The organism is Pseudomonas sp. RSB 5.4 (assembly GCF_037126175.1).
Taxonomy (GTDB): Bacteria; Pseudomonadota; Gammaproteobacteria; order Pseudomonadales; family Pseudomonadaceae; genus Aquipseudomonas; species Aquipseudomonas fluorescens_H.
The window spans coordinates 1764231-1820052 of the sequence record NZ_CP146986.1 but is presented as its reverse complement, the minus strand read 5'-3'; the positions used below and the strand labels follow the sequence as shown (position 1 = coordinate 1820052).

The 55822-nt window shown below is 59.5% G+C and carries 56 protein-coding genes and 3 tRNA genes (2 of these 59 only partly in view); 18 read left to right on the top strand and 41 right to left on the bottom strand.

Translation table 11 applies throughout. The annotated features are described in order from the left end of the window. From V9L13_RS08095 to V9L13_RS08050, 10 genes are all read right to left on the bottom strand, one after another. Positions 1–1226 carry the 5' portion of an acetoacetate--CoA ligase gene (locus V9L13_RS08095; RefSeq protein ID WP_338802126.1) on the bottom strand. Its footprint begins 730 nt before the window's first position, so the window shows 1226 of its 1956 coding nt (coding positions 1–1226); the start codon lies at positions 1224–1226; its stop codon lies off the left edge, out of view. A 167-nt stretch (positions 1227–1393) separates the two neighbouring features. Beyond that, complete coding sequence (hbdH, locus tag V9L13_RS08090; RefSeq protein WP_027612662.1) at positions 1394–2167, bottom strand: 3-hydroxybutyrate dehydrogenase; 774 nt, start codon at positions 2165–2167, stop codon at positions 1394–1396. Between the two features lie 7 nt (positions 2168–2174). After that, positions 2175–3566, bottom strand: a complete 1392-nt coding sequence (locus V9L13_RS08085) for a GntP family permease (protein ID WP_338802125.1) — start codon at positions 3564–3566, stop codon at positions 2175–2177. 278 nt (positions 3567–3844) lie between these two features. After that, positions 3845–5260, bottom strand: coding sequence for a sigma 54-interacting transcriptional regulator (locus V9L13_RS08080; protein ID WP_338802124.1), 1416 nt, complete (start codon positions 5258–5260; stop codon positions 3845–3847). A gap of 169 nt (positions 5261–5429) precedes the next feature. After that, on the bottom strand, positions 5430–7004 hold the full coding sequence (locus V9L13_RS08075) for an ABC transporter ATP-binding protein (RefSeq protein WP_338802123.1): 1575 nt from the start codon (positions 7002–7004) through the stop codon (positions 5430–5432). A 9-nt stretch (positions 7005–7013) separates the two neighbouring features. Then, positions 7014–8036, bottom strand: a complete 1023-nt coding sequence (locus V9L13_RS08070) for an ABC transporter permease (RefSeq protein ID WP_338802122.1) — start codon at positions 8034–8036, stop codon at positions 7014–7016. Further along, positions 8036–9097 (bottom strand): microcin C ABC transporter permease YejB, encoded by a 1062-nt coding sequence (locus V9L13_RS08065; RefSeq protein WP_338802121.1) that lies wholly within the window; start codon positions 9095–9097, stop codon positions 8036–8038. The genes V9L13_RS08070 and V9L13_RS08065 overlap by 1 nt, the downstream gene beginning before the upstream one ends. Beyond that, a complete protein-coding gene (locus V9L13_RS08060) occupies positions 9097–10965 on the bottom strand; it encodes an extracellular solute-binding protein (protein WP_338802120.1) in 1869 nt (622 codons plus the stop codon). Before V9L13_RS08060 ends, V9L13_RS08065 begins: the two co-directional genes overlap by 1 nt. A gap of 135 nt (positions 10966–11100) precedes the next feature. Then, the gene (locus tag V9L13_RS08055; RefSeq protein ID WP_007912303.1) at positions 11101–11382 is read right to left on the bottom strand and encodes a peptidylprolyl isomerase; all 282 of its coding nucleotides are present in this window, start codon (positions 11380–11382) and stop codon (positions 11101–11103) included. A 96-nt stretch (positions 11383–11478) separates the two neighbouring features. Further along, a complete protein-coding gene (locus V9L13_RS08050; RefSeq protein ID WP_338802119.1) occupies positions 11479–12348 on the bottom strand; it encodes a triacylglycerol lipase in 870 nt (289 codons plus the stop codon). A 337-nt stretch (positions 12349–12685) separates the two neighbouring features. Between V9L13_RS08050 and V9L13_RS08045 the strand changes: the two genes are divergently transcribed. Beyond that, the gene (locus tag V9L13_RS08045) at positions 12686–13864 is read left to right on the top strand and encodes a hypothetical protein (protein ID WP_338802118.1); all 1179 of its coding nucleotides are present in this window, start codon (positions 12686–12688) and stop codon (positions 13862–13864) included. 72 nt (positions 13865–13936) lie between these two features. Here V9L13_RS08045 and V9L13_RS08040 read toward each other — a convergent pair whose 3' ends face one another. After that, a complete protein-coding gene (locus V9L13_RS08040; protein ID WP_226499214.1) occupies positions 13937–15001 on the bottom strand; it encodes a 3-deoxy-7-phosphoheptulonate synthase in 1065 nt (354 codons plus the stop codon). A gap of 618 nt (positions 15002–15619) precedes the next feature. Between V9L13_RS08040 and V9L13_RS08035 the strand changes: the two genes are divergently transcribed. The 8 genes from V9L13_RS08035 (at position 15620) to V9L13_RS08000 (ending at position 20547) form a co-directional block, all read left to right on the top strand. Continuing rightward, on the top strand, positions 15620–16381 hold the full coding sequence (locus tag V9L13_RS08035) for a carbon-nitrogen hydrolase family protein (protein ID WP_338802116.1): 762 nt from the start codon (positions 15620–15622) through the stop codon (positions 16379–16381). Further along, positions 16378–16821: a GNAT family N-acetyltransferase gene (locus V9L13_RS08030; protein ID WP_338802115.1), complete on the top strand. Its 444-nt coding sequence runs from the start codon at positions 16378–16380 to the stop codon at positions 16819–16821. The genes V9L13_RS08035 and V9L13_RS08030 overlap by 4 nt, the downstream gene beginning before the upstream one ends. Before the next feature lie 127 nt (positions 16822–16948). Beyond that, on the top strand, positions 16949–17590 hold the full coding sequence (gene uvrY / locus V9L13_RS08025) for a UvrY/SirA/GacA family response regulator transcription factor (protein WP_024012761.1): 642 nt from the start codon (positions 16949–16951) through the stop codon (positions 17588–17590). 2 nt (positions 17591–17592) lie between these two features. Then, a complete protein-coding gene (gene uvrC / locus V9L13_RS08020; protein WP_003225418.1) occupies positions 17593–19416 on the top strand; it encodes an excinuclease ABC subunit UvrC in 1824 nt (607 codons plus the stop codon). Positions 19417–19448: 32 nt separating this feature from the next. Next, a complete protein-coding gene (gene pgsA / locus V9L13_RS08015; protein ID WP_003225417.1) occupies positions 19449–20009 on the top strand; it encodes a CDP-diacylglycerol--glycerol-3-phosphate 3-phosphatidyltransferase in 561 nt (186 codons plus the stop codon). 60 nt (positions 20010–20069) lie between these two features. Continuing rightward, positions 20070–20145: transfer RNA gene (locus V9L13_RS08010), tRNA-Gly, on the top strand. 46 nt (positions 20146–20191) lie between these two features. Further along, positions 20192–20265 (top strand) — tRNA-Cys (locus tag V9L13_RS08005). Between the two features lie 195 nt (positions 20266–20460). Continuing rightward, a tRNA-Leu gene (locus tag V9L13_RS08000) sits at positions 20461–20547 on the top strand. A 232-nt stretch (positions 20548–20779) separates the two neighbouring features. Here the strand turns inward: V9L13_RS08000 and V9L13_RS07995 are convergent. The 14 genes from V9L13_RS07995 to V9L13_RS07930 form a co-directional block, all read right to left on the bottom strand. Further along, a complete protein-coding gene (locus V9L13_RS07995; protein ID WP_338802111.1) occupies positions 20780–21556 on the bottom strand; it encodes a hypothetical protein in 777 nt (258 codons plus the stop codon). A gap of 97 nt (positions 21557–21653) precedes the next feature. Continuing rightward, positions 21654–21872, bottom strand: a complete 219-nt coding sequence (locus tag V9L13_RS07990) for a hypothetical protein (protein ID WP_045122476.1) — start codon at positions 21870–21872, stop codon at positions 21654–21656. 342 nt (positions 21873–22214) lie between these two features. Then, the gene (locus V9L13_RS07985; protein WP_003225415.1) at positions 22215–22376 is read right to left on the bottom strand and encodes a hypothetical protein; all 162 of its coding nucleotides are present in this window, start codon (positions 22374–22376) and stop codon (positions 22215–22217) included. A gap of 278 nt (positions 22377–22654) precedes the next feature. Then, positions 22655–23161, bottom strand: a complete 507-nt coding sequence (msrA, locus tag V9L13_RS07980) for a peptide-methionine (S)-S-oxide reductase MsrA (RefSeq protein ID WP_103485138.1) — start codon at positions 23159–23161, stop codon at positions 22655–22657. Between the two features lie 206 nt (positions 23162–23367). Beyond that, positions 23368–23652 (bottom strand): hypothetical protein, encoded by a 285-nt coding sequence (locus V9L13_RS07975; protein WP_003225413.1) that lies wholly within the window; start codon positions 23650–23652, stop codon positions 23368–23370. 107 nt (positions 23653–23759) lie between these two features. Then, positions 23760–23990: a hypothetical protein gene (locus V9L13_RS07970; protein ID WP_003225412.1), complete on the bottom strand. Its 231-nt coding sequence runs from the start codon at positions 23988–23990 to the stop codon at positions 23760–23762. 122 nt (positions 23991–24112) lie between these two features. Then, a complete protein-coding gene (locus V9L13_RS07965) occupies positions 24113–24343 on the bottom strand; it encodes a hypothetical protein (protein WP_003225411.1) in 231 nt (76 codons plus the stop codon). A 70-nt stretch (positions 24344–24413) separates the two neighbouring features. Continuing rightward, entirely contained in the window at positions 24414–26039 is a 1626-nt protein-coding gene (locus tag V9L13_RS07960) for an ABC-F family ATP-binding cassette domain-containing protein (protein WP_338802109.1), read from the bottom strand. 146 nt (positions 26040–26185) lie between these two features. Continuing rightward, the gene (locus V9L13_RS07955) at positions 26186–27214 is read right to left on the bottom strand and encodes a DNA topoisomerase IB (RefSeq protein WP_338802108.1); all 1029 of its coding nucleotides are present in this window, start codon (positions 27212–27214) and stop codon (positions 26186–26188) included. Positions 27215–27283: 69 nt separating this feature from the next. Continuing rightward, positions 27284–28363, bottom strand: coding sequence for a molybdenum ABC transporter ATP-binding protein (gene modC, locus V9L13_RS07950; protein WP_338802107.1), 1080 nt, complete (start codon positions 28361–28363; stop codon positions 27284–27286). Between the two features lie 3 nt (positions 28364–28366). Beyond that, positions 28367–29047 (bottom strand): molybdate ABC transporter permease subunit, encoded by a 681-nt coding sequence (gene modB, locus V9L13_RS07945; protein WP_338802106.1) that lies wholly within the window; start codon positions 29045–29047, stop codon positions 28367–28369. Beyond that, on the bottom strand, positions 29048–29815 hold the full coding sequence (gene modA, locus V9L13_RS07940) for a molybdate ABC transporter substrate-binding protein (RefSeq protein ID WP_338802105.1): 768 nt from the start codon (positions 29813–29815) through the stop codon (positions 29048–29050). Positions 29816–29984: 169 nt separating this feature from the next. Next, on the bottom strand, positions 29985–31049 hold the full coding sequence (locus V9L13_RS07935) for a nitronate monooxygenase (protein WP_338802104.1): 1065 nt from the start codon (positions 31047–31049) through the stop codon (positions 29985–29987). Positions 31050–31163: 114 nt separating this feature from the next. Continuing rightward, the gene (locus V9L13_RS07930; protein WP_338802103.1) at positions 31164–33626 is read right to left on the bottom strand and encodes an autotransporter; all 2463 of its coding nucleotides are present in this window, start codon (positions 33624–33626) and stop codon (positions 31164–31166) included. A gap of 190 nt (positions 33627–33816) precedes the next feature. Here V9L13_RS07930 and V9L13_RS07925 point away from each other — a divergent pair, with 190 nt between their 5' ends. Next, positions 33817–34800, top strand: coding sequence for an MDR family oxidoreductase (locus tag V9L13_RS07925; RefSeq protein ID WP_338802102.1), 984 nt, complete (start codon positions 33817–33819; stop codon positions 34798–34800). A 60-nt stretch (positions 34801–34860) separates the two neighbouring features. Next, positions 34861–35319 (top strand): GyrI-like domain-containing protein, encoded by a 459-nt coding sequence (locus V9L13_RS07920; RefSeq protein WP_338802101.1) that lies wholly within the window; start codon positions 34861–34863, stop codon positions 35317–35319. On the opposite strand, the gene ada is transcribed toward V9L13_RS07920, so the two are convergent. The 5 genes from ada to V9L13_RS07895 all read right to left on the bottom strand — a co-directional run bounded on the left by ada (position 35316) and on the right by V9L13_RS07895 (position 38447). Continuing rightward, positions 35316–36383, bottom strand: coding sequence for a bifunctional DNA-binding transcriptional regulator/O6-methylguanine-DNA methyltransferase Ada (gene ada, locus V9L13_RS07915; protein ID WP_338802100.1), 1068 nt, complete (start codon positions 36381–36383; stop codon positions 35316–35318). The genes V9L13_RS07920 and ada overlap by 4 nt on opposite strands. An 87-nt stretch (positions 36384–36470) precedes the next feature. Then, the gene (alkB, locus tag V9L13_RS07910) at positions 36471–37136 is read right to left on the bottom strand and encodes a DNA oxidative demethylase AlkB (protein WP_338802845.1); all 666 of its coding nucleotides are present in this window, start codon (positions 37134–37136) and stop codon (positions 36471–36473) included. A 5-nt stretch (positions 37137–37141) separates the two neighbouring features. Next, on the bottom strand, positions 37142–37852 hold the full coding sequence (locus tag V9L13_RS07905) for a 2OG-Fe(II) oxygenase (protein WP_338802099.1): 711 nt from the start codon (positions 37850–37852) through the stop codon (positions 37142–37144). 93 nt (positions 37853–37945) lie between these two features. Further along, the gene (locus tag V9L13_RS07900; protein WP_003225397.1) at positions 37946–38116 is read right to left on the bottom strand and encodes a hypothetical protein; all 171 of its coding nucleotides are present in this window, start codon (positions 38114–38116) and stop codon (positions 37946–37948) included. Between the two features lie 28 nt (positions 38117–38144). Continuing rightward, on the bottom strand, positions 38145–38447 hold the full coding sequence (locus tag V9L13_RS07895; RefSeq protein WP_003225394.1) for a DUF1883 domain-containing protein: 303 nt from the start codon (positions 38445–38447) through the stop codon (positions 38145–38147). A 212-nt stretch (positions 38448–38659) separates the two neighbouring features. Here V9L13_RS07895 and V9L13_RS07890 point away from each other — a divergent pair, with 212 nt between their 5' ends. Both V9L13_RS07890 and V9L13_RS07885 read left to right on the top strand, forming a co-directional pair. Beyond that, on the top strand, positions 38660–39016 hold the full coding sequence (locus tag V9L13_RS07890; RefSeq protein ID WP_262141107.1) for a hypothetical protein: 357 nt from the start codon (positions 38660–38662) through the stop codon (positions 39014–39016). 72 nt (positions 39017–39088) lie between these two features. Then, entirely contained in the window at positions 39089–39319 is a 231-nt protein-coding gene (locus tag V9L13_RS07885; protein WP_003225391.1) for a hypothetical protein, read from the top strand. A gap of 3 nt (positions 39320–39322) precedes the next feature. Here the strand turns inward: V9L13_RS07885 and V9L13_RS07880 are convergent, their stop codons facing one another. Together V9L13_RS07880 and V9L13_RS07875 are read right to left on the bottom strand one after the other, a co-directional pair. Continuing rightward, entirely contained in the window at positions 39323–39610 is a 288-nt protein-coding gene (locus V9L13_RS07880) for a hypothetical protein (protein ID WP_003225390.1), read from the bottom strand. A gap of 151 nt (positions 39611–39761) precedes the next feature. Beyond that, a complete protein-coding gene (locus V9L13_RS07875) occupies positions 39762–39947 on the bottom strand; it encodes a hypothetical protein (RefSeq protein ID WP_003225388.1) in 186 nt (61 codons plus the stop codon). Between the two features lie 258 nt (positions 39948–40205). On the opposite strand from V9L13_RS07875, the gene galU reads away from it, so the two are divergent. Then, positions 40206–41045 (top strand): UTP--glucose-1-phosphate uridylyltransferase GalU, encoded by an 840-nt coding sequence (gene galU, locus V9L13_RS07870; RefSeq protein ID WP_007912230.1) that lies wholly within the window; start codon positions 40206–40208, stop codon positions 41043–41045. Between the two features lie 345 nt (positions 41046–41390). Here galU and V9L13_RS07865 read toward each other — a convergent pair whose 3' ends face one another. Continuing rightward, a complete protein-coding gene (locus tag V9L13_RS07865) occupies positions 41391–43139 on the bottom strand; it encodes a phosphoethanolamine transferase CptA (protein ID WP_003225386.1) in 1749 nt (582 codons plus the stop codon). A 200-nt stretch (positions 43140–43339) separates the two neighbouring features. Continuing rightward, positions 43340–43522, bottom strand: a complete 183-nt coding sequence (locus V9L13_RS07860; protein ID WP_003225385.1) for a DUF6026 family protein — start codon at positions 43520–43522, stop codon at positions 43340–43342. A 275-nt stretch (positions 43523–43797) separates the two neighbouring features. On the opposite strand from V9L13_RS07860, the gene gnd reads away from it, so the two are divergent. From gnd to V9L13_RS07845, 3 genes are read left to right on the top strand one after another with little or no spacing between them, the layout of a single operon-like run. After that, entirely contained in the window at positions 43798–44778 is a 981-nt protein-coding gene (gene gnd, locus V9L13_RS07855; protein WP_338802097.1) for a phosphogluconate dehydrogenase (NAD(+)-dependent, decarboxylating), read from the top strand. Continuing rightward, entirely contained in the window at positions 44775–46298 is a 1524-nt protein-coding gene (zwf, locus tag V9L13_RS07850) for a glucose-6-phosphate dehydrogenase (protein WP_338802095.1), read from the top strand. The genes gnd and zwf overlap by 4 nt, the downstream gene beginning before the upstream one ends. After that, entirely contained in the window at positions 46295–47116 is an 822-nt protein-coding gene (locus V9L13_RS07845; RefSeq protein WP_338802094.1) for an HAD family hydrolase, read from the top strand. The genes zwf and V9L13_RS07845 overlap by 4 nt, the downstream gene beginning before the upstream one ends. A 124-nt stretch (positions 47117–47240) precedes the next feature. On the opposite strand, the gene nhaB is transcribed toward V9L13_RS07845, so the two are convergent. From nhaB to V9L13_RS07830, 3 genes are all read right to left on the bottom strand, one after another. Beyond that, complete coding sequence (nhaB, locus tag V9L13_RS07840) at positions 47241–48743, bottom strand: sodium/proton antiporter NhaB (protein WP_338802093.1); 1503 nt, start codon at positions 48741–48743, stop codon at positions 47241–47243. Between the two features lie 68 nt (positions 48744–48811). Next, positions 48812–50101, bottom strand: coding sequence for a hypothetical protein (locus tag V9L13_RS07835; RefSeq protein WP_338802092.1), 1290 nt, complete (start codon positions 50099–50101; stop codon positions 48812–48814). 278 nt (positions 50102–50379) lie between these two features. Further along, complete coding sequence (locus tag V9L13_RS07830; protein ID WP_003225374.1) at positions 50380–50646, bottom strand: hypothetical protein; 267 nt, start codon at positions 50644–50646, stop codon at positions 50380–50382. A 345-nt stretch (positions 50647–50991) separates the two neighbouring features. Between V9L13_RS07830 and V9L13_RS07825 the strand changes: the two genes are divergently transcribed. Continuing rightward, on the top strand, positions 50992–52317 hold the full coding sequence (locus V9L13_RS07825) for a sigma-54 dependent transcriptional regulator (RefSeq protein WP_003225372.1): 1326 nt from the start codon (positions 50992–50994) through the stop codon (positions 52315–52317). An 89-nt stretch (positions 52318–52406) separates the two neighbouring features. On the opposite strand, the gene V9L13_RS07820 is transcribed toward V9L13_RS07825, so the two are convergent. From V9L13_RS07820 to V9L13_RS07805, 4 genes are all read right to left on the bottom strand, one after another. Next, positions 52407–53720, bottom strand: a complete 1314-nt coding sequence (locus V9L13_RS07820) for a hypothetical protein (RefSeq protein WP_262141103.1) — start codon at positions 53718–53720, stop codon at positions 52407–52409. Between the two features lie 45 nt (positions 53721–53765). Next, positions 53766–54515, bottom strand: a complete 750-nt coding sequence (locus V9L13_RS07815) for a hypothetical protein (RefSeq protein WP_045122475.1) — start codon at positions 54513–54515, stop codon at positions 53766–53768. A 44-nt stretch (positions 54516–54559) separates the two neighbouring features. Beyond that, positions 54560–55240 carry a C39 family peptidase gene (locus V9L13_RS07810; RefSeq protein WP_003225366.1) on the bottom strand — a complete coding sequence of 227 codons (681 nt, stop codon included), beginning with the start codon at positions 55238–55240 and terminating at the stop codon, positions 54560–54562. Positions 55241–55304: 64 nt separating this feature from the next. Beyond that, on the bottom strand, positions 55305–55822 hold the 3' portion of the coding sequence (locus tag V9L13_RS07805; RefSeq protein ID WP_003225365.1) for a hypothetical protein. 448 nt of this gene lie beyond the right edge of the window; the window shows 518 of its 966 coding nt (coding positions 449–966); the start codon falls outside the window, past its right edge; its stop codon occupies positions 55305–55307.

The window sequence follows — 55822 nt, the reverse complement described above, 5'->3', positions numbered from 1 at the left end:
TTGACGTCGCGGTAAACGAAGTCATAACTCTGCGGCGACAGCGCGGAACCGGTACAGAGCAAGGTCTTCAGGCTACTCAGATCATGGCTGTGCGCAGGCTTCAAGCCGCTGCTTTCCAGTGTTGCGAGAAATTTCGGGCTGGTGCCGAATACGCTGATGCGCTCGTCGTCGATCAGATCCAGCAGTCGCTCATTCCCGGGGTGAAACGGCGAGCCGTCATACAGCACCACCGCGCTGCCGACCGCGAGCGCCGAGACCAGCCAGTTCCACATCATCCAGCCGCAAGTGGTGTAGTAGAACAACCGGTCACCGAGGCCGAGATCGACGTGCAGTCCGTGCTCCTTGGCATGCTGCAGCAGCACGCCGCCGGTGCTGTGCACGATGCATTTCGGTACGCCGGTGGTGCCACTGGAATACAGCACGTACAACGGATGATTGAACGGTACCGGGACAAAACGCGGTTCGCCGCCGGGTTGGTAAAAATCGTCCCACAACGTCACGTTGGCGTGGCTGTGGTATTCCTCGGCACGGGCCTGTTCGCGGGCATAGGGTACGATGATCAACTGCCGCAGCGACGGCAGTTGCGCGAGGATTTCGTTGACCTTGGTGGTCTGGTCGATGTCTTTGCCGGCGTAACGGTAGCCGGCGCAGGTGATCAACACCTTGGGTTCGATCTGGCCGAAACGGTCGATCACGCCGTGGGTGCCGAAGTCCGGCGACGAGCACGACCAGATCGCGCCGAGGCTGGTGGTCGCGAGCATCGCCACCAGGGTTTGCCAGGTGTTGGGCATGCACGCGGCCACCCGATCACCGAGGCCGATTCCGCAGGCCATCAGGCTGGCCTGAAAACCGGCGACTTGCTCGGCCAGTTCGGCCCAGGTCAGCTGTTCGCGCTGGCCGTTTTCCGCCACGGCAATCACCGCGACTGCATCGTCACGACGGCGCAGCAAGTGCTCGGCAAAGTTCAGGGTCGCACCGGGAAACCATTCGGCACTGGGCATTTGCGCGCCTTCACGCAGGACGGCGTCGGGCTGGGTGTGAAAGCGGATGTCGAAGAAGTCGACGATCGCCTGCCAGAACGCCTCGCGCTGATCCACGCTCCAGCGGTGCAGGTCGGTGTAGCTGCTCAGGGCCAGGCCATGACGCTGATTGATAGCGCGGCGGAAATTGTCCATGCGCGATTGGGCGATACGCTCGGCATCGGGTTGCCAGAGGATGTCGGACATTGGTTTGCCTCTTGTTTTGTTGTTCAAGCACGCAGGCCAGGGTGCAGCACTTAATTCTGTGGCGAGGGAGCTTGCTCCCGATCGGCTGCGCAGCAGTCGTAAATTGTCGGGGGCGGCTTCGCCACCCAGCGGGAGCGAGCTCCCTCGCCACAGGGGGCCTGCGCTACCTATTGCGCCAACCACCCCCCATCAATATTCCACGCCGCCCCCCGCACCTGACTTCCAGCCTCGCTGCACAGAAACAACACCAATTCCCCCAGATGCTGCGGTGTGACGAACTCCAGCGACGGCTGCTTCTCCGCCAGCAGATCATGCTGTGCCTGCTGCGGGTCGACCCCTTTGGCAGCACGATCATCGATCTGTTTCTGCACCAGCGGCGTCAGCACCCAGCCCGGGCAGATCGCATTGCAGGTGACATTGCTGGTAGCTGTCTCGAGGCCGACCACTTTGGTCAAACCAATCACGCCGTGCTTGGCCGCAACATACGCAGCCTTGCCAGTCGAACCCACCTGACCATGCACCGAAGCGATATTGACGATTCGTCCCCAACCCTTGGCACGCATCCCCGGCAAGCTGAGGCGGGTGCTGTGGAACACCGATGACAGGTTGATCGCGATGATCGAGTCCCAGCGCTCTACCGGGAACTCCTCAACGGCGGCGACATGCTGGATCCCGGCGTTGTTGACCAGAATGTCGACGCCGCCAAATTCACGCTCGGCGTAAGCGATCATCTCGGCGATCTGCGCCGGATCGCTGACATCGGCTGGGTGGTGACCGACCTTGCCGCCGAACTGGCCGACTTCGGCGATCACGCTCGACGCATCGCCAAAACCGTTGAGAATCAGATTGGCGCCGGCCTTGGCCAGGCTCAGGGCGATGCCCAAACCGATGCCGCTGGTGGAGCCGGTGACCAGTGCGGTCTTGCCCGAAAGAGTCGTCATGAATACCTCACACAATGCCAGTGGCGTAGAAAGTGCCGATCACTACGAAGACCGCCAGGGTCTTGATCAGCGTAATACAGAAAATGTCTTTATAGGCTTCGCGGTGGGTCAGGCCGGTAACCGCCAGCAGGGTGATCACCGCGCCGTTGTGCGGCAGAGTGTCCATGCCGCCGCTGGCCATCGCGGCCACGCGGTGCAGCACTTCCAGCGGAATGTTCGCCGCGTGCGCCGCCGCGATGAACTGCTCGGACATCGCAGCCAGCGCGATGCTCATGCCACCCGACGCCGAACCGGTGATACCCGCCAGCAGGGTGACGGTAATCGCTTCGTTGACCAATGGATTGGGGATTTGCTTGAGCCAGTCGGCCAGCACCAGAAAGCCTGGCAACGAAGCGATTACCGCACCGAAGCCGTATTCCGAGGCGGTGTTCATCGCCGCCAGCAATGCACCGCTGACCGCGCTTTTGCTGCCTTCGGCGAGTTTGCTGCGGATCGCCTTGAAGCCAAACACCAGCACCATCAGGATGCCGATCAGCAATGCCGCCTGCACCGCCCAGATCGCCGTGAGCTTGGCGATTTCCGTGGTCACCGGCGTGGCCATCCCCGGCAGCGCCAGGCTGTGGGTCTTGCCGTACCACTGCGGAATCCACTGGGTGAACAACAGGTTCATGATGCCCACCGCCAGCAGGGGCGACAGGGCGAGCCATGGGTTTGGCAGCTGCAGATCTTCGGCCGTTTCCGGCTCGTTACGCAGTTCGGTGCCGTAGCCTTCACCCGCGCGCTGCGCCTTGTTGCGCTGGCGCTGCAGGAACAGCATGCCGGCGCAGAACACGAAGATCGTGCCAATCACCCCCAGCCACGGCGCGGCCCACGCGGTGGTGTTGAAGAAGGTGCTGGGGATGATGTTCTGGATCTGCGGAGTGCCGGGCAGGGCGTCCATGGTGAAGGAGAACGCGCCGAGGGCGATGGTCGCCGGGATCAGGCGCTTGGGAATATTGCTCTGGCGGAACATCTCGGCGGCAAACGGATACACCGCAAACACCACCACGAACAACGATACGCCGCCGTAGGTGAGCAGGGCGCAAACCAGCACGATCACCAGCATCGCCTGTCGGGTGCCGAGCAAGCCAATCGCCGCAGCCACGATCGAACGGGAGAACCCCGACAATTCGATCAACTTGCCGAACACGGCGCCGAGCAGGAATACCGGGAAATACAGTTTGATGAAACCGACCATTTTCTCCATGAACACCCCGGTGAAGGCAGGGGCGACGGCGGACGGGTCGGTGAGCAGGACAGCGCCGAGGGCGGCAATCGGGGCGAAGAGGATAACGCTGTAGCCACGGTAGGCGGCGAGCATCAGCAGCGCGAGGGCTGCCAAGGCAATGATCACACTCATGGTGTGTCTCCAGGGATTGTTATTTTTGTGGGTGAAGCGGGTGTGGGGAGGGCTTTAGCGAGATCTGTGCCAGATATTCAAATCATTGAAATGTAAGGGTTTTATAGGTTTCAGCGTGTTGAGAGTTGAAGGGTTGTCTCTTTCTGGAGATTTTTGTTGAGAGGGCTGACGCCTTCGCGAGCAAGCCCGCTCCCACATTTGGAATGCGTACCCCCCTGTGGGAGCGGGCTTGCTCGCGAAGCTCCTGCTGTTGTCTTTTTTTGGAGACTTAAGTCTCTTTATTGAGACTCGGCAATACCCAGGGCCAGCATCTTCTTGTACAGCGTCGAGCGTCCCAGCCCCAGTCGAGCCGCCGCCTCCGGCACTTTGCCCGCACATTGCGCGAGGGCAGACTGGATCAACTGCCGGTCAAACCGCTGCCGTGCCTCGGCGAATGTCTCCTCGGCCAACGGTTCCAGCGTCGAAACCGACGGACGCTCAACCGGGGTAAACGTGCCGATGGCTGCACGAATATCCTCTTCAGTGAGGATCAGGTCATCGCTGAGCAGCGCCGCGCGCTCCATCACGTTGCGCAATTCACGAATGTTCCCCGGCCAAGCATGTTGTCCGAGCAGTGCCAACGCCGCGCGGCTCAGTTCATGCTGGCTACGCAACTCTTCAAGGATCGCTTCGCTGAGCGCCGGCAAATCGTCGAGACGCTCGCGCAGCGGCGGAACCTGGATCGGCAGCACGTTGAGGCGGTAATACAGGTCTGCGCGGAACTCACCGCGCTTGATCGCGGCTTGAAGATCGGTCGAAGTCGCCGCGATCACTCGCACATCGCTCTGAATCACGTCGTTGGAGCCAACCGGTTCGAACTCCTTTTCCTGCAGCACCCGCAGCAGTTTGCTCTGCAGCGGCAACGGCATGTCACCGATCTCATCGAGAAACAGCGTGCCGCCCTGCGCGATCTGCAACTTGCCGGTCCGACCCTTGCGGTCAGCGCCGGTAAACGCGCCTGGCGCGGTGCCGAAAAACTCGGCTTCCAGCAGCGCTTCGGGAATCGCCGCACTGTTGATGCTGACGAAGGCTTTGTGCGCCCGGGGCGAAGCGCTGTGAATCGCCTGGGCCAGCAATTCCTTGCCGGTGCCGGTTTCGCCGAGCAGCAACACCGGTGAATCGGTGCTCGCACTGCGGCGCGCGCGGCGTTTGACTTCGAGGCTGGCGCTGCTGGTGCCGATGAAGTGGGCGAAGTTGTATTTGGTCTGCCGCGCCCGCAGCAGCGAGCGGGTCGAGGCCAGTTCTTCCTGCATGCTCAGGTAGCGCTTGAGCATCGGTGACAGGCTGCGCAATTCGTCGAACAGGGCAAACCCGATAGCGCCGATCACCGCGCCGGCGTCGTCGTGGATCGGCAGACGCATCACCACCAGCGGCTCTTTCGGCGTGTCCTGCATGTCCAGCAGAATGGGGCGGCCGGTGCGCACCACTTCACGCAGCAGGCTGCCGGGGATCACGCTTTCGCAGGGTTTGCCGATGGCTTTTTTCGCCGACTCAAGACCAAAACGCCGCGCATAGCGCTCGTTCATCCAGACGATGTTCGCGTCACGATCGACAATCACCGTGCCTTCGCTGGACTGCTCAATGATCTCGAACAGCGAGCGGATCGCCAGCGTGCGAACGCGTTGGTAGTCCTTGAGGCTTTCGGTGGTGTTCATGCGTGGGTTGATCCGGAGTTTGGGGTGTCTGTAAGGCCCTCTTCGCGAGCAAGCCCGCTCCCACAGGTTTCTCTGGGGTACCCAATATTTGGGTACAACCCGAATCCCTGTGGGAGCGGGCTTGCTCGCGAAGGCCGCGACTCGGTTTCAAGTCAAACGGTGATCATGCCTACCCCGGATGCGCCGCCGCCAACAGCTCCTTGGTGTAAGGATGCTGTGGCGAGTCAAACACCTCATGGCTGGCACCGCGTTCAACCACTTTGCCATCCTTGATCACGATCATGTCATGCGCCAGCGCCCGTACCACCGCCAGGTCGTGGCTGATGAACAGGTAGGTCAGGCCGTGTTTTTCCTGAAGGTCGCGGAGCAGGGCGACCACTTGTTTCTGCACGGTACGGTCAAGGGCCGAAGTCGGTTCGTCGAGCAGGATCAGCGCCGGTTTCAGCACCAGCGCCCGGGCGATGGCGATGCGCTGGCGCTGACCTCCGGAAAATTCGTGTGGGTAGCGATGACGACTCTCCGGGTCCAGGCCAACCTCCTTGAGCACGCGGATCACCTGTGCATCGCACTCTTCGGCGCTGGACTGGCAATGCACCTCCAGCCCTTCACTGATGATTTGCGCCACGGACATCCGTGGACTGAGACTGCCGAACGGGTCCTGAAACACCACCTGCATCTGCCGACGCCACGGCCGCAACTGCTTCTGATCGAGACCGTCGAGGGCCGCGCCCTGAAAGCGGATGCTGCCCTCGGAGTCGAGCAGCCGCAGAATCGCCTGGCCCAGGGTCGATTTACCCGAACCGGACTCGCCGACGATGCCCAGGGTTTTGCCGCGCTGGATATTCAGGCTGATGCCGTCCACCGCCCGCAAATATTGTTTGCGCTGGAACAGCCCGCCACCGACAACGAACTCGACCCGAAGATCATCCACCTCCAGTACGTTCTCGCGCTCGTCCCGGGGCAGGGCTTCGCCCTCCGGTTCGGCATTCAGCAGCACGCAGCTGTAAGGGTGCTTCGGTTCGGTAAACAGGGTTTCGCACGGCGCCTGCTCGACGATCTCGCCAGCCTTCATCACGCACACCCGTTGCGCGATGCTGCGCACCAGATTGAGGTCGTGACTGATCAGCAGCAGCGACATGCCCAGGCGTTGTTGCAAGGACTTGAGCAGCAGCAGGATCTTGCGCTGCACCGTCACATCCAGCGCCGTGGTCGGTTCATCGGCGATCAGCAGTTCCGGCTCGCAAGCCAGGGCCATGGCGATCATCACCCGTTGCCGCTGGCCGCCGGACAATTGATGCGGATAGGCCTTGAGGCGTTCTTCGGGCTTTTGAATACCCACCAGTTCCAGCAGTTCAAGGTTGCGCTGTTGCGCCGCTTTACCGCCCAGTCCCCGATGCACCAGCAGGGTTTCGCCGATCTGCTTTTCGATGGTGTGCAGCGGATTGAGCGAGGTCATCGGCTCCTGGAAGATCATCGCGATGCGGTTGCCACGCAGTTCACGCAGGACCTTGGGATCGGCGCCGAGCAGTTCCTGACCGCGATAGCGAATGCTGCCGCTGGTTTGCGCATCGCCTTCGGGGAGCAATTGCAGGATCGAATGCGCGGTTACCGACTTGCCCGAGCCCGACTCGCCGACCAGGGCCAGGCACTCGCCGGGGCGGATGTCCAGGCACAGGTTGCGCACCGCCGGCTGGCCATGGAAGGCGACATTCAGGTCACGGATTTCGATCAGGTTATCAGTCATGGTCACACTTCAGGATCGAGGGTCGAACGCGTCACGTAACGCTTCGCCGATGAACACCAGTAAAGAAAGAATCAGCGCCAAAGTGAAAAACGCCGTCAGCCCGAGCCATGGCGCTTGCAGGTTTTGTTTGCCTTGGCCGATCAGCTCGCCCAGTGAAGCACTGCCGGCGGGCATGCCGAAACCAAGGAAGTCGAGGGCGGTGAGAGTGGAAATCGCCCCGGTCAGAATGAACGGCAAGTAACTCAGCGTCGCGTTCATCGCATTGGGCAGGATGTGCCGGAAAATCACTTTGCGGTCAGTCAGGCCCAACGCGCGAGCCGCTTTGACGTATTCCAGGTTACGTCCGCGCAGAAACTCCGCGCGCACCACATCGACCAGTGCCAGCCATGAAAACAGCGCCATGATTCCCAGCAGCCACCAGAAATTCGGCTCGACGAAACCGGACAAAATGATCAGCAGGTACAGCACCGGCAATCCGCTCCAGACCTCCAGCAAACGCTGCCCGAGCAGATCGACCCAACCGCCGTAATAACCTTGCAGGGCGCCGGCGGCGATGCCAATCAGCGCGCTGATAGCGGTCAGCATCAGCGCAAACAGGATCGACACCCGGGCGCCGAAAATCACCCGCGCCAACACGTCGCGTGCCTGATCGTCAGTGCCCAGCCAGTTGACCCTGGAGGGCGGGCTCGGCGCGGGTTGGTTGAGATCGTAGTTGGGGGTGTCCTCGCTGAACGGGATCGGCGGAAACAGCAGCCAGCCACCGTCCTTGCGGATCAGGTTCTGCACATACTCACTGCGGTAATCGGCCTGGAACGGCAGTTGCCCGCCAAACTCCTGCTCGGTGTAGCGCTTGAATACCGGAAAGTAGAGTTGGTTTTGATAGCTGACGATCAGCGGTTTGTCGTTGGCGATCAGTTCACCACCAAGGCTGAGCAGGAACAGGCCGATAAACAGCCACAACGACCACCAGCCTCGGCGGTTTTTCTTGAATCGTGCAAAACGGCGACGGCCCAGAGGCGAGAGCTTGAACATCAGGCGTTCCTCGCGGCGAAGTCGATACGGGGGTCGACCAGGGTGTAGCACAAGTCGCCGATCAGTTTTATCAGCAGGCCGAACAGGGTGAAGATGAACAACGAGCCGAACACCACCGGATAGTCCCGGGAAACCGCCGCTTCGTAGCTCATGCGGCCGAGGCCGTCGAGGGAAAAGATCACTTCGATCAGCAGCGAACCGGCAAAAAACACGCTGATAAACGCCTGCGGAATTCCCGAAACCACCAGCAGCATCGCGTTGCGGAACACGTGGCCGTAAAGCACACGGCGTTCGCTCAAGCCTTTGGCGCGTGCGGTGACCACATATTGTCGGGTGATTTCATTGAGGAACGAGTTCTTGGTGAGGATCGTCAGCGTGGCGAAACCACCGATGACCAGTGCCGTCACCGGCAACACCAGATGCCAGAAGTAATCGGCGATCTTGCCCAGGGTCGACAGCGATTCGAAGTTGTCGGAGACCAGCCCGCGCACCGGAAACCAGTTCAATGATGTGCCACCGGCAAACACCACGATCAGGAACATCGCGAACAGAAACGCCGGCATCGCGTAGCCAATGATGATCGCAGTGCTGCTCCAGATATCGAAATGGCTGCCGTGATGCACCGCCTTGCGGATGCCCAGCGGGATCGACACCAGATAGGTGATCAGCGTCGCCCACAGGCCGAGGGAAATGGTCACCGGCATTTTTTCCAGAATCAGATCGGTGACCGTCGCGCCGCGGAAAAAGCTTTTGCCAAAATCCAGCTGCGCGTAGTTCTTGAGCATCAGCCACAGGCGTTCATGCGCCGGTTTGTCGAAACCGTACTGTTTTTCGATGTCCTTGATCAGTTGCGGATCGAGGCCACGACTGGCACGCGAAATGCTGCTCATGGTCTCGCTGGAACTGCCGCCGACACTGGCACCGCCGATCCCTTGCAGATGAGCGATGGCCTGTTCGACCGGGCCGCCGGGTGCCGCCTGAATGATCACGAAATTGACCAGCAGAATGATCACCAGCGTCGGAATGATCAGCAGCAGGCGCCGCAGAATGTATGCCCACATCAGTGCGGTCCTCCGGGTCTGCCACGGCCGATTTTTGCGGCGGTCATCTGCTGGTTGGTCAACGGCGTACTGCTGATTTCCCACCAGCTCTCGATCGCTTCGTCATTGCTGGCCTGTATCGCCGGCATGCCGAAGCGGTTCCACCACACGGTGGAGGTGCCCGGCGGGTAATAATTGGGAATCCAGTAGTAATTCCATTGCAACACCCGGTCCAGGGCGTGGGCGTAGTGCAGCATGTCGCTTTGGGTCGAGGCGCGGATCAGGCCATTGATCAAGGTGTCGACTGCCGGATTCTTCAGCACCATGTAATTGTTGGCGCCGGGGTCGTTGGCCGAAATCGAACCGAAGTAATTGAGCAGCTCGCCACCCGGAGACGTGGTGACCGGGTAGCCGGTGACGATCATGTCGTAGTCGCGGCTCATCAGGCGATTGACGTATTGCGAGGAGTCGATGCGGCGGATATTCAGGTCGATGCCGATCTGTTTCAGCGTGCGCTTGTAAGGCAGAAGCAGACGGTCCATGCCGTTCTGGCTGACCAGGAAGGTGAAACTCAACGGCTCGCCCTCGGCGTTGATCAATTGGTCACCATCAGGTTTCCAGCCGGCTTGTTCCAGCAATTGCAGGGCTTGCAGCTGCTTGTCGCGGATCAGGCCGCTGCCATCGGTTTTCGGCGCTTCGAAGACCTGGGTGAATACCTCTTCTGGAATTTGCCCGCGCAACGGTTCGAGGATTTTCAGCTCGGCGGCATCCGGCAACTCGCGGGCTGCCAGTGCGGAGTTGGAGAAATAGCTCTGTTGGCGGATGTACATGTTGCGCATCATCTGCCGGTTGCTCCACTCGAAATCCCAGAGCATTGCCAGCGCCTGGCGTACCCGACGATCCTGGAACATCGGTTTCTGCAGGTTGAATACAAAGCCCTGGGCCGATTGCGGAGCTTCGGTGGCGAGGTGGGCTTTCTGCAAGCGGCCGTCACTCAGCGCGGGGCTGTCGTAGCCAATCGAATAGCCGGTCGCGGAAAACTCGCGGTTGTAGTCATAGGCACCGCCGCGCAGAACCTGACGGGCGACATCGGTGTCGCCGAAATACTCGATGCTGAAGTGATCGAAGTTATACAGGCCGCGACTGACCGGTAGATCCTTGCCCCACCAGTCAGGGTTGCGCTCGAAGGTGATGCTGCGCCCGGAGTCAACCTTGCCGACCCGATACGGGCCGCTGCCCAGTGGCGGTTCATAACCACCACCGCCGGCGAAGTCGCGGGTTTTCCACCAGTGCTCGGGGAATACCGGCAGGGTGGCGATGTCCAGAGGCAAGGTGCGGTTTTCATTGCTCTTGAAATCGAAACGCACGGTCAGCGGCGCTTCCACTTCCACGCCTTTGACGTCGGCGAACTGCGTGCGATAACGCAGGCTGCCCTGGGTCATCAACAGGTCATAGGTGTAACGCACGTCTTCGGCAGTGATCGGTTTGCCGTCAGCGAAGCGTGCCTTGGGATTGATGAAGAAGCGCAGCGACAGGCCATCCTCCGAGCGATCCATCTTTTGCGCCACCAGGCCGTAGACCGTGTAAGGCTCATCCATCGAGCGCTGGGCCAGAGGCGAGTACAGCATGCCGTCGATCTGGGTGACGCCGATACCTTTGTCTATATAAGGCAGGATGTGATCGAAATGCCCGATCTCTATCGCCGAGCGGCGCATGGTGCCGCCCTTGGGGGCCTGCGGGTTGGTGTAGTCGAAATGGCTGAAACCGGCCGGGTATTTGGCGGGTTCGCCATAGACGGTCAAAGCGTGTTGCGGGGTGGCGTCCACACCAGTGGAGCCCAACAACAGGGCCACGGCAGTGAACAGCAAAGTCGGGAAAGCCAGTCGCATTGTCAGCCTTAAAGCCGGGTGATCGATAAGCGCAATTTGTACGCGAGCGGCGCGTCAGTCGCCAGCCGTATCCTGTAACCAAAACACAACGGCCCACCAAAAGGCGGGCCGTGGCACAGCAAACCGGACGCGGGATCAGTCCTGGCGGCTGGTGACTTCGAGCAGGTGATAACCGAACTGGGTCTTCACCGGGCCTTGCACGACGTTGATCGGCGCGCTGAAGACCACGGTGTCGAATTCCTTGACCATCTGGCCAGGACCGAACGAGCCCAGGTCGCCGCCCTGACGGCTGGACGGGCAGGTAGAGTTGGCCTTGGCGACTTCGGCGAAATCAGCACCGCCTTCGATCTGGGCCTTGAGTTCGTTGCACTTGTCTTCGCTGGAAACCAGGATGTGGCGGGCAGTGGCTTTAGCCATGGGGAAACTCTCCAATCTATTTCAGTAAAGTGTGGAGCCTACCGGATTCAGTAAGCGATTTCTCGGCAAAGTTCCACTCGGCTTATTGGCGTATGTCTACAGTTGTGCGGCTTTCAGGCGCAGAGCGTGCTCGACGTAGAGTTCGACGGGATCAGGGGCGGGGTTTAGTAAGCCGTCTGGTCGCCGCAGGGTAGCGAGGTGGTTGAAGGGGTAGTCGGAGCGGATGACCGAGCCCAAATGCGAGCTGTAGCGGCCCACGAAACCATCGTTCTGTCCGGCTTCCGCGACGAAATGGCCGGACAACGCCCGGCAGACGGCATTTACCGGATCAAGCGGCGCAAGCCATCCTTCCTGCAGCGTGCCGCTCCAGGAGTAGTAGTGAACGTCATTGACCCGTTCCGCGCCTTGGCCGCCCCAGGTAGAAGGCAGGCCTTGAGGATACTTCTTGTTGAATTGGCTGACCGCCTGTGTGGTCAGGGCGTTCAGCGCTGCCACGGCATTCTGCGGCAGGGTCGGTTGACCACTGAGTAGCGAGAGGAAATCAGCGAACCGGGTCGCCACCTGCTCTGCCACCTGCTCCGGCAGGCTCCCCGGAATCAGTGCCTGGCGCAACGTGTCTGCCAGTTCCGAGCCGTGGTTGGGTCCACTGACCGACGTGACCGAGGCGACCTTGTGCGGTGCCATTGCTGCGGCGAAACGGCTGGCCAGCGCACCTTGGCTATGTCCGATCAGGTTGACCCTGGCGGCCCCGGTGCCCTGCAGGACCCGTTCAATCTGCAGCAGCAGTTGCTGGCCACGAACTTCGTTGTCATGGGCCGCGGAGAGTTGCGGGACAAACACTTGTCCACCTGCCTCCCTCAGTGCTTGCTTGACATCATGAAAAAGCTCGAAACGGCCGATACGGTCAAACCCGAACAGGCCATGGACCAAAAGGATGGGGTAGCGGGTTGTCGCATTCCGTTGCATGTTCCTGCCTCTTTTGCAGATGCTTGTCAGTGGTTGGTGCGTGCCACTGTAAAACAGGCCTACGGGTTGGCGATGTCTGAAAAATCCTCGGAGTGAAAGGGAATCTGGACTAAAAATGGTACGAATTTTCGTTTCTGCTTGAGGGGCTAGTCGGAACATTTGGCAATCTTTTGCCGCGTATCGACAGATTCGTCGCTGTCTGCCTACGTCAGACGGTGTGTTTGCCTCGGGGGTGCGGGGCTTTGGGCTGACTTCGCCGATTCGCTGGATGAGGTTCAATGGATTTCGTTCGACGCTGCCTTGATGGCAGCGTTCTATCCAAGGAATGGAGCTGCGAATGTCTATCTACGAAGTCACTAGCGAGTCTTGTGCAATGCCACCGGCAAACATTGTCCCCCTGTCGGTTGCCACCGAAGGAGGCGGCCATCTGAGCTTGAAGGTGGACGGTGAAAATTTCGAATTCAGCTATCGACCGGCGTCTGCACCCGCTTCATCGCCAGCCTTGGACCTGTCCGCCCCGACGGTCGAGGTGTTGGAGGGCGGGATGCTTGATCCTTCTCTGAGCCATGCATTCGTCAGGGTTGCGCCTTACCCCGACATGATGTGCGGTGACAAACTGGTGCTGAGCTGGCGAGGGCTCGATGACGAAGGGTTGGCTTATAGCCATGAGGCCACCCGCTCGGTCAGTGAAGGCCAGGTGGGCGAGGAAATCGTCTTTGTCATAAAAGGTCTGCACATTGCGCCGCTGGAGCGCGGTTCGCTGGAGCTTTACTGGACGCTGCATAGCGTTGCACTGCCTCAGCCGGTGTCATCCCGTCGCCTGCAACTGGATGTGGGCGATCCAGAGCCTGAGCTGCTTGCACCGATCATTGAAGAAACAGTGGGCGGGACGCTCGATCCGTCCCGTGTTCCACAGGGTACAAGTGTCACTGTGCGCCCCTATGCCCGGATGGCGGCCGGCGACCGGATCAGCCTGTCCTGGCAAGGCGCGGAGGGAGCGCCGGCATTCAGTGATGTGTTGACCGTAGAGCCGTTTGCCGTTGGTGAAGCGTTGTCTTTCTGGATAAACGCCGATTGCATCGCTGCCCATTCCACACAAGAGGTGAACGTCAGTTACCGGGTCGAATCAGCAGCGGCGCAGGTGAGGAAGTCTGCGAACTCGCGAATTCTGATCGCACCGTTGATTCGGGGGGATCTCGCGGCGCCACAAGTGCTGGAAGCGCAAGACGGTGAGCTGGAAGCGGCAGATGCGGTAGACGGGGTTACTGTGGTGATCGGCGATGCCCAAGCCGAGGAGGGAGAACTGGTGTACCTGAAATGCGATGGCGAGTATTTCAGTCATCGCGATGACCGGGACATCACTCGGGAGAACGCTGGGCAACCTTTGGTGTTCATCGTGCCGTACCGCTTCTGGCGCGAGCATCGGGAAACCGTGGTGCAGGTGTCGTATTCGGTGGAGCGACTGGATGATGCCAGTCAGGCTTCCGGCGTTGCCCGGGTCCGAGTGCGGGCGTAACTCTGGATTGAGCTGAGCGATGGTCCGACCTTTGCGGGTTACTGATTCAACCCGCAAAGGCTGTTCTGAGCGTCAGGCTTTCAGTCGTTTGGCTGCGTTCGACAGCAACTGCTCCGTCGCGCCGAACCCCAGGCAACCATCGGTGACGGATACGCCATAACGCAGGGCGGGGCTCAAAGGCTGGCAGCCCTCGAACAGATGGGACTCGATCATCATGCCGATCAAGGAGCGATCACCTTGCAGCCGTTGCTCGAGTACCTCGTTGAACACGTCGGGCTGGCGCAGTGGATCCTTGCCGCTGTTGGCGTGGCTGCAATCGACCATGATTCGGCTCGGAATCTTCAAGCGATTCAGGTCGGCATGTACCCGGGCGACGCTTTCGCGATCGTAGTTCGGGCCTTGATGACCACCGCGCAGTACCAGATGAGTGTCGGGGTTGCCCGGTGTCTGAATGATCGCCGGGTGCCCTTGGCTGTCGACGCCGAAGTGTCGATGTGGATGGGCTGCCGAACGCATGGCATCGACGGCTACGGTTACGCCACCGTCGGTACCGTTCTTGAAACCGACGGGCATGCTCAGGCCGCTGGCCATTTCCCGGTGAATCTGCGACTCGGTGGTGCGTGCGCCGATGGCAACCCAACTGAGCAGGTCGTCGAAGTAGCCGGCAGCCATTGGCTGCAGCAACTCGGTAGCGATAGGCAGGCCCAGACGGATCATTTCAAGCATCAATTCACGCGACAGGGTCAGGCCGGCGGCCATGTCATCGCTGCCGTCCAGGTGTGGGTCGTAGGCAAGACCTTTCCAGCCAACGGTGGTGCGTGGTTTTTCGACGTAGGCGCGCATCACCAGCAGCATTTCGTTGCTGACTTCATGGGCCAGGCGGGAAAGCTTTTCCGCGTATTCGAGTGCGGAGCGTGGATCGTGAATCGAGCAAGGGCCGACGACGACCAGCAGGCGATGGTCTTCGCCATTGAGAATCGCGCGGACCGCCTGGCGGTGGGCTGCGACTTGCTGGGCGAGGGCATTGCTCAGGGGCAATTGCTGTTTGAGCTGCAACGAGCTGGGCAGACGCAGGGTCAGTGCTTCGTTGGCAGAGTTCAGGGTGGTCAGTGGCAGAGCAGAAACAGACGAGTTCATATTCGGAATTCCTGGGCTGGCGGCGGGTGCTTCCCGCTCACTCGGCCCTACTGGGGTGTTCGACAATTGGCCGGATTGGCTGCGTGTGTGTGCTTGCCACCTGTGGGTGACCGATCGGAGGCGGCAGGCTGTCCCGAGCGGAGGCTGCTAAATCGCCAGGCGGTAAAAGTGTCGTAACGGTAATAAGTGGCGTAGTTCATGTCGTGATTCCTCAAAGTGTCTGGTGTGTTGCTGAAAAAGTTATGGGCCTGAAAAAACAAAACCCCCGGTCGGGAGGCCGACCGGGGGTTGAGAATTCTCTGGTAGGCGACCCGTTTTTATGGGCGCCGTGTGGGTATCAGGCGCGCCAGTGGCTAAACCAATACCCAAAATAAAAGCTCGCTGGAGCGCAAGCGTCATTCGCCCGGGCAGCCGCAACCGAGCGCAGGGCGCTAGCGGAACGAAGCTGTGAGAGGGCGTTGAACATGGTCTGTCTCCGATGAATGCGCCGAGCTTACTAGAGGCCCATATGCCTGAGCAATCAGAAATTGCTATTGCTCATTCAAGGCGTTACCTATCGCTTGAGTGCCACGGACGTTGTGACACACTGCGTGCTTTGCATCACTCTAGGGATGAATAATGTCGACGTTCACCATCGCTGCCGCCCAATCGTTTTCCGTTGCTGGTGATCTGGCGGCAAACATCGCCCGTCATTTGCGTTTCATGGCCACGGCGGCGGAGCAGGGCGTCGAGCTGCTGGTGTTCCCGGAGTTGTCGTTGACAGGCTACGAAGGCCAGATGGCCGCAGACTTGGCAATCGATCCGCAGGATCCGGTGCTGCAACCCTTGCGCAATTGCGCTCGCGAGCTTGGGCTGAGCGCCGTCGTCGGCATACCGATTCGCCAGAAGGGCAGTGCGCAGGTATTGATCGGCGCTCTGACGTTAGGCAGTGACGGCTCTCTAGAGGTTTACAGCAAACAACATTTGCACAGCGGCGAAGAGCTTTTCTATGCCCCGGGGACTGGTGGTTCGACCTTGCGCATAGGTCGCGACACCGTCGCGCTCGCGGTCTGCGCTGATTTTTCCCACTCCAGCCACGCGGCAGCGGCCGCCGGTGTTGGCGCCGACCTGTACGCAGCAGGCGTGCTGATTGGCGAAAAAGGCTATGGCGTGGATAGCGCAATACTGCAGGGCTATGCCCAAAGCCACTCAATGGCGGTGCTGATGGCCAATCACGCCGGGCTAACAGGTGGATGGCAGTCGGCGGGGCGCAGCGCGGTCTGGTCTGAAAACGGGGCGCTGGTCATCGCCGCGCCAGGCCCCGGTGAACTCCTGGTGATCGCTCGACGTGATGCCGGCGAATGGCTCGGGTGGACAGTCCCTGTGACGGTGGGGCAATGACCTACCGCTTGCGTCGCGCTGAGCCGAATGATCGGGAATTTGCCCGAGAACTCACGTGCCGGAACATGCTGCGCTATTACATTGAGCACGATTTGCTGTGGCAGGACGAAGCGTTCGATGTTGCCTGGGATGGGCGGGACAACTGGCTGATCATTCTTGATGAAGTTCTCGCGGGGTTTTTCAGCCTCAGTCGGGATCGTCGGGCGCTGTACATCCGCGAACTGCAAATAACCGAGGCCTTTCGCAGGCAGGGCGCAGGATCCTGGGCGATTGATCAGGTTATCGCCATGGCCCGCGCCGAAGGACTTCCGGCGCTGCGTCTGACAGTATTCAAAAATAATCCGGCACAAAGCCTGTATAAGAGAAAGGGCTTGATCAGGTGTGGCGAGGACGAGTGTTTCCTGAGGATGCAGCTCGATTTCGGTACACCTGTGCTCTGAAACCCACGGCCGGCAAGCCCTCGATGATGAATTGAAACTTTTTAAATGATGCTTGCCGCTAGGTCTGTCTGGCACTTTTTGCTAAGGTGTCCGGCATCCCAATAAGACCATATCGCGAGGTGTCTGCTTGATTAGGGTGCTAGTGGTCGATGACCATGATCTCGTTCGTACAGGCATTACACGTATGCTGGCCGATATCGATGGCTTGCAGGTGGTTGGACAGGCCGAGTCCGGGGAAGAATCCCTGATCAAGGCCCGTGAGTTGAAACCCGATGTAGTCCTGATGGACGTCAAGATGCCCGGTATTGGTGGCCTTGAGGCCACGCGCAAGCTGCTGCGCAGTCATCCGGACATCAAGGTCGTCGCTGTCACTGTGTGCGAGGAAGATCCATTTCCTACGCGCCTGCTGCAGGCGGGCGCCGCCGGCTACCTGACCAAGGGCGCTGGATTGCCGGAGATGGTCCAGGCCATCCGACTGGTGTTTGCCGGGCAGCGTTACATCAGTCCGCAGATTGCCCAGCAACTGGCGATCAAGTCGTTCCAGCCAACCAACGATTCACCTTTTGATGCCTTGTCCGAACGGGAAATCCAGATCGCGTTGATGATTGTCGGCTGCCAGAAGGTGCAGATCATCTCCGACAAACTCTGCCTGTCGCCGAAAACGGTGAACACCTATCGCTACCGGATCTTCGAAAAGCTGTCGATCAGCAGCGACGTTGAGCTGACGCTGTTGGCAGTACGCCACGGCATGGTTGATGCCAGCGCCTGATCATGACTGAAGCATTTGATCCCGGCGCCTTTCTGGCGACTGTCAGTGGGCGTCCCGGCGTCTATCGCATGTTCGACAGCGAGGCGCGCCTGCTGTACGTAGGCAAGGCCAAGAACCTGAAGAAGCGCCTTGCCAGCTATTTTCGCAAGACCGGGCTGGCGCCGAAAACCGCTGCGCTGGTCGGGCGTATCGCGCAGGTCGAAACCACCATCACCGCCAACGAAACCGAGGCGTTGCTGCTTGAACAGACGCTGATCAAGGAGTGGCGGCCGCCGTACAACATTCTGTTGCGCGATGATAAGTCCTACCCTTATGTGTTTCTGTCTGACGGCCAGTTCCCACGCCTGAGCATCCACCGTGGTGCGAAGAAGGCCAAGGGCAAGTATTTCGGCCCGTACCCGAGCGCCGGGGCCATTCGCGAAAGCCTCAGCCTACTGCAAAAGACCTTTTTCGTCCGCCAGTGCGAAGACAGTTACTACAAGAATCGCACTCGCCCGTGCCTTCAATATCAGATCAAGCGTTGCAAGGCGCCTTGTGTCGGCCTTGTCGAACCGGAGGTCTACGCCGAGGATGTGCGCCATTCGGTGATGTTTCTCGAGGGGCGCAGTCATGCGCTGACCAATGAACTGTCCACGGCAATGGAAGAGGCGGCGATCAATCTTGAATTCGAGCGCGCCGCCGAGTTGCGTGACCAGATTGCCTTGCTGCGCCGGGTCCAGGATCAACAAAGCATGGAAGGCGGCACGGGCGACATCGATGTCATCGCAGCCTTCGTCAATCCAGGTGGCGCCTGTGTTCATCTGATCAGCGTGCGCGGCGGACGAGTTCTGGGCAGCAAGAACTTCTTTCCTCAGGTCGGTATTGAGGAGGAGGTTGCCGAAGTCATGGCGGCGTTCCTCGGTCAATATTTCATCAGCAGTCCGGAACGCGACCTGCCGAGCGAGTTGATCGTCAACGTGGTTCCTGAAGACGCCACCGCCCTGATCGAAGCGATCCATGAGCTACGTGGTCGTGAACTGAGCATCAGTCACCGGGTGCGTGGCACCCGGGCTCGCTGGCAGCAGCTGGCAGTCACCAATGCCGAGCAGGCGCTGGGTGCGCGTCTGGCCAATCGTCAACACACGGCAGCACGCTTCGATGCGCTGGCTGAAGTGCTGAATCTGGATGAGCCACCGCAGCGACTTGAGTGCTATGACATCAGTCACTCCAGTGGTGAGGCTACTGTCGCTTCCTGTGTCGTGTTCGGCCCGGAAGGCGCGATCAAATCCGACTATCGTCGTTACAACATTGAAGGCGTCACGGCGGGCGATGACTATGCGGCCATGCATCAGGCCTTGACTCGCCGCTTCAGCAAACTGAAGGACGGGGAGGGCAAGCTGCCGGACATCCTGCTGGTGGACGGCGGCAAAGGTCAGTTGTCGATGGCCCGTGATGTGCTCAACGAATTGGCGGTGCCGGATCTGATCCTGCTGGGTGTGGCCAAGGGCGCAACACGCAAGGCGGGTTTCGAAACTTTGTATCTTAATGATGCAGCGCATGAGTTCACCTTGCGCGGAGATTCGCCGGCACTGCATCTGATACAGCAGATTCGCGACGAAGCTCACCGCTTCGCGATTACCGGCCACCGTGCGCGGCGGGGCAAGACCCGCCGCACGTCAACGCTGGAAGGCGTTGCGGGCGTCGGGCCAACTCGTCGTCGGGACTTGTTGAAACATTTTGGTGGATTGCAGGAGCTGTCTCGTGCAAGCATCGAAGAGATCGCCAAAGCACCGGGGATCAGTAAAAAGCTCGCAGAGTCGATTTATGCAAACCTGCATAGCGAGTAGAATGCCAACTCACCTCGTAGCCAGTTGTGCCGATGAATATCCCTAATCTGATTACCGTTCTCCGCGTCCTGCTCATACCGATCTTCATTTTGTTGTTTTACCTGCCTTACCAGTGGAGCTATATGGCCTCCGCCTCGGTATTCGCTTTTGCCGCGGCAACTGACTGGCTGGATGGCTACCTGGCCCGCCGCCTGGAACAAAGCACGCCGTTCGGTGCGTTTCTCGATCCGGTTGCCGACAAGTTGATGGTGGCGGTCGCGCTGGTACTTCTGGTGCAGGAACACGGCAACTTGTGGCTGACACTTCCCGCTGCCGTGATCATTGGCCGTGAGATCGTCGTATCGGCCTTGCGCGAATGGATGGCCGAACTCGGCGCTCGCGCGCATGTAGCGGTGTCCAATCTCGGCAAGTGGAAAACCGCGGCGCAAATGCTGGCGCTGGTGATCCTGCTGGCCAATCCGCGTGACTTCAGCTTCTGGGTCTTGCTGGGTTATGCCTTGCTGATGATCTCGGCGGGCCTGACATTGTGGTCGATGGTTCAATACCTGCGGGCCGCTTGGCCGCATCTGAAAACCGACGTTGAAAAGAAATAAAACTTTTTTGAATCAAAGGGTTGACGGGGCTTCTGAAATCTATAGAATGCGCCACACCAAGCGGGAATAGCTCAGTTGGTAGAGCACGACCTTGCCAAGGTCGGGGTCGCGAGTTCGAGTCTCGTTTCCCGCTCCAAGTTTGTACGCGGTTGTTGTTGTGCTACTAAACAGCGATCGTTTGAGGCCGAGTAGCAAAATGGTTATGCAGCGGATTGCAAATCCGCCTACGCCGGTTCGATTCCGACCTCGGCCTCCACTATAAACAAGCTCCGTAGATCCATGATTTACGGAGCTTTTTTTATTTTCAGTGTGCTGCAAGATTTAGTCTTGAAATCAGCTACTGTGAACTTGCTTCACCGGGACGTGATGTATATATTTCCCGCTCTGCTTCACAAGGCTCAACATTGTCAGGTGTGCTGGTCGACTGACATGAGCACTACACCGCGCTACCGCCCGAATGGCGAAACTGGTAGACGCATGGGACTTAAAATCCCCCGCTCGTAAGGGCGTGCCGGTTCGATTCCGGCTTCGGGCACCATCTAAAATCAAGGGTTTGCGAGCGAAAGCTGATGCAAACCCTTGTTTGTTTCCGGTCCGCCATTTTTGATTTGATCCGCCATTTACCTTGCGGGCATGACCTTTTTGCCTTTGCGATTCAGCTGTTTCAACTCATTTGCCCTCAGGCCATGTCAAATCTCCTGCGCAGACTTCCACGCCATGATTTGATCAAGATGGCATTTAGAGCGGGTTCAGCCAGCGCACGAGGTTCTTCAGGCTGTGGGTTTGACACGGAAGGCCAAGTACACCGGCCCGAATGGGAAGGTACTGACTTCCAACTCGTCTAGAGGGGCGAGCGTGCGGGTGCGGGTTCCGGCGTTGCTGTAGATCATGTGGCTGTTCGACACTGCAATGTTGACCTTTCCGGCGGCAGCCTGGATTAGTGTCGCCTTGAACCCCTCAATCACATCGTCACCAATCGTCAGCGTGACGTCTGTGTCGCTAATGACCAGAATCGACTTACCTGAATCCGCCATGGTCAGGGGCCTGCTGCCGGTGATCGAGACATTGGTGTGAACGTGGCCGCCGGCGTGGTAGCTGACCATCCTCGGGTCGGCGAAGACGCGTGCGAAGGAGCCGACATAATTCACACTGGCGCGCATGTCATCGAATTGCTCGACCACATAGGTGCCGATGCTGCCCGAGACTTCGCCGTTGGGGTCCAGAACCCACTTTCGCCCTACCATCAGCCCGATCTGGGTGTTGGCGCGTACTCCCGCGCGCATTTCTTCGAGAAAAAGTTGGCTGATCTGACCGCCACCGTTGCCCTGAACATAGGTAAATCGTGCAATGGAGTGGCTGTCTCCAGTCGGGCTGCCTTGGGTGGTATCGACTCGATAGTCGACAAAGTCTGCCGATACAGTGGTGGTCGTTGTGTTGGTGTTAGGCGCCCAGGTGAAATCCAAGGCTCTTCCGGTTTTCACCTGATGCAGCGAGGTGGTGGTCTGTGTGGTAGTAGTCGAGCCTGACTGCTTCAAATCATCGTTCATGATGCTCCTCCTTAAGTGAAGTGCGGTATGCCTGCTACTGAGCCGGGTTTTCATTCATCTGACAGGGGCAGGTGGAAGATTCGGACTGCGCCGGGGACTAAATGCGCAGGCTGTACCAAGCCAGGCAGACGGTCTCCAGTTCTTCTGTAAGACATGTCAATTCGTCGTGAGTGATCATTCCGGATATTTGTAGTGCCTGGTTAAAGCTGATCGAACTGCTCTTCAGCGCAAGAAGCTGAATTTCATCTCGGGCTTCGCTGAGATACCCGAAGTTTGAGCGTGCCATTGCCATGACGGTAATTGCTTCAGTGGGCATAGCCTATTCGATCAATCATTAAAAATGAGAGGTTGCCAGCTATGATCGCTGTTTGGCCATCAACCAATTGGCAGGGTGTCAATAGAGCGCGACACGATGCTTCGCGTCCAGGATGTTGCAATGCGTCTGCTGGGGCTACATTTCGACGATGTCGAGACCAGCATTGATCATGCCCGTTGCGGACTCGACTGCTGAAGAGATTCTCCAGCAGGTGGATGGGAGGGTACTTAACCAGGTCGAGGTGGTTACGTGAGCAAGGCCGCTTCACCCTCTTGAAAAATATTGTGCTGATTGGCAGGAAGCAAAAAGCCCGGACGTATCCGGGCCTGTCAGAGGAATCACTCAGCGCGAATTTACTTCTTCCTGAGTCCGGGCAGACGCTCTTTCCCTACGCCGGCGAACCCAGCTGAAGAAAGCGTGAACCGGGTGTAAAAACGCTGCAAGCACGCACAGCAGCATGATGATGAAAATGGCGATCAGCGGGAGGCTTTCGTGCGAGAACATGGTGGGGTACTCCTGTAGGCACTATGTTGGAACCCGCAGGCTAGACGCATTGAGCCATGCTTGCGATGAACGTATGTTCATCCTCGGATGCTTGAACTGTGCTAAGGAAGGACTCGCCAAAATGATCGATTCTGGAGGTGCGCAAACATTCGTCGCGCAATCATCCATCGGTCTTTTTTCAATACAGTAAGGTTTCGTAACGCGGTAAACCGGCGATGTTCGGCGCCGGCCTTGGTTAAGGCCAACGCCGTGCGTGGAATGATTAAGCAGGTGTCTTGTCAGCCGCGCTTGGGCAGTTTCCAGTTCGGGCGGATGAAGTGGCAGGTGTAGCCATTCGGTATCCGCTCCAGGTAGTCCTGATGCTCCGGTTCCGCTTCCCAGAACGGTCCGGCAGGTTCGATTTCGGTGACCACTCGGCCCGGCCAAAGACCAGAAGCGTCGACGTCGGCGGCGGTGTCCTCGGCGATGTCGCGTTGCTCGTCGCTGAGGTAATAAATCGCCGAACGATAGCTGGGACCGAGATCGTTGCCTTGGCGGTTGGGCGTGCTGGGGTCGTGGATCTGGAAGAAGAACTCGAGGATCTGCCGGTAGCTGATCAGGGCAGGGTCGAAGATGATTTCGATGGCCTCGGCGTGGTTGCCGTGGTTGCGGTAGGTGGCATTCGGCACCTCGCCGCCGGTGTATCCGACGCGGGTTTTCAGCACGCCAGGATAACGCCGCAGCAGGTCCTGCATGCCCCAGAAGCAGCCGCCGGCGAGAATCGCGGTTTCGGTTTGTCCGGTCATGATCTTTTTTGCCTCTCGGTGACTGTAGATACGGTTCTGGTTATGCGGGCGTGTTGGCTATTTGCAAGCCTGATTCAGGATTACGGGCTGCTCGATCCGGTGTTTTCAACAAAAAGCCCTGACGATAAGGCCAGGGCATTTATGGGTTCGAGCTGAATTCGGGCAGTTCACATCGAGTGATGTACTAAAGACACCACATCAAGCGGTTATACAAACGCTTGCCCGAAAAAGCCCCGTGGCAGGCGCTGCGGCCCAGCCAGCGCGGTCAGTCGTTCGATCCACTCCGTACGCCAGTTCGACGCGCCGTGGTCAGCCTTGGTGTGGCGAGCCGCGCGCCGTGCCGCATTGCGCTGGGTTTTGCGCGCTTCCTTGTAGGCATCGGTGTTGCGGCAGCTGCGGCATTTGACGCGATTGAGTTCCAGGCTCGAGGCAAGGTTGTTGCCCTTGTGACCACAAGCCAGATGTCCGTCTGTTTTGAAATGGATAACCATGAACAGTCTCCTGGGTGACGTGTACAGGTTATGACCCCTCACGGCAGCTGGGGTTCGCTGTATCGGCCAAGTGGTAGGCCAGGAGACTGTCGTTTATCGCTGTGCAATCATCTGAAGCGAGGCAACGGCCGTTCGACGGGTTCTAGCGAAGACAGAGTGCGGCGGATCAGCGGCGTGTCTTTTTCGATGTCGTTAAGGCGATCACGGATGCGCAGGGCGGTCGGGTGCCCGCCTTGATGATCGACCCAGTCGGCGATTTCCTTGCAGGCCGCGGCAAGGCGCGCCTGACGGGAGTCGAGCAGGGTGAGGAGGGTGGTGATGGACTCTTTTTCGGACATGGAACACCTCCGTTCAGACAAACCGTTGAGAGGCAGCAAAAAGCTCGCGGGTTGCGAGCTGTCTGCCGTTGGGGCGCTGGTCCGTCAGCTGCCTTGAGTATAGACCCCGCCTGTCAATTGCATCAGCCGGCTGTTTGGCGCGCCAGCATTGGCGAGCTGGCCGCATTGAGCCGTCGGCATTCGTGTCGGGCCTCTTCCTCAAGGTCGTAGCCATCACCGATGAAGCCGCCGGTGCGGGTATCGTTGATCCGAAACCAGCTGCTGGCCTCGGCGGGTTCATGCTGGCTTTCCCCGGCGCGCCGGCCGTGAATGATGATCTTGTTGCAGCGCTTCACGACAAATATGTCTTCCATGGCGTCACCACAGCAAATGGGTGTCAGATCAACTATAGAAGCCGTGGCCGATCGTGCAAAAAATAGACAGTCAGTTCGTCGGTTGCAGCCGCCATCCCTCGCGGTACCCATCCAGGCGATGCGTCGGTTTCAAGGCTTGCAGAAAGTCAGGATCGTGGGAAACCGCGACAATTGCACCGGGAAACGTCTGCAATGCCTGTTCGAAAGCTTGCACCGACGCCAGATCCAGATGATTGCTCGGCTCGTCGAGCAACAACAGTTGCGCGGGCGTCTTGCCCCACAAGGCCACCGCCAGTGCGGCTTTCAGGCGTTCTCCACCGCTCAGTGAAACGCTCGGTCGGGTCACCCGTTGCGCGTCCAGTTGCAGATGAGCCAAGTGGCTGCGCAGTGCGCTTTCACTCAACGGGCTCTGCAGCGCGAGCAGTTGCTCGATGACGCTGAGACCGTCGTCCAGCAACTTCAGATGCTGGTCCAGATAAGCCACGGGAATATGGGTGATGCATTCGCCGCTGGCGGGATGCAGTTGGCCCGCGAGCAACCTGAGCAACGTCGATTTGCCGCAGCCGTTCGGACCATTGACGGCGACGCGCACAGGACCACTCAGCGTGAGATTGAACGGTTGCGTCGGTAGCCATGGCACACACGCATCAATCAGCGTACAGACCCTACGCGCGGCAGGCACTGAACTGCCGGGCAGGTTCATCAGCACCACATCGTCCGGGAGCACGTTGGCGTAGGCATCACGCACCTGCGCGTCGAGCTCCGATTTGCGCTGCTGATGACCATGTCGCACCTGGCCCATGATCTGCCTCGCGGCACCTTTGAGGCCTGCGCGCTCGAAACCCGAGACATTGGCGGTTCTGGCGTTGCGCAGTGAGCGGGCAGCATGGCGCTGGATGGTGTCGTGTTCGTTTTGCAAGCGCTGCTGCTCGCGCCGGCGCTCGGTTCTGCTTTGATCCAGCGTCGCTTGCGCCGCCGCCTGATGGATCTGTCGTTGCTGCTGGTAAGTGGAAAAATTGCCGCCGTACACCGTGGCACCCCGCGGCGTCAGCTCGACGATACGCTGCATGCGCTCAAGCAATTGGCGATCGTGGCTGATGACGATCAATCCGCCGCGCCAGTGCTCCAGCCTGTTCATCAGCCAGTCGCGGCCGGGGCCGTCGAGATGGTTGGTCGGCTCATCCAGCACCAACAGGCGCGGCGGATTCAGAAATGCCCCGATCAACGCCAATCGCGCTTGCTGGCCGCCGCTCAGCGGTTGGGTCAAATCCGTGGGGGCGACGTCCGGCAGACCGGCGTCATCCAGCCATTGGCGCAGGCGTTCGGGCAGATCCCAGCGTTCGCCGAGGATGTCGAAATCTTCCGGCGACGCCTCGCCGCACTGCAACCGTTGCAATGCGCGAAGCGCGGTAGCGGTGCCCGTGGCGTCGGCCACGGTCTGTCCCGCGTCGGCGGTGAATGTTTGCGCCATATAGGCCAGGGGAACCGAGCAAGTCACGCTGCCGGCAGTCGGTTGCAAGTGTCCGGCAATCAGCTTGGCCAGCACGCTTTTACCGACGCCGTTGCGCCCGACGATTGCGGTGTGGGTGTGATCGAATTGCAGATTCAGCTCGTTGAAAATCTTCTCGCCATTAGCGAACTGAAAAGTCGTTTGATTCAAGGAGACGAGGGCAGGCGTACGCGAGACGTGAGTCATCGGCACCTCCGAAAAATGTCGTGAACACTGACAGGCGCTATTCAGCGCTTATCGCGATTACATTTTCAGAAGGCTTGATTGTTCACTTTCTGCGGTCGTCCTGAAGGGGGAAAGGTGGTTAGCCTAGACCACCCATCCAGCGCAGATCAAGGCGCATCCATCATTTGCTCAAGAAACATCGCCAGCGCCACTTCCTCGGAGCGCAAGCCCTTGCGGACTCTTGGGCGTGGTAACTCGGCCAGCGCACCGAGCAGGAAACGCTCGACCACGGCCGGATGGATGTAGCACTTGCGGCACACCGCCGGGGTGTTGCCCAGCTGTTTGGACACGCTCTTGACCATCTCCACCACATGCCGTTTCGCCTCGGCTTCGGACTCCCATTGCAGTTCGCGCAATACCGCCAGGGCCAGCGCACTGCCGGCCCAGGTGCGGTAATCCTTGGCGGTGAAGTCGGCGCCGGTGAGGGTTTGCAGGTAGGTGTTGACGTCGTGCGAGCTGACGGTGTGTCGCTCACCGTTTTCGTCCAGGTACTGAAACAGATTTTGCCCGGGGATTTCCAGGCAGCGCTTGATGATGCGCGCCAGGCGACGATCCTTGACGGTGATCTGGTGTTCGATGCCGCTCTTGCCGCGAAACTGGAACAGAATCGCGCTGCCGTTGACCTCGACATGTCGGCTGCGCAGGGTGGTCAGACCGTAGGAGCGGTTGTCCCGCGCGTACTGGGTGTTGCCGACGCGGATCAGCGTGGCGTCGAGCAGCGTGATGACGGTGGCCATCACCTTGTCGCGACTGAAACCGGGCGCGTCCAGCAGGGTTTCAAGTTGTTTGCGCAACTTCGGCAGCGCCAGGCCGAATTCACGCAAGCGCGAGTACTTGTCTGCATCGCGCACCTCTCGCCAGCGTGGGTGATAGCGATACTGCTTGCGGCCACGAGCATCGCGGCCAGTGGCCTGCAAATGGCCGCGCGGATCGGCGCAGATCCATACGTCGGTGTAGGCCGGCGGCACCGCCAGCGAATTGATCCGTTTGATTTCGTTGGGGTCGGTGATGCGCTGCCCGGCCGGATCGAAATAGACGAACTTGCCGCGCAGTTTTTTGCGGGTCAGGCCGGGTTGAGTATCGTCGACGTAATGCAGGTCGGGTGGGAGTACGTCGGCTGGCGCGGTGTCGGGCATGGCAGTGTCCTTGGCGAATCGCTCTGTTACAGCGATTGACCGCGCGCCATGGCCGTCGTGCCAACCAATTCAGGCCAGTACGGCGACGGCCTTGATCTGCGCCCACAAATGCTGGCCCGGGTGTATGCCGAGCTGATCCCGGGAAAACCGCGTGATCCGCGCCAGCAGCGGTGTGCCACCAGCGTCCAGACGAATCAGCACATGCGCGGTGTTGTCCGCTGTCTGCTCGCTGATCACAGTGACCGGCAACCGATTGAGGATGCTGCTGGCCTCGCTGTCGTGCAGGCTAAGGCTGATGTCACGGGCGTGCACCTTGGCGCGCAAAGCCTGGCCCACTGCCATGGGGGCGTGGGTCACGCGGATGTTCATTTCGGTGGCCGGCAGTTGCAGGCTGAGCAACTGATAATCGGCGTCGTAGGCACTGACCTGACCTTCGATGATCACCCCGGCGTCGTCGCCCATCGCCATTGGCAGGTCAAGACGCGCGAGGGTTTCGCCAATCGGGCCGCTGGCCAGAGTCTTGCCGTCGCTGAGCAACACCAGATGATCGGCCAGGCGGGCGACCTCATCCTGCGCGTGGCTGACGTAAAGCACCGGGATGTCCAGCTCATCGTGCAGACGCTGCAGGTACGGCAGGATTTCATTTTTGCGCTGGCTATCGAGGGCAGCCAGCGGCTCATCCATCAGCAACAGTTTTGGACTGGTCAACAGCGCGCGAGCGATGCCGACACGCTGGCGTTCGCCGCCGGACAGATGCTGCGGATGGCGCTCCAGCAAATGGCCGATACCCAGCAGTTCGGTGGCCTGCGCCATGTCGACCCGACGCTGGGCCTTGGCGATGCGTTTGAGGCCGAACTGTAGGTTGGCCAGTACCGACAGGTGCGGAAACAGACTCGCTTCCTGGAACACATAACCGATTGAACGTTTGTGCGGCGGGACAAAAATTCGTCGCTCGCTGTCCTGCCAGACTTCGTCGTTGACCTTGATAAAACCCTGTTCGGCCCGCTCAAGACCGGCGATACAACGCAGGCAGGTGGTCTTGCCTGAGCCGGAATGACCGTAGAGCGCGGTCACGCCACGCCCTGGCAAATGCAGATCGACATCCAGGCTGAAACCCGAATAAGCGATTTTCAGACGTGCATCAATCATTGATCAGCTCCAGCCCGCGCGGGTCTTGCGGCTGGAGTACAGCGCCAGCAACACCAGAAACGAAAACACCAGCATCGCCCCGGCCAGCCAGTGGGCCCGGGCATATTCCATCGCCTCGACATGGTCGTAGATCTGCACCGAAACCACTCGGGTCTTGTCGGGAATGTTGCCGCCGATCATCAGCACGACGCCGAATTCACCGACGGTGTGCGCGAAGCCGAGGATCGCCGCGGTCACGAAACCGGGGCGGGCCAGAGGCAGGATCACGCTGAAAAAAGTGTCCCATGGATTGGCGCGCAACGTTGCGGCCACTTCCAGTGGGCGGGTGCCGATCGCCGAGAACGCGTTTTGCAACGGTTGCACCACAAACGGCATGGAATAGATCACCGAACCGATCACCAGCCCGGTAAAACTGAAGGTCAGAGTGCCCAGGCCCAGCCATTGCGTAAAGTGGCCGAGAAAGCCATTGGGTCCCATTGCCAGCAGCAGATAAAAGCCGATCACGGTCGGCGGCAGTACGAGGGGCAGGGCGACGATTGCGCCGATGGGGCCGCGCAGCCAGGAACGGCTGCGCGACAACCACAGGGCAATCGGAGTGCCGACGACCAGCAGGATAGCAGTGGTCAGGGACGCCAGTTTCAGGGTCAGCCAGATCGCCGCGAAGTCGGCACTCGTCAGCGACATTTAGAGCTGATAGCCGTAGGACTTGATCACCGCAGCGGCTTTCGGGCCTTTGAGGTATTCAACCAGCGCTTTGGCGGCGGCGCTGTCCTTGCCTTTGTTCAGAATCACCGCGTCCTGTTTGATCGGGTCGTGCATGCTCGCTGGAACGATCCATGCCGAACCGCTGGTGACCTTGCCGTCCTTGTAGATCTGCGACAGCGCCACGAAGCCCAGTTCAGCGTTGCCGGTGGACACGAACTGATAGGCCTGGGTGATGTTCTGGCCTTCGACGATCTTGGCTTTGGTCGCTTCAGTCAGCTTGAGTTTTTCCAGCACCTGAGTGGCGGCCAGGCCATATGGCGCGGCTTTCGGATTGGCGATGGACAGGTGCTGGTATTCGTTCTTCTTCAGGACTTCACCTTTGGCGTCGACATAACCTTCTTTCGCCGACCACAGGGCCAGGGTGCCGATGGCGTAGGTGAAGCGCGAGCCCTTGACGGTGTCGCCTTCTTTTTCCAGTTTTTCCGGGGTGGTGTCGTCTGCCGAGAGGAACACTTCAAACGGCGCGCCGTTCTTGATCTGGGTGTAGAACTGGCCGGTGGCACCGTAGGCGGCGACCAGTTTGTGCCCGGTGTCTTTTTCGAAATCGGCAGCAATTGCCTGGATCGGTGCGGTGAAGTTAGCGGCAACTGCCACCTGCACTTCATCAGCCTGAGCGGCGCCGAAAGCGAATACCGCCAGCAGGGAAGCCAGGCAAGTTGGGGCAAAACGTGAGGCACGAATGGTCATGTAACAGCTCCGTTGTTGGCGAGTGCAGAGGGCAGTTATTGTTGGGGGTGGACTGCACCGATGCGAGGGGGTGAAACGCTATATAGCGAAATATATAGCGAAATGCCGCTAAACAGGAAGTGCTGTTGTATACAGGATGAAGCTGTACCGCGCCTCACCCTGGATCGGATCAGCGACGGACCAATTTTTCCAGCGCGCCTTGCGCCAGTTCCTGGGTCAGTTCGGCGCTGCTCAGCTCCTTGCCCAGCGGGAAAGCCTGACCGGCCCAGAGGTTACTGAATTGCGCTTCACTTTTGGCGCGCAATGGCATCAGCGCCCCGCCAGCCAGCGGGAACGCTGGGGCGATGGGCGACATCGGTCCGATTTCGCGCATCACCCGATTGAGAATGCCGCGAGCCGGACGGCCGGTGAACAGGTTGGTCATCGCGGTTTCACTTTCCTTGGCGGTACGCAGCGCCTGGTGATGCGAGGCGCTGACTTTCGCTTCCGGGGTAAACAGATACGCGGTGCCGACCTGCACCGCTGACGCACCGAGCAGCAACGCCGCGGCCACACCGCGCGCATCGGCGATGGCCCCGGCAGCGATCACCGGCACCTTCACCGCATCGACGATCTGCGGAACCAGAGCAAAGGTGCCGACCTGACTACTCAGGTCTTCGCTGAGAAACATCCCGCGATGCCCGCCAGCCTCGTAACCCATGGCGATGATTGCGTCGCAACCGTTTTGCTCAAGCCACACCGCTTCATCGACAGTGGTGGCGGACGAGAGAATTTTCGCACCCGTGGCCTTGACCCGATCCAGCAAGGATTTCTCCGGCAGACCAAAGTGAAAACTCACCACTTCCGGGCGAAACTCTTCCAGCACTTCGCACGCTGCCGCATCGAATGGCGCCCGGTTGGAAACCGGTGTCGGTGCGTCGAAATCGACACCCAGTTCGCGGTAGTACGGCTCCAGCAGATTCTTCCAGTCTTGCGCGCGCTGTTCATTGGCGGCCGGTGGCTGGTGGCAGAAGAAGTTGACGTTGAAAGGCTTGCGAGTGTGCTCGCGAATGGTCTTCAGCTCTTCGCGCAACTGCTCGATGCTCAGCATCGCGGCCGGCATCGAACCCAAGCCGCCCGCGTTGCACACGGCGATCACCATGGACGAGTTCGTGGCACCGGCCATCGGGGCCTGGATGATCGGCAGCTCGATACCGAGCAGGTCAAGTATGCGGGTGTCAGGCCATTGGCTCATGGAAGCGGTTCTCCGAACGATGAAGCGGGGCAGGGACGGCAGAACCGGTTTTTTAACAGCTAAACCGGCCCCAGGGCCAGTCCGATTTTTTCGCACACGAATAGTCGCGCGCCGTCAGCGTCGATGAAAACCGCCGCCACCGCCGCCTCCAAATGATCGGTTCATGACTTGCGAGGAATTGTGAAAGTTGTTGGTTCGCTGGTTGCCGAAGTTACGTGCGGCCGACTCGCGATTGAGGTTTTGCAACTGGGCATTGTTGTTGACCGGTGCCGTGCGAGTCGGGCTGCCCTTGACCATCGATTGCCAGCCGTTGTCGGTTTTCTTGTAGACGTTGCCGTCGTGCCCGGCATAGACGTTGTCGCCCACTCGCGCGGCGCCGCCGTTACGTCCTTTCACGCCGCCATATTGTGTGGTCTTGTCGGTGTTGGGGTTGTACACCGCGCCACGATTGGCGGTGACCTGGGTGCCATTGCGAGCATTGCCTGCGGTCACTTTTCCACCGGCGATGGCGCCACCGTTCGGCCCGACCACCTCACCACTGCGCCCGGCCGCGTAATTGCCGTTGTAGACATTGTGTACGGCACCGCGCTGGCCTGCGGCCGCAATGCCGGTGCGCGAGTTGTAGGAGGAGCCGACCTGACCGGCCCAGCGATTGCCGGTCCAGGCGTTGTACCCGGCGCCATAACGACTGACGGTCGCGCGGTCGCCCCATTGCCGATAGATATTGCCGGTGGTGCCGGCCCAGCCACCGGGGCCCCAGGCCACGGCGCCCCCGCGATAGCCGTAAGCGGCGCCGCCCCAGGCCAGCGGCGCGGGGTACAGGCGCGGTCCCCAGGCGTAACCCCAGCCGTAATTGCCCCACCATGGATAAGCGCCCCAGCCCCAACCCATCGCCACGGTGTTGCCGCCCCAGCTCCAGCCGAAGCCGAAACCGAAGGTCCAGCCAGTCCACGGCGTGTAGCGCATGGCGACGCCGAAACCGTAGGTCACCGGCGGCCCGTACCAGACGCTGCCGACCCACGGTGTGTAGGGATAACCGGTGCCATAGACCACCACACCTGTGGCCGGATCCAGATTCGATCCTTGATAGCCGGGGGTGTAGCCCACCACCACGGTATCGCCGCTGGATTCATAGACTTTGACGTAGGTGAGGTAATGCATCGGTGAGCTCGGCGGGATCGAATAGATCACCGCCGGTACGGAGCTGGCCACGGCCCAAGGCCCGTTAACCGAGGTGGCGGTGAACCAGATACCGTTTTCCACCGCATACCAACTGTCGCTGTCGACCCGAATGATCGGCGTCGCGCTGTTGACCACGTATTGCAGCGGCGTGCTGTTGATTGCCTTCAATTGCGGCTCGCCATCGAACTGCGGCGCGGTCATTTTCACTGCGCTTTTCTTGATCGCCGAGGTTTGTGGAATGGTTGCAGCGATCGCGGCTTCCCTAGCCTGTGGCGTGCCGGCGACCGACGCCTTGACGTTCTCTTTCGGGCTGTCATCCGGGATATTGGCGAAGTCTGCCGGCAGTTTGTCAGCCGGGGTAAACGTCCATGGGCCTTGCATGTCAGCGGCGCGGAACCAGCGGCCGGAGATCAGCACGTAACTGTTCTGGTCGCCGATTTCCTTGAAGATATGCCCGGTGGTATTGCTCACATACAGCAGACGGGTGCCCTGTATCGGCAGCCACTGCGGCGCGCCGTCGGTGACGATCAGTTCAGTGGGCGTGGTGGCGATGAAGATTTTCGGTTGCGGTGATTTGGCCAGACTCGGAACCTTGTCTTTCGGATCGCTCTGGCCGGTCAGCAGATCGACCTGACGGCTCTGGATCGCCGCCTGTTTGGCCTTCTCCAGATCGGCCGGTGGTGTGGTCAGGCGGGTGTATTCGCCGCTGAGGCTGTCAGCGGCCATCCAGCCATCGAACACGTGCAGGTAGTGTTTGCCCTCGGCGTCCTTGAGCAATAGCGGACGGGTGTTGATCACCCGTTGCAGCCCGGTGCCATCGACCGTCCGGTAGACGGCGTCGCCATCGATGTAGACGAGCAGGGCAGGGACGTCGGAACTGATGATCGCCGGCGGGGTGTTTTCCAGTGGCGCGCTGTCGGCTTTCTGCTCGGCCGACAGCACGCCGACCGCTGCTTCGAGTTGATCGAGGGATATGGTTTTCTTGCGGCTTTCGGCATCTTTTTGCAGGGCTCCAAGCCAGACGTCGGCCTGACTGGCATCGGCGGGGAAGTCGGCCTTGATGATCTTGTATTGATCCAGCGCGACCCAGCGCGTGGCCTTGTCGACCAGCGTGTGCGCGCTGAACTGGACAATGCCGAAAGTGGGTTTGCCATCGGCTCCGGTGGCTTCGACGGCAGCGCGGGCATTGAGGGTGTAGCCATCCCAACTGTCGAGTTGCGGCTGATACACGGTGAGTCTGGCCTTGCCGCTGGTGATCACTTGCGGCCATGTCGGCGCGCTCGCGGCGGAGTCGGCAGCAGGGGCTTTGGTCGCGGCGGCCGGGGCTGCCCAGACATTGGCAAGAGTCAGCAGGCACAGCATCAGCATCGCTAGCAATGAGCGCGGGTAAGGCATTGTCAGCTCCATCGGCAGGGGCCGCTTTCAGCAGGGATGACAGCGAAAGCACGACCGTCGAAAAAGCATAGCCGCCCGCTTCACAATTACTTGGCGGATTTGCGAATTGGCGCAAAGTCGGGTGGGGCAATGTGTTGCTTTGTGTTATTTCAGGGCACGAGGAATTGAATTCATTGATTGAGAGGCAGCCATGTTCAACGGCATTTTGATCGACAAAGACGACAGCGGTTACCGCGCCAGCCTGCAGCAGATCAGCGAAGCGCAGTTGCCCGAAGGCAACGTGACGGTGAAGGTCGCGTACAGCACGCTGAACTTCAAGGACGGTCTGGCGATTACGGGCAGCAGTCCGGTGGTGCGCAAGTTTCCGATGGTGCCGGGGATCGATCTGGCGGGCACGGTGGAAGTCAGTTCGCATCCCGACTACCAGGCCGGTGATCAGGTGCTGCTCAATGGTTGGGGGGTGGGCGAAAGTCACTGGGGCGGGCTGGCGCAGAAGGCGCGGCTCAATGGCGACTGGCTGATTCCGTTGCCCAAAGCCTTTACCGCCGCGCAAGCCATGGCCATCGGTACCGCCGGCTACACGGCGATGCTGTGCATTCTGGCGCTGGAGCGTAACGGCGTGACCCCGGATCAGGGCGAAGTGCTGGTGACCGGCGCCAATGGCGGGGTGGGCAGTTTCGCCATCGCCTTGCTCAGCAAGCTCGGTTATCGCGTGGTGGCGTCCACCGGCCGGGTGTCCGAGCATGAGTACCTGAAACAACTGGGCGCCAGTGAGATCATCGACCGCGCAACCTTGTCGGAGCCGGGCAGACCGCTGGCCAAGGAACGTTGGGCCGGGGTGATCGATTCGGTCGGCAGTCACACCTTGGCCAACGCTTGCGCCAGTACCCGCGCCGAAGGCACGGTGGCGGCCTGCGGTTTGGCTCAGGGCATGGATTTTCCGGCGTCGGTGGCGCCGTTCATTTTGCGCGGCGTGACGCTGGCGGGGATCAACAGCGTAACTCAGCCCAAAGCGCGGCGGATCGAGGCCTGGGCGCGTCTGGCCAAGGATCTGGACTTCGCCCTGTTGCCATTGATCAGTCACGAAATCGCCCTGAGCGAGGCCATCGACGCGGCACCTGAGCTGCTTGCCGGACAGCTTCGCGGCAGGGTTGTGGTCGACGTCAATCGCTGACAAAGTAGGCGTCATTGCGGCCCGTGTGGCCGCATTTCTATTCAGGGAGCGGTAATTTCGATGGACTTGAAACGACAGCAAATCGACGCCTTCACCGTTGCCGGCCTGCGCGTTCGCACCACCAACGCCACAGAGCACCAAGCCGAAACCGCGAAAATCGGCCCGATGTGGGGCCGGTTTTTCGGCGAGGAGTTGGCCGAATCCATTCCCGGCAAGTCAGCCAATTCGCCAATTTATGGCGTGTATTCGGCTTACGAGTCGGATGCTTCGGGTGCGTTTGACGTTACCGCTGGCGTTGCCGTGAATGCTTCAATCAAAGACTTCGAGTCCGTGCGGATCGAAGCGGGCGAGTATCTGGTATTCGAAGCGCAGGGGCCGTTGCCTGACGCGGTCATCTCGACCTGGGGAAAGATCTGGAAGTTCTTTGAGGAGAATCCGCAGATTAAGCGCCGTTACGCCACCGACTTCGAGGCCTATATCGGCCCCGAGTCCGTTGCGGTCTACATCGGCGTGCGCTAAGGCTGCGTTTCGCGCTCCAGCAGTTGGCGCTTGCGCTCTACGCCCCAGCGATACCCCGAGAGATTGCCATCGCTGCGCACCACGCGGTGGCAGGGGATTGCTACGGCCAGACGGTTGGCGCCACACGCCTGCGCCACGGCGCGCATCGAGGTCGGCGCACCAATGCGTTGAGCGATCTCGGCGTAACTGGCGGTGCGGCCCGCCGGGATTTCCTGCAGTGCCTGCCACACCCGTTCCTGAAACGCCGTACCCCGTACGTCCAGTGGCAAATCGAGGCCCAGCGCTGGCGCCTCGATGAAACCCACCACTTTGGCGATCAACTGTTCGAAGCCGGCATCGGCGCCAATCAGGTTGGCCTGACGGAACTGATCCTGCAGGTCGCAGACCAGTTGATGTGGATCATCGCCCAAGAGAATCGCGCACACGCCGCGTTCGCTTTGCGCCACCAGAATCGCCCCGAGTGAGCATTGCCCGACAGCAAAATGAATGTCGTTGTTGCGTCCGGCAGCGCGGTAGTCGCCGGGTTTCATGCCCAGTACCTTGTCGGCAGACTCATAAAAGCGGCTGTTGGAATTGAAACCAGCGTCGTACAGCGCATCCGTCACTGAGCCGCCGTCTGCGAGCCGTTCACGCACCCGGCGCGAACGGTGCGCCGCTGCGTAGCCTTTGGGCGTCAGGCCGGTAGCAGCCTTGAACACGCGATGAAAATGGAACGGGCTGAGGCCGGCGACTTCGGCGAGTTCATTGAGCGCGGGCACAGTTTCACTCGACTCGATCTGCCGACAGGCCATCGCCACGGTCGCGGCGTGCTGGCTGGCGACCTCAGTCTGATCCTTGCTCGTGCGCTTGCTCGGGCGGTAACCCGCCGCCTCGGCGGCTTCGGCGTTGTCGAAGAATTCGACATTCTGCGGTTTGGGCAATCGCGACAGGCTGCTCGGGCGGCAATAGATGCCGGTAGTCTTCACCGCGTAGACAAACTGCCCGTCGGCCCGTGGGTCCCGCGCAACGACGGCAGCCCAGCGTGGATCGGTTTCAACGTTGATGATTGGCGAAAGCTTTTTCATGGCGAGTAGTCCGTTGACCTGTTTGATTCAGGTTAACCAGCGGCGATGTTCGTAACACTCCGGGCCTTGCGGTCAAATTTTTCAGGATCATCCAGCAACACGGAAAGTCAGGTTGATCCGCCGTTCGCCCAGACGCGGATGCTGGCCGGGCTTGATCGGCAGCACCCCGTGAAAACGCAGGCGATCAACGCCGCCCCAGATCACCATGTCGCCGTGCAGCAGAGGAATACGCTGGCTCTTGTCGCTGCGGGCAAAACCACCGAACAGGAACATGGCCGGTAAGCCCAGGGACAGCGAGACGATCGGCGCGGCGTAGGCATTTTCGTCTTTGTCCTGATGCAAAGACATCTTCGCGCCGGGGACATATTGGTTGATCAGGCAGGAGTCTGGATGAAAGTCGGCAAATCCAGCGCGCTGTGCTGCTTTGCGCGCCAGTTCTGACAACACTTCTGGCATCGCCGGCCAAGGCTGGCCACTCAGCGGGTCGACGGTGCTGTAGCGATAACCGCTACGGTCGGTGATCCAGCCCAGGGTTCCGCAACTGCTGGTGCCCACCGACATGCTGAAACTGCCCGGGGTCATCATGTGGCGCAACGGTGCTACGGCGAGAATGGCTTCCAGCACTGGCAACAGTTGATCGATCACCGGCAGGGCGAAGCCGCGCAACACCCATGATTGTTCGCCGATCTGCTCGGCGCGGGGTTGTTGCTCGGGTTCGTGGTTGGCGAACAGGTCGAAGGTGGTCGGTTGCATGGTGTTCATGATGCGTCGTGAAAGATGATGCCCAGAGTATGCCGATTTCCGCTGTGCAGGCGACTGACGCCGTGACGCATGGTCACTCGATAATCGCCGCGTGTGCCGCTGACCGGGCGCTGGTTGACCGCGAATATAACCGCGTCACCCTTGTGCAGATCCACGACGTGCGGGCGCGACTGCATGCGCGGGCGTTGCTCGGTCAGGACGAACTCGCCGCCGGTAAAGTCTTGCCCCGGCGCTGACAGAAGAATCGCCACCTGCAGAGGGAAAACCAGTTCTCCATACAGATCCTGATGCAGGCAGTTGTAGTCCTGCGGGCCGTATTGCAACAGCAGTGGCGTCGGTCGCAACTGGCCGGCGGCGTGGCATTGCTGCAAAAACTCGGCATGGGTTGCGGGAAATCGGACGGGCAAATTCATGCGTTCGTACCAGCGATTAGCCAACGGCATCAGGCGCGGGTATAGCGCGTTGCGCAGACGTTCGAGGGTGGTCGGAAGGGGGTATCGAAAGTATTTGTACTCCCCGCGACCGAAACCGTGGCGGGCCATGATGACCTGCGAGCGAAACGGTTCGGTCTGTGAATACAGGGCGCTCAAGCGCTCACAGGCTGGCGCCGACAGCAGCGAACGGATGATGGCGTAGCCGTATTGATCCAGTTGCTGCTCCAGGCTGGGCCAATCGAGCGCATCCAGCCGTGACGGGGACATTGACATGCTGACTCCTGAACACTTGGTCTAGGCTGTCAGTCTGGGCAAGTCCCTGCGGCAGAACACCCCGCCGCTTGCGATTGAATTCGACGGACTGCGTTACAGGGCTTTGCTGACGGCGATATCGCTGATCACGTCATCGGTCTGGCCGTGGATGGCATCCAGTGCAGCCTTGGCTTCTTCCACGGTGCCGTGCTCCAGTTGCGCGAACTCGAAGCGGCGATCACCGTTGAGCTTGTATTTGATGACGTATTTGGTCGTTTGGGCCACGGTCGTACTTACCTTGTGTCAGGGCGACTCAGCTGAGTTTTGTGCTGGAGCGGCGGATGATCTTGATCGAGTGGGTCAGGTTCGGTTTGCGCGTGACGCTGATGGCGCGACGGCTGACGGTGTCGATGGTGATGTTCCAGAAGCCGGTGCTCGGCGCGGTGATGCGCGCAGGAAACTTGTCGAAAGCGCCGCCGTGGTAGGTGTGGCGTCCGCCATTCTTGAACGCGCGGAAGTTGGCGTCGTTCATCAAACGGATGTTGCAGGTTTGCGAGCATTGGATGACGACAATGTCGTCTTCGTTGAGGTGCTCGCGCTGGTGAATGAATTTCATGGGCGCCTCCAGAAGGGCTTTTTCTACTAAATCAAAACGATAGCATGTGCGATTGGCGCAGTTTATCAGCCCGAACGGGTTATTATCCCGCCGTCGAGCGCTGCTTTGACAATTAAAAACAGTTATTCGCGATTCGATGCGGGTTTAATGGAGTAAGCCTCGGAGAAAAATGGCATTACTGCTGTCCGAGGGTCTTTATGGGAGGTATTTGTATGAAGTGGGGTGTGGTGTGTCTGCCGTTGATGTTGGTCATGGGTGGTTGCGCGAGTGTTTCCGAGATCAATGAAACCTTGCCGACCATGAGCGTGATTTCCGGCAAGAAACCCCATGAGTATGCTCAGTGCCTTGCGGACAAGCTGGCCAGCAGCCGTGGCGCGCTGCAGATGCAGCCGCACAAGGATGGCGTGCGAGTGATTGTCCCCGGGAAATTTTCCACTGGCGCGGCAGCGGTGTTTGACATCGACGACCGCTCCGGCGGCAGCAGCATCAAGCTGCATGAGCGCATGTCCAATGTGCCGATTCGCCCTCGTGACGTGCAAAACGCCGCCAATGCCTGTATTTCCGGCTGATAGAATAGCGGCCATCAGCACCGATGCCGTCACAGTCATGCTGTGACGGCATTTTCATTTCTGGAGTCGCGCATGAAGCGAGAGCAAGTACGGGAACGGCATGCAGAGGGCCTTATCTCTGCCACGCATGTCATTCAAAATCCGGCGAATCCGGGTGAGTGGATCGTTTTTTTCAAGAAGAGCGCCGGTCGCAGCTATTTCCTGGTGGACGATAACGACGAAGTCGAATCCTTTGCCCGGCTCGACGACTTGATCGAGATCGTGCGTGGGCTCGGGATCAAATTCGCCGAGATTCACATGTAGGGTCTATTTGCAGACCACCACCACGCTACGGTTTTTGTAGTTGCCGACATCGACCCCCAAAGTCTTGTCGCTTTCTTTGGGGGCCGGCGTGCCATCGGTCCCGACAATGCGATAACCGGTGCCGGCACAGGAGGCATCGGCCTTCTCATAGCAGGTGGCCCAGGAGTTGGCCTCGCCCGAGCAATCGATGGTCAGGCCCTGTTCGCCGTTGTTCAGGTAAGTGGTTTGCGAGGTGGCACAGCCACCCAGGGCCAATACCGCGATCAGCGGCAGCAATCTGTTCATGTTCATAAGTGTGTCGTCTTCAGCGAGGGAGGGGCTAAACGCTCTGACAGCGCCAGCATGAAAAGGTTATAGCGATTGGCCACTTGTTTTCATCGGGCTGCGAGCGGCCACAAAAAAGCCCTGCACAAGGGCAGGGCTCGGGACGTGTCGCAACCGATCAGTCCTGATCTTTGCCACGGCGTTTGGACGACGCCGGGGTGTCGGTGAACACCGACGCCACATCCGTCGCCAACTGCTCGCTGTCGAAAGGCCCGGCGATGTGTTCGCCATTGGTAGTGGTCAGCGTCCACTTGCCGTCTTTCTTGTCGATCACATACCCGTTGATGATTTTTACCGCGGCCATCTATCTGTCTCGTTCGCTGGTTCAAAGGCGCCATGATACCGACAAATCCTCACATTGGGGGATGATGAGCGTATGGTGATGCAGCGCATTTGCGTGTTTGAGCTACTCTGTTTTCGCGGGTCGAAGACGCCAACGGAACTATCGGAGAGAATATTTCTCTATGTTGGCATCGGTTAGCCAGTGCGGGGCATTGTAAGGTGCACGCCGCCTGATTAGACTGCGCCGAAACTCGTACACACAGCCCTTTCAAGGACTTATATGATCAAGAAATGCTTGTTCCCAGCAGCCGGTTACGGTACTCGCTTCCTGCCAGCGACTAAAGCCATGCCCAAAGAAATGCTGCCGGTGGTAAACAAGCCACTGATCCAGTACGGCGTTGAAGAAGCTCTGGATGCTGGCCTGACTGAAATCTCGATCGTGACCGGTCGTGGCAAGCGTGCTCTGGAAGACCACTTCGACATCAGCTATGAGCTGGAAAACCAGATCAAAGGCACCGACAAGGAGAAATACCTGGTCGGCATCCGCAAGCTGCTCGACGAGTGCTCGTTCTCCTACACCCGTCAGACCGAAATGAAAGGTCTGGGCCACGCGATCCTCACCGGTCGCCCGCTGATCGGTGACGAGCCGTTCGCCGTGGTGCTGGCGGACGACCTGTGCGTCAACCTCGAAGGCGACGGCGTACTGACCCAGATGGTCAAGCTGTACAAGCAGTTCCGCTGCTCGATCATCGCGATTCAGGAAGTCGATCCACAGGAAACCAGCAAATACGGCGTGATCGCCGGCGAGATGATCCGCGACGACATCTACCGCGTACACAGCATGGTCGAGAAGCCAAAGCCGGAAGACGCTCCGTCGAACCTGGCGATCATCGGTCGTTACATCCTGACCCCGGACATCTTCGATCTGATCGAACAGACCGAGCCAGGCAAGGGTGGCGAAATCCAGATCACCGACGCCCTGATGAAGCAGGCCCAGAACGGCTGCGTAATGGCTTACAAGTTCAAGGGCAAGCGTTTTGACTGCGGTGGCGCCGAAGGCTACATCGAAGCCACCAACTTCTGCTTCGAGAACTTCTACAAGACCGGCAAGGCTTACTGATAGCGCCGGATCTGCATCGCGACGGGTGTGAAAGCAGCCAAGTGAATGTACCCACAAACGCCCCGACTAGTTCGGGGCGTTTGTTTTTGTGCTGGAAAACCCCTTGAGTCCAGCAGTGCGGTTCACTGGTGCCCTCTGAGCGCGCTGGCTGCTTTTTCTAGGGGAAGGCACCTTCGACGCATGCTGGCTGTGCCGATTCCTTTCAGACGGCACAGCAGAGTGCCGCACAAGCGATAAACCTGTCCGCCCCGGAAACGAAAAAAAGCTCCGTATCTTGCGATACGGAGCTTTTTCTTTATACGTTGCGCCGATTGCGATCTCTCGAAACCGGCGCCTTCCAGGCAGTTACTGCTGCACGACATTCGCAGCGGCAGGCTCGACCTTTTTCGGCTTCATCAGGCTGAAGTCGATCAGCGCGCGCTGCTCACGCTCGTACGGGTTGCCGATCATCAGCGGACGTGGCTTGAAGCTATCGCTGACCAGGCTCTTGGTGCGGTCCAGTTCATCGAAACTCAAGCCGGCCATGTCTGCCCAAGTGTGGATCAGGTGCGAGCTGCTGTAAGGCCGCCCCAGGTCCGCGGCGAAGTTCCAGTTATGGTTCTCGCGCCATTTCGGCGAAGCCCAGGCCATGAACGGAATGGTGTACATCGGCGCCGTCGGTTTGTTCTCGTTACGGCCCAGGGTGTTGTGGCCGGCCGAGTCGAATACGTCTTCACCGTGGTCGGAGAGGTACAGCAGGAAACCGTTCGGATCGGACTTGGCGTAGTCCTTGATCAGGCTCGACACCACGAAATCGTTGTACAGCACGGCGTTGTCATAACTGTTGTAGGTTGGCACCTGGTCATCACGCACGCCGGCCGGCACGCCGGTACGGTCCTGGAACTTGTCGAAAGTCGGCGGATAGCGGTACTGGTAGCTCATGTGAGTGCCGAGCAGATGCACGACGATCAGCTTGCGTTGAGCCGGATCAGTCAGCGCCTTGTTGAACGGCTCGATCACGTCACCGTCGTACTGCGCGGCGTTCTGATTACGGTTGTTGTTCAGGTACACCTGCTCGTCGGCCTGTTCGGAGAAGGTTGTGAGCATGGTGTTGCGCTTGGTCATGGTCTGCTGGTTGGTGATCCAGAACGTCTTGTAGCCGGCCTGCTTCATCATGCTGACCAGCGAAGGCGTCGACAGGTACAGATCCGGGTTTTCTTCGTCGGCGAAGGTCAGGACCTGTTGCAATGCTTCAATGGTGTAAGGGCGCGGAGTGATGACGTTGTCGAACACCGCGAGCTGATCCTTGAGCTTGTCCAGCTCCGGCGTGGTCTTGCGCGGATAGCCGTACAGGCTCATGCGCTGACGGTTGGTCGATTCGCCGATCACCAGCACCAGGGTCGAAGGTTTATCGGCGTCTGCAACCTTGAGGTTATGCAGCGGCGGGACCTTGCTGGTGCTGTGCAGCATCTCTTCCATACCGGCAAGCGTATCGAGGTAGCGGTGGTAAGCCACCGCCATTTGCCAAGGCACGGCTGGCTCGATGCGATCTTCGAACTTCTCGAAACCGCCGGCGAAACTGCCGGTGCGCTGGGTTTGTTTAATCAGCGGGTAGCCGACTACGGCGAAGACGATCGCGATCGCGGCCACGAATGCGCGGCCACGGGGCATGTAAACCGGGCGCAGGCGCGTCCACAGGAAGTAGGCGAAAGCGGTATGGGCGAGGAACGCAGGGATCATCCACCATGCGAAGTACTGGGTCATGTACTCGCCTGCCTCAGACACGTTCGACTCGAACATGATGAAGATGACGCTTTGCGAAAATTCCTGCTGATAGATAAAGAAGTAACCCAGGCTGGCCATGGAGCAGGCCCACAGGACCACGCCGATCAACGCGGCGAGCAGTTTGGTGCGCTTGGGGAACGCCAGCATCGGGGCGAGCCAGAGCGCACTCATCACGAAGGCCTGACGGAAACCGCTGAAACCGGAGGTGCCGGTCAGCTGGATCAGCAGTTGGGTGATTCCCGAGAAATACCAGAAGAACGCGAACAGCCAGAGAACACCGGCCCAGTCGAAACCTGTCGCAGTCGTTTTGCTGCGTTTGAACAATGCCATTCAGCACTCCAGCTCATCGTCACTAACCACCGTCGGAGCGCTACATCAAAACCGACGAACGGAAGCCGCGCGCAAACGCACGGCCAGAATGGGCCGGAGTATCACCAAGGCAGTGTGAAAACTTTGTTAGTTGCTGATCAGGGGCAGGGGAGCATCATGTCGGGAACGACAGGCGCCGTTCCCAAAGCTGGCGGGGCAGGTCAGGCGTGCGGATTGCGCTGGACAACCGGCAGAGGTTTGGGCTGGGCGCCCTGAGTCAGCGAGCGCAGCTGCGCCAGCTCCTGCTTCAACTGGTCGCGCTCGTCTTTCAACTGGCGCAATTCATCACGACGGATCGTGACGTACAGGGTTTGTGGAGGCATTGCTGTATGTACTGTGCCCATTGCTCACCTCGCAAATGGCGTGTCTCAACTGCAAATCGTCCCCGCGTCGGGGCTACTGACTTGCTATCGGCGCCAATTTTGAATTCTTTTGCCCGTGAATGGAACTTTTTTATTTTTCATGGTCGGTGTGTCTTCGGCAGGATTCGGGGCGTTATCAGTCTGAATCGGGCACAATGCCCGGAAACTTCCCACCCGACGCTCTGGACTAACCTCCATGGATCACGTTGGGCTATAACCTTTGACACACATTTATTCGCAGTAAGGAGCATCAGCACATGCAACTCGGGATTATTGGACTGGGCCGCATGGGCGGCAATATTGCGCGACGTCTGATGCTCAACGGTCATACCACCGTTGTTTACGACCGCAATACCGCTTTCATCGATAACCTGGTCGCCGAGGGCTCCACCGGCGTTGCCGACCTGTCCGCTCTGGTGGCAGGCCTGGCCAAGCCACGCGCCGTGTGGGTCATGCTGCCGGCCGGCGCACCGACCGAAGACACCATCAACACCCTGAGCGATTTGCTGGAAGCCGGTGACACCATCATCGACGGCGGCAACACTAACTATAAGGATGACATCCGCCGGGCCAAGACTCTGTCCGAGAAAGGCCTGCACTACATCGACGTCGGCACCTCCGGCGGCGTCTGGGGCCTGGAGCGCGGCTATTGCATGATGATCGGCGGCGATGCCGAGACCGTGCAGCGCCTTGACCCGCTGTTTGCTGCTCTGGCGCCGGGCATGGGTGACATTCCGCGCACCAAGGACCGCAAGTCCGATGATCACCGTGCCGAGCACGGCTACATTCACGCCGGTCCTGCCGGTGCCGGGCACTTCGTCAAGATGATCCACAACGGCATCGAGTACGGCATGATGGCCGCGTTTGCCGAAGGCTTCGACATCCTCAAGACCAAATCCAGCGAGCGTCTGCCGGAAGACCAGCGTTTTGACCTGAATGTTGCCGACATCGCCGAAGTCTGGCGTCGTGGCAGCGTGGTTTCGTCCTGGCTGCTGGACCTCACCGCCGACGCGCTGGCCAGCGATCCGAAGCTCGACGGCTTCTCCGGTTCGGTGGCTGACAGCGGCGAAGGCCAATGGACCATCGAGGCGGCCATGGAACAGGCAGTGCCGGTGCCGGTGCTGTCGAACTCGTTGTTCTCGCGCTACCGCTCCCGCGGTCAGGGCACCTTTGGCGACAAGATCCTTTCGGCCCAGCGCTTCGGCTTCGGCGGCCATGTGGAGACACCGAAAAAATGACCCATACGATCCGCAGGAAATCCAAGGCAGAACCCGCTCCACCGACCACGCTGTTTCTGTTCGGTGCCCACGGTGACCTGGTCAAGCGCTTGCTGATGCCGGCGCTGTACAACCTGAGTCGCGACGGCCTGCTGAATGATGGCCTGCGGATCGTCGGCGTTGACCACAACGCCATTAGCGATGAAGCCTTCGCGCAAAAACTCGAAGACTTCATCCGTACCGAAGTGGCGGCGAAGGTCGGCAAGGGCGATCAGATGCTTGATCCGGCCTTGTGGGCCAAGCTCGCCAAAGGTATCAGCTACGTCCAGGGTGACTTCCTGGACGACAGCACCTATTCAGCGCTGGCGGCAAAAATTGCCGATAGCGGCACTGGCAATGCGGTGTTCTACCTGGCCACCGCGCCACGTTTTTTCAGTGAAGTGGTGCGCCGTCTCGGCGCGGCCAAACTGCTTGAAGAGACCCCCGAGGCGTTCAGAAGGGTGGTAATCGAGAAGCCGTTCGGCTCCGATCTGCAAACCGCCGAAGCCTTGAACGCCTGCCTGCTCAAGGTCATGTCCGAGAAACAGATCTATCGGATCGACCATTACCTGGGCAAGGAAACCGTGCAGAACATTCTGGTCAGCCGGTTCTCCAACAGCCTGTTCGAGGCGTTCTGGAACAACCATTACATCGACCACGTGCAGATCACCGCCGCGGAAACTGTCGGTGTTGAAACCCGTGGCAGTTTTTACGAGCACACCGGCGCGTTGCGGGACATGGTGCCCAATCACCTGTTCCAGTTGCTGGCGATGGTCGCCATGGAACCACCGGCCGCGTTCGGCGCTGACGCCGTGCGTGGCGAGAAGGCCAAAGTGGTCGGCGCGATCCGCCCATGGTCGGTCGAGGAGGCGCGAGCCAATTCGGTACGCGGTCAATACAGCGCCGGTGAAGTCGATGGCAAAGCGTTGAACGGTTACCGTCAGGAGCCGAACGTTTCGCCCGACAGCAGCACCGAAACCTACGTCGCGCTGAAAGTCATGATCGACAATTGGCGCTGGGTCGGTGTGCCGTTCTATTTGCGCACCGGCAAGCGCATGAGCGTACGCGACACCGAGATCGTCATCTGCTTCAAACCGGCGCCGTACGCGCAGTTCCGTGACACCGAGGTCGACGAGCTGCAGCCGACTTATCTGCGTATCCAGATCCAGCCCAATGAGGGCATGTGGCTCGACCTGCTGGCCAAACGGCCGGGGCCGGCGTTGAACATGGCCAACATCGAGCTGGGGTTCGCGTACAAGGACTTTTTCGAGATGCAGCCGTCCACTGGCTATGAAACGCTGATCTATGACTGCCTGACCGGCGATCAGACGCTGTTCCAGCGTGCCGACAACATCGAGAACGGCTGGCGTGCGGTGCAACCGTTCCTCGACGCCTGGCAGCAGGACTCCAGCGTGCAGAGCTACGCTGCCGGTGAAGATGGCCCACAAGCCGCCAATGATCTGCTGACTCGCGATGGTCGCGTCTGGCATGGTCTGGGATGAGTAACGCAACGCAACACTCCATCCGTTTTCTGCTCAGTGACATGGACGGCACACTGTTGCAGCCCGATCACAGCCTGAGCCAGCGCACTATCGACGCAGTTCGCTCGTTGCGCGAGGCGGGCGTGTTCTTCAGTCTTGCGACCGGGCGTCCACCCAAAGCCATGTTGCAGCAGATCGAAGCCTTGGGTATCGACGTGCCGACAGCGGCGTTCAACGGCGGCACCATCGTCAAGCCTGACGGCACGCTGCTGGCTGCGCACTATCTGCCGGTACCGGTGGCGCTGACGGCTTTGGCGACGTTCATCGATCAGCCAGGTGTTGAAATCTGGGTGTTCAGTGGCGGTGACTGGCTGCTCAAGGACCCCAACGGGCCAATGGTGCCGCGCGAACAGCACGGTCTTGGCTATCCGCCGGTGGTGGTGGAGAGTTTCGAACCTTATCTGGAGCGCATCGACAAGATCGTCGCCACCAGTAACAACACGGATCTGCTGATTGAACTGGAAGCCCGTTTGTTGACCAAGGTTGAGGGACAGGCGCAGGTTTCACGTTCGCAACCGGTGTATCTGGACGTCACGGCACTGGAGGCTAACAAGGGTACCGCGCTGTCGACGATTGCCGAGTACCTGAACGTGCCGCTGGAGCACACCGCCGCGATTGGCGATGGCGGTAATGACCCGGCGATGTTCCATCGTGCCGGGTTCTCGATCGCCATGGGGCAGGCGGAAGAAGCAGTGCGACGGCAGGCCGATGCAGTGACCGCGCCAAACACCGACGATGGCGTGGCGCAGGCGATCGAGAAGTACATCCTCGGTCGCTGATTCACCCGGAAACAAACTGTGGGAGCGGGCTTGCTCGCGAATGCGGTGTGCCAGTCAACACATCAAGTGCCTGATGCTCCGTCTTCGCGAGCAAGCCCGCTCCCACAGATTTAATCGCGTGTTGTCAGAGCCAGTAACTCACCGCATACCACCCCAGCAATCCCATCACCACGGTGTACGGCAACGCCATCCACACCATCCGGCCGTACGACAGACGCACCAGCGGCGCGATCGCCGAGGTCAGCAGGAACAGGAACGCCGCCTGACCATTCGGTGTTGCCACGCTCGGCAGGTTGGTGCCGGTGTTGATCGCGATCGCCAGTGTCTCGAAATGCTCGCGGCTCATGTGCCCGGACAGGAAAGCCTGTTTCACTTCGGTGATGTAGATCGTGGCGACGAACACGTTGTCGCTGATTGCCGAGAGCAGGCCGTTGGCAATGAACAGCATGCCCGGTTGTTGCTCCGCCGGCAGCGCCAGCACCCACTGGATCAACGGGGCAAACAGTTGTTGATCGTGAATCACCGCGACCACGGCAAAGAACACCACCAGCAATGCAGTGAACGGCATGGCGTCTTTGAAGGCGCTGCCCAGGCGATGCTCGTCGGTGATGCCAGTGAACGCGGTGATCAACACGATCACCATCAGACCGATCAGGCCGACCTCGGCGACGTGAAACGCCAGGCAACCAATCAGGATCAACGCAGCAGTGCCTTGCACCAGCAGGGCGGCACGCTGGCGCGGTGTGCGTTCGGCGTTGTCTTCGGCGGCGTAATTGGCTAGCACGGCACGCACGTTGTCCGGCAGCAGGGTGCCGTAGCCAAACCAGCGCAATTTTTCCAGCAGCATGCAGGTCAGCAGGCCCGCCACCAGTACCGGCAGCGACACCGGCGCGACTTTCAAGAAGAACTCTGCGAAGTGCCAACCCATCTCATGGCCGATCAGCAGGTTCTGCGGCTCGCCCACCAACGTACAGACCCCGCCGAGTGCGGTGCCCACCGCGCCGTGCATCAGCAGGCTGCGCAGGAATGCGCGAAACTGTTCGAGATCGTCATGGTGCAAGGCTGGCAGGTGCCGGTCGTCACTGAATTCGCTGTCCTGACGCGGATCGTTGCCCGAGGCTACGCGGTGGTAAACCGAATAGAAACCGACCGCCGCGCTGATGATCACCGCCGTCACGGTCAGCGCATCAAGAAACGCCGACAGAAACGCCGAAAGAAAGCAGAACATCAGCGCCAGCAGCGCCTTGGAACGCACGCCGAGCAGCAGGCGCGAGAACAGAAACAGCAGCAGGTCTTTCATGAAGTAGATGCCTGCGACCATGAACATCAGCAGCAGGATCACCGGAAAGTTGTGCACCAGCTCATCGTACAGCGCCTGCGGCGTGGTCATCTTCAGCAGCAGGGCTTCGATCAGCAACAACCCGCCGGGCATCAACGGATAGCACTTGAGGGCCATGGCCAGGGTGAAAATGAACTCGATCACCAGCAGCCAGCCGGCGGCGACCGGGCCGACAGTGAACAGCACCACGGCGTTGAGGATCAGGAACCCGACGATGCACGCCTTGTACCAGCGGGGCGAATGCCCGAGGAAATTGTGCGCGAACGCCTGGGCCAGTGAACCGGACATCGGTTGCTCCTTGTATTAAGAAGCGCGCAAGTTGCCGCAAGTGTCTGGCAAGTTCAAGTCCACGGAAGTTATTGATTCAGATAGCGCGCGACCATGGCGCGGTAGTTGCCGTCGAGCGAGTAGCCGCCGACAAGAATTTTCCGGTCTGGCTGGATCGCGAGAGAATTGGCGGTATCCAGGCTGCGGCCCAGGCGCGTGCGCAACCAGCCGTGGCCGTTGCCGAAGCTTCGGTCGAGATGGCCATCAGCTTTATAGCGAGCAACGATGAAGTCGGCCTCGACGCCGCCGATCGTTGCACCCACCGCCATGATCCGACCATCCGCCATGCGTTGCGCGGCGCTCCACTGGCAACCACTGGGGCCGATTTCCAGCAGATGCGGGTGGCCAGTGTCGTTGCGCCAATCCGGGCGGCCGTTAGGATGCAGGCTCAGCGCCAGGCAGCGGATCGGATCGCGACTGCTGCCAAAACAGTGCAGATGTTCCTTTGACTCGATGACCTGACAGACCATCGCGCTTTTGCCATTGGCTTTGAAAGCCAGGAAGCCATCCACCGCGAAGCGCTCATCAAGTCGCCCGTCAGGCAGGTAGCGCGCCACCAGCCCCTCTTGGGGAAAATCAATTGAGCCGGCGACAAGGATCCGCCCGTCCTTCTGCAATACGAGGCTGCTGAGCCACGTGTTGAGCAGCAAATGTCGAATCATCACGAAACCGCGCCCATTGAAGCTTTCATCGAGCGTCCCGTCTGGCGTCAGGCGGATCAGCATTCCGGCATGGTCGGCGAGTTCGAAGTGGTGATTGGCGATCAGCAGAATATGCCCGTCGTCCTGCACGGCGATGTCACAGGCTTCAGCACCCGGTACGCCGGGCGGCAGCCAGCAATCGCGGGAACCGATGGACAGGTCGCCGGGCAGGCGCACTACTTTGCGGCCATTTTCACCAAAGCTCGGGTCGGGGATGCCCTCGGTATTGAACAGGGCAAGGGCGGGCAGGGTGCGATGGGCGTTTTGATAATGCAGCCCGGCCAGCAGGATTCGTCCGTCGGGCAATACCTGGACCTTGCCACCGGTGGCCTCAAAACCGCATTCGAACTCGCCAATCACGCTGCCTTGCTGGCCGAAAGCGAGGTCGGCCGAACCGTCCCCGAGTAGGCGTGCCAGACCGAAACGACTGCCTTGAGCAGTGCCGACCTTGGCGGCGACCAGCACGCGCCCCTGTCGATCCAGCGCGACACCCTGAGTCATGCTGGAAACACTGCCGGCGAAATACACTTGGGCGACGCCAGTGTTGGCAAATTGTTTGTCGAGTTGCCCGGAACTGTTGAGTAGTGCCGGGCGCGCAAAGGCGTTCTCGGGTGACATGCATGCCTCTCCTTGCAAGTTGACCAGGCCCGAATGGGCGGTAACTGCATGAGCGGAACATTCAATCCCTGAATACACGCAAGTTCAACTGACAGAACTAACAGGTGGAGCGTCGCACTGTGCCATAACAGTGTCTTTTTGAACCAAACGAAAGCCTGCCAAGCAGTGGCGCCTGGCAGGTTGAAGAAAGTTGTACAGAAGTATTGAAGATAAACAGCAGCGGATAACTAACAAAGAACAGAGCGGATGACGTGAAAGTCATCCGCATCAGCCTCTGATCAATGTGGCATCGACCACGATTGCAGCAGGTAACCTTCTTTGCTCAATTCAGCACGGGCTTGTTGCAACAGCAATTCCAGCTGCGCCGGGTCGGAGTAGGCGCTGCTTGGGATCTGCTGACGACCGATATGCGAGTTGGTGCGATCGATGACGGTCAGGTTCAGTTCACCGTTGCCGTCTTGTGGGGCCCAAGCCACGCACTGGAAGGGTTTGAACGCGTGGTTGGCAATCAAAAGAGCTTCGTTGATACGGAGCGGGGCGGTCATGGGATCTTCTCTCTGTCGTGCCCAATCAAATGATCTGCCGTCGGTTGGGCTTACCGTTCGGCTGGTTACTTGTACTGATGCACGCAACCCCGTGGCAGGTCACACACGACACAAAGAAATTTCAACTTTGTTGCTGAGGCCGGACATATCGAGCGTTTTTGAAAGCTTGCTGAAAGATAGTAACTCGATAGCTAACTAATGAACTCGCTTCTTATAACTCGTTAGCTTGTATACCTATAAGCAATCGATACAAGGCCCTGTCAATTTCTTGCTAATGTTACAGTCGGGTCTGCCAAATGACTGTTTTTACAATAATTTCCTTAAATTTGGCGCCAAGGAACAGTCATGATCGAAGCGCCAGCGTTACGACGTTTATTGGTAGTCGACCCCTGTGACGACTGCCATCGCCTGTTACCCGGATTGCGCGCGGTGGGCTGGGATGTTGACAGTTGTACCCTGGAAAATGCCGCTGATCGGACATGTGATGTCGGGCTGCTGCGACTGCAACCTTTTCACCTCGAACGCCCCGAAGCGGTCAAGGAATTGATCAGCCGCAGTGGCACCGAGTGGATCGCGGTGTTGAATCAGGAAGTCCTGCGATTACAGAACGTCGGTGACTTCGTCTGCGAATGGTTTTTCGATTTCCATACCTTGCCGTTCGATGTCTCACGCGTACAGGTAACTCTGGGCCGCGCATTCGGCATGGCGCGTTTGCGCGGGCAAGGCACGATTCACGTCGACCAGCCTGAACACGAGTTACTTGGCGACAGCAAGCCGATCCGTGAGCTGCGCAAGTTACTGAGCAAACTGGCGCCGACCGAGTCCCCGGTATTGATCCGTGGCGAAAGCGGCACCGGTAAAGAACTGGTCGCACGCACGCTGCACCGCCAGTCCCAACGCCACAGCAAGCCGTTTGTGGCGATCAATTGCGGGGCCATTCCCGAACATTTGATTCAGTCCGAACTGTTTGGCCACGAGAAAGGTGCCTTTACCGGTGCGCATCAGCGCAAGGTCGGGCGCATCGAGGCCGCCAATGGTGGCACGCTGTTTCTCGATGAAATCGGCGATCTGCCACTTGAATTGCAGGCCAACCTGTTGCGTTTTCTCCAGGAAAAACACATCGAGCGCGTCGGCGGCAGTCAGCCGATCCCGGTCGATGTTCGTGTACTGGCGGCCACCCACGTCGATCTGGAAGCGGCCATCGAGAAAAAGCGTTTTCGTGAAGACCTCTATTACCGCCTCAATGTGCTGCAAGTGGTAACCGCGCCATTGCGCGAACGCCACGGTGATCTGTCGATGCTGGCCAACCATTTTTCCCACTTCTATAGCCACGAGACCGGGCGCCGTCCGCGCAGCTTCAGTGAGGATGCGTTGATCGCCATGGGCAAACACGATTGGCCAGGCAACGTGCGGGAACTGGCCAACCGCGTGCGACGTGGTCTGGTGCTGGCGGAAGGAAGGCAGATCGAAGCCCGGGATCTGGGATTACTCAGTCAGCACTCGATTTCGGCACCGATGGGGACGCTGGAAGACTACAAGACCCGCGCCGAACGCCAGGCGCTGTGCGATGTGTTGAACCGGCACAGCGACAACCTCAGTGTGGCGGCGAAGGTGCTGGGCGTGTCGCGGCCGACGTTTTATCGCCTGCTGCACAAACACCAGATCCGCTAGAGACCAAAGATCAAAAAGATCGCAGCCTGTGCAGCTCCTGGATGTGGAATCCGTTGAGCTGCCGCAGGCTGCGAACTTTTGCTTTTGCTTTAGAAGTAGTACGGGAATTTCAGGCTGAAGGTGAAGTCCGGCGCGTCCGGAGTCATCCCCAGTGACAGGTTGGGCACGATCGTCAGGTTCGGCGTGGCGGCGATGGTCATGCCGATGTTGAAGTAACCGGCGTTGGCATCACTGGAAATCACCGACTGCCAGTCCTGGCCATCAGGCTTGAGGCTGCTGCGGCGCTGAACGAGGTCAGACATCGAGAACGACATACTCATCTTCTCGTTCAGGGCAAATGCTACGCCCATGCCGACCTGGAAGCTGTCGCCGATCCTGACCTTGCCCGGGGTTTTCTGATTGACCGTCGAGCTGATATCGCTGAACGACTCCTCCAGGTTGTGGGTGTAGGAGAGCGTGCCGAACAGCACTGCCGGGTCGAAGGTCTTGACCAGCGAGATACCGGGCGTAACCGACCAGACGCCGTTACCGGTCGGCAGGCTTTCAGGTACATAGAGGTTGGTGTTGCTTTGCGACTGGATCAGCTTGATGCCAAACGGATCCTTGCCGGTTGGAGCCTTGACGCGCAAGGTAAATACCGCGTCCGGCAGGTTGGCCGATTCGTCGAGGAACTTGTAGGCAATCCCGGCGTTGATGTCGCCAATCGTCGGATCCTGATCTACGTCGCCCTGGGTTGTGACGTTCGCACCGCCGTTGTTGCCACCACCGGACTGGTAAGTCGAGGCGCGATAGACCACGGGCACGTTCAGGTCGAACTGCCAGCGGTTGTTGTAGTTGTAGCGGCCGGTGAGATCCAGTGTGTAGGTGTCAGCCTTGATCCGGTCCAGGTTGATGTTGCCCAGAAAGATCGAATCCAGTGCCAGGAAGCCGTTGAGTGTCAGTTGGCGAGTGTCGTAGTGGGAATACGTCAGACCAGTCTCGAAACTGAACTTGCCGCCGCCGAAGAAGCCGCTGGCCTCGTCATACAGGTTGGTCACACTTTGCGCCGGTTGCGAATCGTCTGCCAGCGACTGTCCGTAGGACGCACCACTTCCTCCCGCCGCGCCCCCCGACGCTGCGGCTGCACCCGTACCGGTCGCAGCGACCGATTGATTGCTCTTTCTCAGCTCTGCAGGGGATTTGACCAGACGCTTGGGCTGCGGGGTCGCAGGCTGGTCTTCAACCTGCCGAACCCGCTGCTCAAGTACCGCCAATGCCTTTTGCTGCGTCTCGTATCGCTGTTTAAGCTCAAGGAGCTCCTGCTTGAGTGTTTCAACATCCGGATCCGTCGCGGCCTGTAACGCTGCGGCCGGAAAAAGTGTGCTCAAACATACGACTGCGCGCAGTGATGCCGATCGATACATGAAAAAGCCGTCCCTTTAAGCCCAATGATCGAAAATCAGCGTAGTTCAATATCCTGAATTGCGTAGTCCCTTGAGTTGATTAAGATTCTGCGCGGCGCTCGCGGCCGGATTCAGGTTGTTGTTGATCACGACATTGAGCAGGGTCTGGTTGTTGACCAGATTGCTGTTACCCAGCAGGGTGGTGTTTTGCAGCAAGCCGGCCTGAGCCACTTGTTGCAGTGCCGAACCCTGGTTGTTACTGGCCTGGATGGCCATCTGCACGCCGCCGCTGATGGCCGATACGGCGACGCTGCCGGCGGCGTTGCTGGCGCCGATGGTCTGGCCACTCATCAGGGCCTGACCGGAGGCCGGAGCCATGGTCGGTGCGGTAGTCGATTGCGTTACGTTGATCGCAACGTTGTTGTTGGCACTGTTGCTGTCGCCAGCGGCGCGTACGCTTTGCGTCACGCCTTGTGTATTGCTCAGTCCTGCGCCGCCAATCACGTTGCCGGTGCCTTGGGTATTGTTCGTGGAACCGTTGCCGAGCTGGCTGATGGTGGAGACATAGAATTGGGGTTTTACGGTGGAGGCCTGAATCTGCATCGAGCTGGTTGCCCCTATCAGGTCGCCACTGGCGTTGCGCCAGGTACTGCTCATGACGACGCCGAAGCTGATGATGCGCCCCGGCATGACAAAACGACCGCGTAGCTGGCTGAGTTCCTGGTCGTTGACTTCTATCGGTTTGAATACTTCATTGGCAAAGCTTGACGTACTTGCCGCCAGGCAAGCGGCCGCCAGCCAGTATGAGGCTTTCATCTGCTGCTCCCGGAGCATCCTGCCCCTCTTATCATTATTGGACGCTAAAAGAAGTCGCTCTGAATGAAACCGAATTCCATCAGTTCGGCGTCTCTGACAGGGGCGAACTCATCGAGTTTGTTCTTTGCTGTCAGTGGTGCCGGAGGGTCGCGTAATACGTTGGCTTTGTCGTAACCGGGGCCTACGATGGCAAATACGATGCCGTTCCAGCCGTTGACGAAGTCAGCGTGGCTGTAGCGTTTGTGGCCCAGTACGGGGTCGCCGATGTACACCCAGTCCTTGTCTGCCCGCTGCAATACGACGAAGTGTTTGTAGCCGCGGATGTCCATCAGGACTACGACCGGTATCGAAACTGCATCAAGCTTTTCAGGCGGAATCTTGTAGCCCCTGGCGCGCATGCCGATGCTTTCTATGTAGCGTTTCATGTCCAGCATGGAGAAACCCTGTGTACGCACAAGATCCTGGTCTGCGTTGACCAGCATGCCTTTTATGATGTGATCCTCATCGACGTCGAGCCAATAAGCCTGGCGCAACACGGTTGCCAGTGCGGCGGCGCCGCAACTGAAATCGGTTTTTTGCTCGACAATGTCGCTGAACTTTCGCTCACGAATACTTTGTACCTGCTTGTAGACCAGGATGCCGCCAGGAAGGGCGGCTACGGGCATCTGTGCAGCTTGCGTGGCGCCGCACAGGCACAGCAGGACGGTGAGGGCAGTCATACGCATGATCGATACGCCTTGTCGGAGTGTGGAAAAGCCCCGTTGCCGGGGCTTTTGCAGACGGTCGCGATTAATGGCCGGCCGACGAGATGGAAGTTGCGTTGACCTGCATGTTGCCAACGCCTGCCGCACTGTTGAAGCCGACGTTGCCGGACGAGCCGTTCGCTACGTTGGCAACATTGGAGGTGTTGTACACCGGTGCGGCCCAGCCGGTTGGAACCAGCACTTGTTGGGTGGTGGTGCCGGCCAGTGCCAGTTCGCCTACTGCTACGAAGCCAGAAGTGCTGCTGCCACCTTTGCCGCCTTTGTCGCCCCAGCCACCGTGACCACCATGATCGTCGCCTTCGGTTTTTGCCACGCCGGCTGCCACGAAGCCACCGGTTGCGCTGAAGGTGCCTTTGAGGGTGTCTTTGGAGTAGGTCTGCACGCCTTGGTTTTCAACAACCAGGTTGGTGGAGGACTGGCTAGCTGCAGAGGCAGCCTGGGCTACACGGCCACCCGACGAAGCGATTGCCAGGTCGTTTTTCTGTTGGTTGAAGTTGCCGGCAGCGGAGTTGGCGTTGATGTTACCCGAGCTGCTGTTGGCGA

Excerpts from the sequence above, each read along its gene's own strand:
- hbdH (WP_027612662.1), bottom strand. The coding sequence starts at position 2,167 with ATGACGACTCTTTCGGGCAAGACCGCACTGGTCACCGGCTCCACCAGC.
- V9L13_RS08085 (WP_338802125.1), bottom strand. The coding sequence starts at position 3,566 with ATGAGTGTGATCATTGCCTTGGCAGCCCTCGCGCTGCTGATGCTCGCC.
- V9L13_RS08080 (WP_338802124.1), bottom strand. The coding sequence starts at position 5,260 with ATGAACACCACCGAAAGCCTCAAGGACTACCAACGCGTTCGCACGCTG.
- V9L13_RS08075 (WP_338802123.1), bottom strand. The coding sequence starts at position 7,004 with ATGACTGATAACCTGATCGAAATCCGTGACCTGAATGTCGCCTTCCAT.
- V9L13_RS08070 (WP_338802122.1), bottom strand. The coding sequence starts at position 8,036 with ATGTTCAAGCTCTCGCCTCTGGGCCGTCGCCGTTTTGCACGATTCAAG.
- V9L13_RS08065 (WP_338802121.1), bottom strand. The coding sequence starts at position 9,097 with ATGTGGGCATACATTCTGCGGCGCCTGCTGCTGATCATTCCGACGCTG.
- V9L13_RS08060 (WP_338802120.1), bottom strand. The coding sequence starts at position 10,965 with ATGCGACTGGCTTTCCCGACTTTGCTGTTCACTGCCGTGGCCCTGTTG.
- V9L13_RS08055 (WP_007912303.1), bottom strand. The coding sequence starts at position 11,382 with ATGGCTAAAGCCACTGCCCGCCACATCCTGGTTTCCAGCGAAGACAAG.
- V9L13_RS08050 (WP_338802119.1), bottom strand. The coding sequence starts at position 12,348 with ATGCAACGGAATGCGACAACCCGCTACCCCATCCTTTTGGTCCATGGC.
- V9L13_RS08045 (WP_338802118.1), top strand. The coding sequence starts at position 12,686 with ATGTCTATCTACGAAGTCACTAGCGAGTCTTGTGCAATGCCACCGGCA.
- V9L13_RS08040 (WP_226499214.1), bottom strand. The coding sequence starts at position 15,001 with ATGAACTCGTCTGTTTCTGCTCTGCCACTGACCACCCTGAACTCTGCC.
- V9L13_RS08035 (WP_338802116.1), top strand. The coding sequence starts at position 15,620 with ATGTCGACGTTCACCATCGCTGCCGCCCAATCGTTTTCCGTTGCTGGT.
- V9L13_RS08030 (WP_338802115.1), top strand. The coding sequence starts at position 16,378 with ATGACCTACCGCTTGCGTCGCGCTGAGCCGAATGATCGGGAATTTGCC.
- uvrC (WP_003225418.1), top strand. The coding sequence starts at position 17,593 with ATGACTGAAGCATTTGATCCCGGCGCCTTTCTGGCGACTGTCAGTGGG.
- pgsA (WP_003225417.1), top strand. The coding sequence starts at position 19,449 with ATGAATATCCCTAATCTGATTACCGTTCTCCGCGTCCTGCTCATACCG.
- V9L13_RS07995 (WP_338802111.1), bottom strand. The coding sequence starts at position 21,556 with ATGAACGATGATTTGAAGCAGTCAGGCTCGACTACTACCACACAGACC.
- V9L13_RS07990 (WP_045122476.1), bottom strand. The coding sequence starts at position 21,872 with ATGCCCACTGAAGCAATTACCGTCATGGCAATGGCACGCTCAAACTTC.
- V9L13_RS07985 (WP_003225415.1), bottom strand. The coding sequence starts at position 22,376 with ATGTTCTCGCACGAAAGCCTCCCGCTGATCGCCATTTTCATCATCATG.
- msrA (WP_103485138.1), bottom strand. The coding sequence starts at position 23,161 with ATGACCGGACAAACCGAAACCGCGATTCTCGCCGGCGGCTGCTTCTGG.
- V9L13_RS07975 (WP_003225413.1), bottom strand. The coding sequence starts at position 23,652 with ATGGTTATCCATTTCAAAACAGACGGACATCTGGCTTGTGGTCACAAG.
- V9L13_RS07970 (WP_003225412.1), bottom strand. The coding sequence starts at position 23,990 with ATGTCCGAAAAAGAGTCCATCACCACCCTCCTCACCCTGCTCGACTCC.
- V9L13_RS07965 (WP_003225411.1), bottom strand. The coding sequence starts at position 24,343 with ATGGAAGACATATTTGTCGTGAAGCGCTGCAACAAGATCATCATTCAC.
- V9L13_RS07960 (WP_338802109.1), bottom strand. The coding sequence starts at position 26,039 with ATGACTCACGTCTCGCGTACGCCTGCCCTCGTCTCCTTGAATCAAACG.
- V9L13_RS07955 (WP_338802108.1), bottom strand. The coding sequence starts at position 27,214 with ATGCCCGACACCGCGCCAGCCGACGTACTCCCACCCGACCTGCATTAC.
- modC (WP_338802107.1), bottom strand. The coding sequence starts at position 28,363 with ATGATTGATGCACGTCTGAAAATCGCTTATTCGGGTTTCAGCCTGGAT.
- modB (WP_338802106.1), bottom strand. The coding sequence starts at position 29,047 with ATGTCGCTGACGAGTGCCGACTTCGCGGCGATCTGGCTGACCCTGAAA.
- modA (WP_338802105.1), bottom strand. The coding sequence starts at position 29,815 with ATGACCATTCGTGCCTCACGTTTTGCCCCAACTTGCCTGGCTTCCCTG.
- V9L13_RS07935 (WP_338802104.1), bottom strand. The coding sequence starts at position 31,049 with ATGAGCCAATGGCCTGACACCCGCATACTTGACCTGCTCGGTATCGAG.
- V9L13_RS07930 (WP_338802103.1), bottom strand. The coding sequence starts at position 33,626 with ATGCCTTACCCGCGCTCATTGCTAGCGATGCTGATGCTGTGCCTGCTG.
- V9L13_RS07925 (WP_338802102.1), top strand. The coding sequence starts at position 33,817 with ATGTTCAACGGCATTTTGATCGACAAAGACGACAGCGGTTACCGCGCC.
- V9L13_RS07920 (WP_338802101.1), top strand. The coding sequence starts at position 34,861 with ATGGACTTGAAACGACAGCAAATCGACGCCTTCACCGTTGCCGGCCTG.
- ada (WP_338802100.1), bottom strand. The coding sequence starts at position 36,383 with ATGAAAAAGCTTTCGCCAATCATCAACGTTGAAACCGATCCACGCTGG.
- alkB (WP_338802845.1), bottom strand. The coding sequence starts at position 37,136 with ATGCAACCGACCACCTTCGACCTGTTCGCCAACCACGAACCCGAGCAA.
- V9L13_RS07905 (WP_338802099.1), bottom strand. The coding sequence starts at position 37,852 with ATGTCAATGTCCCCGTCACGGCTGGATGCGCTCGATTGGCCCAGCCTG.
- V9L13_RS07895 (WP_003225394.1), bottom strand. The coding sequence starts at position 38,447 with ATGAAATTCATTCACCAGCGCGAGCACCTCAACGAAGACGACATTGTC.
- V9L13_RS07890 (WP_262141107.1), top strand. The coding sequence starts at position 38,660 with ATGAAGTGGGGTGTGGTGTGTCTGCCGTTGATGTTGGTCATGGGTGGT.
- V9L13_RS07885 (WP_003225391.1), top strand. The coding sequence starts at position 39,089 with ATGAAGCGAGAGCAAGTACGGGAACGGCATGCAGAGGGCCTTATCTCT.
- V9L13_RS07880 (WP_003225390.1), bottom strand. The coding sequence starts at position 39,610 with ATGAACATGAACAGATTGCTGCCGCTGATCGCGGTATTGGCCCTGGGT.
- V9L13_RS07875 (WP_003225388.1), bottom strand. The coding sequence starts at position 39,947 with ATGGCCGCGGTAAAAATCATCAACGGGTATGTGATCGACAAGAAAGAC.
- galU (WP_007912230.1), top strand. The coding sequence starts at position 40,206 with ATGATCAAGAAATGCTTGTTCCCAGCAGCCGGTTACGGTACTCGCTTC.
- V9L13_RS07865 (WP_003225386.1), bottom strand. The coding sequence starts at position 43,139 with ATGGCATTGTTCAAACGCAGCAAAACGACTGCGACAGGTTTCGACTGG.
- V9L13_RS07860 (WP_003225385.1), bottom strand. The coding sequence starts at position 43,522 with ATGGGCACAGTACATACAGCAATGCCTCCACAAACCCTGTACGTCACG.
- gnd (WP_338802097.1), top strand. The coding sequence starts at position 43,798 with ATGCAACTCGGGATTATTGGACTGGGCCGCATGGGCGGCAATATTGCG.
- zwf (WP_338802095.1), top strand. The coding sequence starts at position 44,775 with ATGACCCATACGATCCGCAGGAAATCCAAGGCAGAACCCGCTCCACCG.
- V9L13_RS07845 (WP_338802094.1), top strand. The coding sequence starts at position 46,295 with ATGAGTAACGCAACGCAACACTCCATCCGTTTTCTGCTCAGTGACATG.
- nhaB (WP_338802093.1), bottom strand. The coding sequence starts at position 48,743 with ATGTCCGGTTCACTGGCCCAGGCGTTCGCGCACAATTTCCTCGGGCAT.
- V9L13_RS07835 (WP_338802092.1), bottom strand. The coding sequence starts at position 50,101 with ATGTCACCCGAGAACGCCTTTGCGCGCCCGGCACTACTCAACAGTTCC.
- V9L13_RS07830 (WP_003225374.1), bottom strand. The coding sequence starts at position 50,646 with ATGACCGCCCCGCTCCGTATCAACGAAGCTCTTTTGATTGCCAACCAC.
- V9L13_RS07825 (WP_003225372.1), top strand. The coding sequence starts at position 50,992 with ATGATCGAAGCGCCAGCGTTACGACGTTTATTGGTAGTCGACCCCTGT.
- V9L13_RS07820 (WP_262141103.1), bottom strand. The coding sequence starts at position 53,720 with ATGTATCGATCGGCATCACTGCGCGCAGTCGTATGTTTGAGCACACTT.
- V9L13_RS07815 (WP_045122475.1), bottom strand. The coding sequence starts at position 54,515 with ATGAAAGCCTCATACTGGCTGGCGGCCGCTTGCCTGGCGGCAAGTACG.
- V9L13_RS07810 (WP_003225366.1), bottom strand. The coding sequence starts at position 55,240 with ATGCGTATGACTGCCCTCACCGTCCTGCTGTGCCTGTGCGGCGCCACG.